At 73.5% G+C, this 55,656-nt stretch carries 54 protein-coding genes, 1 tRNA gene and 1 riboswitch (1 of these 56 only partly in view); of the genes, 28 read left to right on the top strand and 27 right to left on the bottom strand.

Annotation, left to right across the window (positions count from 1 at the left end; genetic code table 11):
• The 3 genes from AC4H2H_RS10775 to AC4H2H_RS10765 form a co-directional block, all read left to right on the top strand.
• Positions 1-507, top strand: partial view of a TetR/AcrR family transcriptional regulator gene (locus AC4H2H_RS10775; RefSeq protein ID WP_494370807.1) — the 3' portion only. 144 nt of this gene lie to the left of the window's left edge; the window shows 507 of its 651 coding nt (coding positions 145-651); its start codon lies beyond the left edge, outside the window; the stop codon is at positions 505-507.
• Positions 504-806 (top strand): hypothetical protein, encoded by a 303-nt coding sequence (locus tag AC4H2H_RS10770; RefSeq protein WP_494370806.1) that lies wholly within the window; start codon positions 504-506, stop codon positions 804-806. Before AC4H2H_RS10775 ends, AC4H2H_RS10770 begins: the two co-directional genes overlap by 4 nt.
• Before the next feature lie 246 nt (positions 807-1,052).
• On the top strand, positions 1,053-1,289 hold the full coding sequence (locus tag AC4H2H_RS10765) for a hypothetical protein (RefSeq protein WP_494370805.1): 237 nt from the start codon (positions 1,053-1,055) through the stop codon (positions 1,287-1,289).
• Positions 1,290-1,457: 168 nt separating this feature from the next.
• On the opposite strand, the gene AC4H2H_RS10760 is transcribed toward AC4H2H_RS10765, so the two are convergent.
• Genes AC4H2H_RS10760 through AC4H2H_RS10750 form a run of 3 tightly spaced genes read right to left on the bottom strand, consistent with a single transcriptional unit; the run spans position 1,458 to position 4,811 of the window.
• Positions 1,458-2,039, bottom strand: coding sequence for an ECF transporter S component (locus AC4H2H_RS10760; RefSeq protein WP_494370804.1), 582 nt, complete (start codon positions 2,037-2,039; stop codon positions 1,458-1,460).
• Between the two features lie 58 nt (positions 2,040-2,097).
• Entirely contained in the window at positions 2,098-2,949 is an 852-nt protein-coding gene (locus AC4H2H_RS10755; RefSeq protein ID WP_494370803.1) for an energy-coupling factor transporter transmembrane component T, read from the bottom strand.
• Positions 2,946-4,811: an ABC transporter ATP-binding protein gene (locus AC4H2H_RS10750; RefSeq protein ID WP_494370802.1), complete on the bottom strand. Its 1,866-nt coding sequence runs from the start codon at positions 4,809-4,811 to the stop codon at positions 2,946-2,948. Before AC4H2H_RS10750 ends, AC4H2H_RS10755 begins: the two co-directional genes overlap by 4 nt.
• 203 nt (positions 4,812-5,014) lie before the next feature.
• Here AC4H2H_RS10750 and AC4H2H_RS10745 point away from each other — a divergent pair, with 203 nt between their 5' ends.
• From AC4H2H_RS10745 to pnuC, 3 genes are all read left to right on the top strand, one after another.
• The gene (locus AC4H2H_RS10745) at positions 5,015-6,190 is read left to right on the top strand and encodes a class I SAM-dependent methyltransferase (protein WP_494370801.1); all 1,176 of its coding nucleotides are present in this window, start codon (positions 5,015-5,017) and stop codon (positions 6,188-6,190) included.
• A 62-nt stretch (positions 6,191-6,252) separates the two neighbouring features.
• Entirely contained in the window at positions 6,253-7,029 is a 777-nt protein-coding gene (locus AC4H2H_RS10740) for a TetR/AcrR family transcriptional regulator (RefSeq protein WP_494370800.1), read from the top strand.
• A 66-nt stretch (positions 7,030-7,095) separates the two neighbouring features.
• Positions 7,096-7,222, top strand: a riboswitch (FMN riboswitch).
• Between the two features lie 76 nt (positions 7,223-7,298).
• A complete protein-coding gene (gene pnuC, locus AC4H2H_RS10735; RefSeq protein ID WP_494370799.1) occupies positions 7,299-8,003 on the top strand; it encodes a nicotinamide riboside transporter PnuC in 705 nt (234 codons plus the stop codon).
• 27 nt (positions 8,004-8,030) lie between these two features.
• Here pnuC and AC4H2H_RS10730 read toward each other — a convergent pair whose 3' ends face one another.
• On the bottom strand, positions 8,031-8,696 hold the full coding sequence (locus tag AC4H2H_RS10730) for a hypothetical protein (protein WP_494370798.1): 666 nt from the start codon (positions 8,694-8,696) through the stop codon (positions 8,031-8,033).
• Positions 8,697-8,870: 174 nt separating this feature from the next.
• Between AC4H2H_RS10730 and AC4H2H_RS10725 the strand changes: the two genes are divergently transcribed.
• From AC4H2H_RS10725 to AC4H2H_RS10710, 4 genes are all read left to right on the top strand, one after another.
• Positions 8,871-10,112: an acyl-CoA dehydrogenase family protein gene (locus tag AC4H2H_RS10725; protein WP_494370797.1), complete on the top strand. Its 1,242-nt coding sequence runs from the start codon at positions 8,871-8,873 to the stop codon at positions 10,110-10,112.
• A 202-nt stretch (positions 10,113-10,314) separates the two neighbouring features.
• On the top strand, positions 10,315-11,553 hold the full coding sequence (locus tag AC4H2H_RS10720; RefSeq protein WP_494370796.1) for an acetyl-CoA C-acyltransferase: 1,239 nt from the start codon (positions 10,315-10,317) through the stop codon (positions 11,551-11,553).
• A 157-nt stretch (positions 11,554-11,710) separates the two neighbouring features.
• Positions 11,711-12,457: an SDR family NAD(P)-dependent oxidoreductase gene (locus AC4H2H_RS10715; RefSeq protein WP_494370795.1), complete on the top strand. Its 747-nt coding sequence runs from the start codon at positions 11,711-11,713 to the stop codon at positions 12,455-12,457.
• A gap of 184 nt (positions 12,458-12,641) precedes the next feature.
• Positions 12,642-12,782 carry a hypothetical protein gene (locus tag AC4H2H_RS10710; RefSeq protein WP_494370794.1) on the top strand — a complete coding sequence of 47 codons (141 nt, stop codon included), beginning with the start codon at positions 12,642-12,644 and terminating at the stop codon, positions 12,780-12,782.
• Here the strand turns inward: AC4H2H_RS10710 and AC4H2H_RS10705 are convergent.
• Positions 12,767-13,063, bottom strand: a complete 297-nt coding sequence (locus tag AC4H2H_RS10705; RefSeq protein WP_494370793.1) for a hypothetical protein — start codon at positions 13,061-13,063, stop codon at positions 12,767-12,769. The genes AC4H2H_RS10710 and AC4H2H_RS10705 overlap by 16 nt on opposite strands.
• Before the next feature lie 9 nt (positions 13,064-13,072).
• Positions 13,073-13,564: an NUDIX hydrolase gene (locus AC4H2H_RS10700; RefSeq protein WP_494370792.1), complete on the bottom strand. Its 492-nt coding sequence runs from the start codon at positions 13,562-13,564 to the stop codon at positions 13,073-13,075.
• Between the two features lie 117 nt (positions 13,565-13,681).
• Here AC4H2H_RS10700 and AC4H2H_RS10695 point away from each other — a divergent pair, with 117 nt between their 5' ends.
• The 3 genes from AC4H2H_RS10695 to AC4H2H_RS10685 all read left to right on the top strand — a co-directional run bounded on the left by AC4H2H_RS10695 (position 13,682) and on the right by AC4H2H_RS10685 (position 15,566).
• Positions 13,682-14,077, top strand: a complete 396-nt coding sequence (locus AC4H2H_RS10695) for a RidA family protein (protein WP_483774319.1) — start codon at positions 13,682-13,684, stop codon at positions 14,075-14,077.
• A gap of 95 nt (positions 14,078-14,172) precedes the next feature.
• Entirely contained in the window at positions 14,173-14,871 is a 699-nt protein-coding gene (locus AC4H2H_RS10690; protein WP_494370791.1) for a phosphatase PAP2 family protein, read from the top strand.
• Positions 14,871-15,566, top strand: coding sequence for a phosphatase PAP2 family protein (locus AC4H2H_RS10685; protein ID WP_494370790.1), 696 nt, complete (start codon positions 14,871-14,873; stop codon positions 15,564-15,566). The genes AC4H2H_RS10690 and AC4H2H_RS10685 overlap by 1 nt, the downstream gene beginning before the upstream one ends.
• A 171-nt stretch (positions 15,567-15,737) precedes the next feature.
• Here the strand turns inward: AC4H2H_RS10685 and AC4H2H_RS10680 are convergent, their stop codons facing one another.
• Positions 15,738-17,405 carry a glycosyl hydrolase family 18 protein gene (locus tag AC4H2H_RS10680; RefSeq protein ID WP_494370789.1) on the bottom strand — a complete coding sequence of 556 codons (1,668 nt, stop codon included), beginning with the start codon at positions 17,403-17,405 and terminating at the stop codon, positions 15,738-15,740.
• On the opposite strand from AC4H2H_RS10680, the gene AC4H2H_RS10675 reads away from it, so the two are divergent.
• On the top strand, positions 17,356-19,221 hold the full coding sequence (locus tag AC4H2H_RS10675) for an AAA family ATPase (RefSeq protein ID WP_494370788.1): 1,866 nt from the start codon (positions 17,356-17,358) through the stop codon (positions 19,219-19,221). The genes AC4H2H_RS10680 and AC4H2H_RS10675 overlap by 50 nt on opposite strands.
• 114 nt (positions 19,222-19,335) lie before the next feature.
• The gene (locus AC4H2H_RS10670) at positions 19,336-20,136 is read left to right on the top strand and encodes a hypothetical protein (protein ID WP_494370787.1); all 801 of its coding nucleotides are present in this window, start codon (positions 19,336-19,338) and stop codon (positions 20,134-20,136) included.
• A 105-nt stretch (positions 20,137-20,241) separates the two neighbouring features.
• Here AC4H2H_RS10670 and AC4H2H_RS10665 read toward each other — a convergent pair.
• The 3 genes from AC4H2H_RS10665 to AC4H2H_RS10655 all read right to left on the bottom strand — a co-directional run bounded on the left by AC4H2H_RS10665 (position 20,242) and on the right by AC4H2H_RS10655 (position 22,259).
• A tRNA-Ser gene (locus tag AC4H2H_RS10665) sits at positions 20,242-20,331 on the bottom strand.
• A 63-nt stretch (positions 20,332-20,394) separates the two neighbouring features.
• The gene (locus tag AC4H2H_RS10660) at positions 20,395-21,411 is read right to left on the bottom strand and encodes an iron-siderophore ABC transporter substrate-binding protein (protein ID WP_494370786.1); all 1,017 of its coding nucleotides are present in this window, start codon (positions 21,409-21,411) and stop codon (positions 20,395-20,397) included.
• Between the two features lie 8 nt (positions 21,412-21,419).
• On the bottom strand, positions 21,420-22,259 hold the full coding sequence (locus tag AC4H2H_RS10655; protein ID WP_494370785.1) for a siderophore-interacting protein: 840 nt from the start codon (positions 22,257-22,259) through the stop codon (positions 21,420-21,422).
• 717 nt (positions 22,260-22,976) lie between these two features.
• Between AC4H2H_RS10655 and AC4H2H_RS10650 the strand changes: the two genes are divergently transcribed.
• Complete coding sequence (locus AC4H2H_RS10650) at positions 22,977-23,780, top strand: NAD-dependent protein deacetylase (RefSeq protein ID WP_494370851.1); 804 nt, start codon at positions 22,977-22,979, stop codon at positions 23,778-23,780.
• 147 nt (positions 23,781-23,927) lie between these two features.
• Here AC4H2H_RS10650 and AC4H2H_RS10645 read toward each other — a convergent pair whose 3' ends face one another.
• Complete coding sequence (locus tag AC4H2H_RS10645) at positions 23,928-24,359, bottom strand: nucleoside deaminase (protein WP_494370850.1); 432 nt, start codon at positions 24,357-24,359, stop codon at positions 23,928-23,930.
• 381 nt (positions 24,360-24,740) lie between these two features.
• Between AC4H2H_RS10645 and upp the strand changes: the two genes are divergently transcribed.
• The 3 genes from upp (at position 24,741) to AC4H2H_RS10630 (ending at position 27,117) form a co-directional block, all read left to right on the top strand.
• A complete protein-coding gene (upp, locus tag AC4H2H_RS10640; protein WP_494370784.1) occupies positions 24,741-25,376 on the top strand; it encodes a uracil phosphoribosyltransferase in 636 nt (211 codons plus the stop codon).
• A 327-nt stretch (positions 25,377-25,703) separates the two neighbouring features.
• Complete coding sequence (locus AC4H2H_RS10635; RefSeq protein ID WP_494370783.1) at positions 25,704-26,342, top strand: winged helix-turn-helix domain-containing protein; 639 nt, start codon at positions 25,704-25,706, stop codon at positions 26,340-26,342.
• A 55-nt stretch (positions 26,343-26,397) separates the two neighbouring features.
• Entirely contained in the window at positions 26,398-27,117 is a 720-nt protein-coding gene (locus tag AC4H2H_RS10630) for an SDR family oxidoreductase (protein ID WP_494370782.1), read from the top strand.
• Positions 27,118-27,126: 9 nt separating this feature from the next.
• Here AC4H2H_RS10630 and AC4H2H_RS10625 read toward each other — a convergent pair whose 3' ends face one another.
• A complete protein-coding gene (locus tag AC4H2H_RS10625) occupies positions 27,127-32,409 on the bottom strand; it encodes a sigma-70 family RNA polymerase sigma factor (protein WP_494370781.1) in 5,283 nt (1,760 codons plus the stop codon).
• A 181-nt stretch (positions 32,410-32,590) separates the two neighbouring features.
• On the opposite strand from AC4H2H_RS10625, the gene AC4H2H_RS10620 reads away from it, so the two are divergent.
• Positions 32,591-33,388 carry a hypothetical protein gene (locus AC4H2H_RS10620; protein WP_494370780.1) on the top strand — a complete coding sequence of 266 codons (798 nt, stop codon included), beginning with the start codon at positions 32,591-32,593 and terminating at the stop codon, positions 33,386-33,388.
• Between the two features lie 97 nt (positions 33,389-33,485).
• Here the strand turns inward: AC4H2H_RS10620 and AC4H2H_RS10615 are convergent, their stop codons facing one another.
• The 5 genes from AC4H2H_RS10615 to dnaK all read right to left on the bottom strand — a co-directional run bounded on the left by AC4H2H_RS10615 (position 33,486) and on the right by dnaK (position 38,124).
• Positions 33,486-33,794, bottom strand: a complete 309-nt coding sequence (locus AC4H2H_RS10615) for a DUF1540 domain-containing protein (protein ID WP_494370779.1) — start codon at positions 33,792-33,794, stop codon at positions 33,486-33,488.
• 164 nt (positions 33,795-33,958) lie between these two features.
• A complete protein-coding gene (locus tag AC4H2H_RS10610; protein WP_494370849.1) occupies positions 33,959-34,354 on the bottom strand; it encodes a heat shock protein transcriptional repressor HspR in 396 nt (131 codons plus the stop codon).
• A 68-nt stretch (positions 34,355-34,422) separates the two neighbouring features.
• A complete protein-coding gene (locus AC4H2H_RS10605; RefSeq protein ID WP_494370778.1) occupies positions 34,423-35,421 on the bottom strand; it encodes a DnaJ C-terminal domain-containing protein in 999 nt (332 codons plus the stop codon).
• Positions 35,422-35,581: 160 nt separating this feature from the next.
• Positions 35,582-36,247 (bottom strand): nucleotide exchange factor GrpE, encoded by a 666-nt coding sequence (gene grpE, locus AC4H2H_RS10600; protein ID WP_494370777.1) that lies wholly within the window; start codon positions 36,245-36,247, stop codon positions 35,582-35,584.
• Entirely contained in the window at positions 36,244-38,124 is a 1,881-nt protein-coding gene (gene dnaK / locus AC4H2H_RS10595; RefSeq protein ID WP_494370776.1) for a molecular chaperone DnaK, read from the bottom strand. Before dnaK ends, grpE begins: the two co-directional genes overlap by 4 nt.
• 245 nt (positions 38,125-38,369) lie before the next feature.
• Here dnaK and AC4H2H_RS10590 point away from each other — a divergent pair, with 245 nt between their 5' ends.
• Together AC4H2H_RS10590 and AC4H2H_RS10585 are read left to right on the top strand one after the other, a co-directional pair.
• Positions 38,370-39,608, top strand: coding sequence for a Fic family protein (locus tag AC4H2H_RS10590; RefSeq protein ID WP_494370775.1), 1,239 nt, complete (start codon positions 38,370-38,372; stop codon positions 39,606-39,608).
• A gap of 213 nt (positions 39,609-39,821) precedes the next feature.
• Positions 39,822-40,037 (top strand): helix-turn-helix domain-containing protein, encoded by a 216-nt coding sequence (locus AC4H2H_RS10585; protein WP_494370774.1) that lies wholly within the window; start codon positions 39,822-39,824, stop codon positions 40,035-40,037.
• A 42-nt stretch (positions 40,038-40,079) separates the two neighbouring features.
• On the opposite strand, the gene AC4H2H_RS10580 is transcribed toward AC4H2H_RS10585, so the two are convergent.
• The 6 genes from AC4H2H_RS10580 to AC4H2H_RS10555 all read right to left on the bottom strand — a co-directional run bounded on the left by AC4H2H_RS10580 (position 40,080) and on the right by AC4H2H_RS10555 (position 43,911).
• Positions 40,080-41,030: a cold-shock protein gene (locus tag AC4H2H_RS10580; protein WP_494370773.1), complete on the bottom strand. Its 951-nt coding sequence runs from the start codon at positions 41,028-41,030 to the stop codon at positions 40,080-40,082.
• A 63-nt stretch (positions 41,031-41,093) separates the two neighbouring features.
• Positions 41,094-41,543, bottom strand: a complete 450-nt coding sequence (locus AC4H2H_RS10575) for a type II toxin-antitoxin system VapC family toxin (protein WP_494370772.1) — start codon at positions 41,541-41,543, stop codon at positions 41,094-41,096.
• Entirely contained in the window at positions 41,533-41,802 is a 270-nt protein-coding gene (locus tag AC4H2H_RS10570) for a type II toxin-antitoxin system Phd/YefM family antitoxin (RefSeq protein WP_494370771.1), read from the bottom strand. The genes AC4H2H_RS10575 and AC4H2H_RS10570 overlap by 11 nt, the downstream gene beginning before the upstream one ends.
• Positions 41,803-41,911: 109 nt before the next feature.
• Positions 41,912-42,244: a hypothetical protein gene (locus tag AC4H2H_RS10565; RefSeq protein ID WP_494370770.1), complete on the bottom strand. Its 333-nt coding sequence runs from the start codon at positions 42,242-42,244 to the stop codon at positions 41,912-41,914.
• A gap of 197 nt (positions 42,245-42,441) precedes the next feature.
• Positions 42,442-43,569 (bottom strand): helix-turn-helix domain-containing protein, encoded by a 1,128-nt coding sequence (locus tag AC4H2H_RS10560; RefSeq protein WP_494370769.1) that lies wholly within the window; start codon positions 43,567-43,569, stop codon positions 42,442-42,444.
• Between the two features lie 93 nt (positions 43,570-43,662).
• Complete coding sequence (locus AC4H2H_RS10555; protein WP_494370768.1) at positions 43,663-43,911, bottom strand: hypothetical protein; 249 nt, start codon at positions 43,909-43,911, stop codon at positions 43,663-43,665.
• Between the two features lie 141 nt (positions 43,912-44,052).
• Here AC4H2H_RS10555 and AC4H2H_RS10550 point away from each other — a divergent pair, with 141 nt between their 5' ends.
• A complete protein-coding gene (locus AC4H2H_RS10550) occupies positions 44,053-45,315 on the top strand; it encodes an APC family permease (protein WP_494370848.1) in 1,263 nt (420 codons plus the stop codon).
• A gap of 57 nt (positions 45,316-45,372) precedes the next feature.
• Here AC4H2H_RS10550 and aspA read toward each other — a convergent pair whose 3' ends face one another.
• Positions 45,373-46,944, bottom strand: a complete 1,572-nt coding sequence (gene aspA / locus AC4H2H_RS10545; RefSeq protein ID WP_494370767.1) for an aspartate ammonia-lyase — start codon at positions 46,942-46,944, stop codon at positions 45,373-45,375.
• Between the two features lie 17 nt (positions 46,945-46,961).
• Here aspA and AC4H2H_RS10540 point away from each other — a divergent pair, with 17 nt between their 5' ends.
• The 3 genes from AC4H2H_RS10540 (at position 46,962) to AC4H2H_RS10530 (ending at position 49,065) form a co-directional block, all read left to right on the top strand.
• Entirely contained in the window at positions 46,962-47,099 is a 138-nt protein-coding gene (locus tag AC4H2H_RS10540; protein ID WP_494370766.1) for a hypothetical protein, read from the top strand.
• 88 nt (positions 47,100-47,187) lie between these two features.
• A complete protein-coding gene (locus AC4H2H_RS10535; protein WP_494370765.1) occupies positions 47,188-47,607 on the top strand; it encodes a transferase in 420 nt (139 codons plus the stop codon).
• Between the two features lie 165 nt (positions 47,608-47,772).
• On the top strand, positions 47,773-49,065 hold the full coding sequence (locus tag AC4H2H_RS10530; RefSeq protein ID WP_494370764.1) for a PrsW family intramembrane metalloprotease: 1,293 nt from the start codon (positions 47,773-47,775) through the stop codon (positions 49,063-49,065).
• On the opposite strand, the gene AC4H2H_RS10525 is transcribed toward AC4H2H_RS10530, so the two are convergent.
• Complete coding sequence (locus tag AC4H2H_RS10525; protein WP_494370763.1) at positions 49,029-49,748, bottom strand: helix-turn-helix domain-containing protein; 720 nt, start codon at positions 49,746-49,748, stop codon at positions 49,029-49,031. The genes AC4H2H_RS10530 and AC4H2H_RS10525 overlap by 37 nt on opposite strands.
• A gap of 82 nt (positions 49,749-49,830) precedes the next feature.
• Here AC4H2H_RS10525 and AC4H2H_RS10520 point away from each other — a divergent pair, with 82 nt between their 5' ends.
• Positions 49,831-51,069 carry a benzoate/H(+) symporter BenE family transporter gene (locus tag AC4H2H_RS10520; RefSeq protein ID WP_494370762.1) on the top strand — a complete coding sequence of 413 codons (1,239 nt, stop codon included), beginning with the start codon at positions 49,831-49,833 and terminating at the stop codon, positions 51,067-51,069.
• A gap of 64 nt (positions 51,070-51,133) precedes the next feature.
• Here AC4H2H_RS10520 and AC4H2H_RS10515 read toward each other — a convergent pair whose 3' ends face one another.
• Both AC4H2H_RS10515 and AC4H2H_RS10510 read right to left on the bottom strand, forming a co-directional pair.
• Positions 51,134-53,473 carry an LLM class flavin-dependent oxidoreductase gene (locus tag AC4H2H_RS10515; protein WP_494370761.1) on the bottom strand — a complete coding sequence of 780 codons (2,340 nt, stop codon included), beginning with the start codon at positions 53,471-53,473 and terminating at the stop codon, positions 51,134-51,136.
• Positions 53,470-54,387: an LLM class flavin-dependent oxidoreductase gene (locus tag AC4H2H_RS10510; RefSeq protein ID WP_494370760.1), complete on the bottom strand. Its 918-nt coding sequence runs from the start codon at positions 54,385-54,387 to the stop codon at positions 53,470-53,472. Before AC4H2H_RS10510 ends, AC4H2H_RS10515 begins: the two co-directional genes overlap by 4 nt.
• A gap of 93 nt (positions 54,388-54,480) precedes the next feature.
• Here AC4H2H_RS10510 and AC4H2H_RS10505 point away from each other — a divergent pair, with 93 nt between their 5' ends.
• Positions 54,481-55,056, top strand: coding sequence for a MarR family winged helix-turn-helix transcriptional regulator (locus AC4H2H_RS10505; protein ID WP_494370759.1), 576 nt, complete (start codon positions 54,481-54,483; stop codon positions 55,054-55,056).
• The last annotated feature ends 600 nt before the right edge of the window (positions 55,057-55,656 follow it).

Here is a 55,656-nt window from a genome sequence, read left to right as displayed (position 1 = left end):
GCGGACAAGTCCGCGTCGCTCGGCGACGTCGCCCAGGCCGCGTGCGTCGGGCGCACGACGCTGCACCGCTACTTCCCGGAGCGGTCCGACCTCGTCGAGGCGATCGGCGCGGAGGCGGTCGAGCGCACACGCGCGGCGATCGTCGCCGCCCGCCTCGAGGAGGACGGACCCGCTGCCGCACTGCGCCGGCTCGCGTTCGAGTACTTCGACCTCGGACCGTGGTACATGGTGATGTTCAACGAGGCGTCGGACGGCGAGCCCGAGTTCTGGGCGGAGGCCGAGGAGGTCGAGGATCCCGTGCGGGACCTGCTGCGACGTGGCCAGCAGGACGGCGTCGTCGACGACCAGCTCAGCATCGCGTGGCTCGTCCGGGTGCTCTGGTGGATGCTCTTCAACGCCTGGTCCATGGCGGACGAGGGCGAGATGTCCCGCGCCGACGCCCTGCGCATGGCCGTGCGGAGCATCGAGGGCGTCGCGCTCGCCCGTCACGCCCCGGGGACCGCATGACGGCGCCCGCCGGCGCCACTCCCCCAGGCGGCCGGGCGAACCTCGCGGACCGCGTGCGGGACTGGTGGCGTCGTGCCGGCGACGCGCGTACGGGCATCCGCTGGGCCAGCCTCGCGACCGTGGTCGGGGGGATCGTCGTCGCGCTCGTCTGCGTCGTGCAGCTGCTGCGCGGGCGGACGTGGGCGTGGATCCCGCTCGTGATCGCCGCAGCCGTCGCGCTGCGGGAGATCCGCTACCTGCAGCGTGTCGCGCGCGGAGGACGGCGCGGACCGCGCTACCAGGAGAACGCCCCCCGCTGACCGCCCGGGCGCCGCACCGACGCATCGGGCGCGCCGACGCGTGCGTGCGCCGCGCCGACGCGTGCGCGGCGCAGGGAGGTACGTCCGTGCGCGCGGTGCGCACGCGTAGGCGTGGAGTGTCATCCGGAGGTCGCACGCGGGCGGGCCGCAGGATCCACCGTACGGGCGACGCGCGGAGGGTGCACGGACGGGAAGACTGGCGCTACGGCGTCGGGCAGCGGCGCCGGCCAACCCCGGAGGCGCCCCGTGACGACCCCGACCCCCGCCCGTGACACCGCTTCTCCCGAGCACACCCCCGCCCGCACGGCCGCGCGCGGCGCTCGCTTCACGTCGCGGCGTGCCCGACGGCGCGGTGCGAACCCGGTCCCCCGGCCCGCCGTCCCGCCGGTCGAGCGGGCCAACGGCTGGCTCGTCGGGCTCGCGGTGCTCGGCGCGGCGGTCCTCTTCTCCGTCCTCGCGATGAACGCGTTCATGGGCGGCTGAGGCGGTCGCGTAGGCAGCGGGGCGGCCAAGCCACGCGGCGTGGGCGGAGGGGCGGCCGTGCCGGGTCGTGGCGGGTCTGACGGGAGCCCGCGAGGAACGAGCGGGCGGATGGTAGACCCGGCACGGCCGCCCCTCCGACCGCGCCTCCCCACCGCGCCCAGGCCGTAGTCAGACGGCCGCGGGGACGCGACGCGACGGCGCGAGCCCCCTGGCCACGCCGGCGCGCTCGAGCCGCCGCGCGAGCAGCAGCCCGGCCCACGTGCCGACGAGGGCGCTCGCCATCATGAGGACGACGAGGAGCACCTGCACGACCGGCGTCATGGACGCGGCGTCGAAGGCGACGAACGCGGACCACGTGTACAGCGCGGAGAAGACGAACGTCGCGGAGTAGAACAGCCACGGCGACCACACGCGGTAGAGCGTGACGAGGAACGCGACCTCGAGCGCCGCCCCGACCATGAGGCACGTGACGATCGACGACGCACCGAGCGGCGACGCCGAGCTGATGACCCCGGCGACGAGCATGGTCAGGACCGCCGCGCCCGGCCGTCGGACCAGCGCGAGGGCGAGCACCGGACCGACGATCCACAGTCCGAGCATCGCGGCGTAGACGACGGGGACGGTGACCGCGAGCGTCGCGGCGACGAAGTTCGCGGGGACGAGCAGCACGCCCGTCGCGGCGCCGATCGCGGCGCACGTCATGAGGTAGCGCGTGGTGAGGGAACGCTGGCGGGTTCCGGTCGACGACATGAGGGCTCCGGTCTGTGCAGGTCGGTGGGTGGCAGGTCGGGTGGGTCCGCGACGCCGGTCAGGGACTCAGCGCAGGGACGACGACGAGGGCGATCATCGCGGTGAGGCCCCACGTCGCGAGGAGGAACACGACGTCGCGCGCCCGGAACGGCACGCGGACGCGCTCGGTGCGCGTCGCGTGCGCGCCGAACCCGCGCGCCTCCATCGCGAGCGCCACGCGCTCGCCGTGCCGGATGCCGCCCGCGAGGAGGGGCACGGCGTACCCGGCGCGGCGCCGCACCGCCGCGGACGGTCCACGGCCGTGGTCGACCCCGCGGACGCGGTGCGCGCTGCGGATCACCTCGAGCTCGTGGCCGAACCTCGGCACGAAGCGCAGCGCCGCGAGCGCCGCGTACCCGATGCGGTACGGCACGCGCAGCTGCTGCACCATCGCCCGCACGACGTCCTGCCCGGTCGCGGAGAGCCCGCCGATCAGCACGAGCAGGAGCAGCGCGACGGTGCGCAGGCTCGTCGCCAGGCCGGTCGCGAGCGCGCCGGACCACAGCTCGAACGGCCCGACGGTCGCGACGAGCGTCGTGTCGTCGACCGTGCGCGGGTCGGTGAGCACGCCGAACGACACGGTCATCACCGCGGCGAGGAGCGGCAGCCCGAGCAGCAGCGCGGCGACGACCCGCAGGGACGGCCGGGCCATCGCGAGGATGGTCGCGAGCGCCGCGAGCGCGATCAGCCCGGGCGTGAGCAGGTCGCGCGTCGTGAAGACGTAGACGACGACGGGCAGGGGGCCGAGCGTCGTGACGAGCGGGTCGTAGGTGCGCAGGTCCCACGCCGGCCCGTCGAAACGTCCGCCCCGCTCCGGGCCCGTCGTGCGTCGAGCGCCGGGTGCCGGGCGCACGGCCGTCGTCGCGCTCACGCCGACGCCCCCGCCGTCACGACGGCGCCCGGCAGGTCCGCGAGCCGCGTCACCGACCGCCACGCGGGGTGGTGCACGAGGGCGCGCGTCGCCTGCGCGAGCGGCGGCGTGCGCAGGCCCGCGCTGCGCAGCACGGCCTCGTCGCCGAGCACGTCGGAGGGTGCGCCGTCCGCCAGGACCCGGCCGCCGGAGAGCGCGACGACGCGTGTCGCGTGCTCCGCGACGAGCTGCATGTCGTGGCTCACGACGAGCACGGTCGTGCCGTCGCGGTGCAGCGCGGTGAGGAGGTCGAGCAGCTCGGCGGCCCGCTCGCGGTCCTGCCCGTACGTGGGCTCGTCGAGGACGAGCACCTCGGGCCGGCAGATGATCGCGGTCCCCACGGACAGACGGCGCTTCTGCCCGCCCGAGAGCAGGAACGGGTGCCGGTCCCGCAGGTCGGTGAGCCCGAAGCGCGCCAGCACGTCGTCCACGCGGGCGGCCACCTCGTCCTCCGGGACGCCGCGCAGGCGCAGCCCGAGCGCGAGCTCGTCGTCCACGCGCCCGGTGACCATCTGGTGCTCCGGGTTCTGGAAGACGAACCCCACGTGCTGGGCGAGGTCACGCGGGTCGACGGCGGCCGGGTCCAGACCGGCCACGCGCACCGTCCCGTCGAGCGCGCCCCGCGGCGCACGCAGCACGCCCGCGGCGAGCTGCGCGAGGGTCGTCTTGCCGGCGCCGTTCGTCCCGACGACGGCGACGAGCTCGCCGCGACCGATCGTCAGCGACACGTCGTCGAGCACCGTCGTGGCGTGCCGCCCCCGGCCGCGACGGAACGTCAGGTGCTCGACGACGACCGCCGGCTCGCCCGACCGCCTCGCCGGGCGCCGGGTCGCGTCGTCGTCCGCCGCCGAGAACACCGTCTCGAAACCGGTGCCGAACCCCGCCGCGGTGGCGCGCCCCGACGCGGCGGGCTCCGGCAGGTGCGGGACGGCGTCGAGCGCCGCGGCCAGCTCGGCGGGCGTGAGCGGGACGGGGTCGAGCACGACGCCCGCCTCACGCAGCCTCAGCGCGGCGAGAGCCGCGGTCGGGAGCCACACGCCCAGCGCGGCGAGGCGTCCCGCCTCCCCGGCGAGCACGGCGCGCGTCGGCCCGTCGAGCGCGAGTCGGCCGGCGCCGTCGAGCACGACGACGCGGTCCACGAGCGACACCGCGGCGTCGAGGTCGTGCTCGACGAGGAGGACCCCGCGGTCGCCCGTCGCGAGGATCTCGCGCAGGACGTCGTAGACCTCTTCGACACCGGCGGGGTCGAGGTTGGCGGTGGGCTCGTCGAGCACGAGCAGCGGCGAGCCCAGCGCGAGCGCGCACGCGATCGCGAGCCGCTGGCGCCCGCCGCCCGAGAGCACGGCGGGGTCGTCGTCCCGGCGGTCCCACAGCCCGACGCGGCGCAGCGCCTCCTCGGCACGCGCGAGCACCTCCGGGACCGGCACGAGCAGGTTCTCCGGGCCGAAGCACACCTCGTCGAGGACCGTCCCGGTGACGACCTGTGCGTCGGGGTCCTGGAAGACCATCGCGACGTCGCGCGACAGCTGGGGCGGGGCGTGGTCCGTGGTCAGGCGTCCCGCCACGTGCACGGTGCCCTCGAGGTCGGCGCCGACGACGTGCGGCACGAGGCCGTTCGCCGCGAGCGCGAGCGTCGACTTCCCGCACCCCGACGGGCCGAGCAGCAGGACCGCCTCGCCGCGCCGGACGTCGAGCGCGACGCCGTCGGGCCGCGCCGGGCGCACGGCCGCGCCCTCGTCGGCGTGGTACCGGACCCGCACGTCCCGCACGGCGAGCAGCGACGCGCCGGACGACGCGCCGGGCGCGGGCCTGTCCACGGTCACGCGCCAAGAATAAGGCAAGGCTCACCTCAAGTGAACCGTGCTCCGAAACTCGTCGGGACGGACCGAGGCTACGCGAGCAGCACGTCGCTGCTGCGGTTTCAGCCGCCGCTGCCATCGACGCCGCACCCGCCCGGGTCTACCGTCGAACCACGGGCGCCGCTGCCCCCCGGCAGGCGCCCGGCCAACGTCGAGCGGAGGCGCGCATGGTCGCCACGAACACGAGCACAGATCCGTCGTCGGACGACGGCCGCGGTGAGGACGCCGAGCCGACGTCCCCGGACGCGTTCGCCGTGCGGCTCTTCACCGCGACGCTGGGCGCGATCGACGTGCTCGCGGTGCACGTCGGCGACCGGCTCGGCTGGTACCGGGCCCTCGCCGACGCCGGTCCCGTCACGTCGACCGGACTCGCCGAGCGCACCGGCACGCACGAGCGGTACGCGCGCGAGTGGCTCGAGCAGCAGGCGGCCGCGGGCATCCTCGTCGCCGAGGACCCGGGCGCCGGCCCCGCGCTCGTCGCGGACCCGTCGGCGGCGGGCCGCGAGCGCCTCTACGCCCTGCCCGCCGCGCACGCGGAGGTGCTCACCGACACGTCGTCGCTCGCGTACTCCGCCCCGCTCGCGCGGTTCATCGGCGCGGTCGGCCCCCAGCTCCCGCACCTGCTCGAGGCGTACCGCACGGGCGGCGGGGTGTCGTGGGAGCAGCTCGGCGACGACGCGCGCGAGGCGCAGGCCGACGTCAACCGGCCGTGGTTCGAGCAGCGGCTCGCGCCGGCGCTCGCGGGCGTGCCGTCGGTCCACCACGTGCTGTCGCGGCCGGGTGCCCGGATCGTCGACGTGGGGTGCGGGTTCGGGTGGTCGACGCTCGCCCTCGCGCGCGCCTACCCGGACGCCGTCGTGCACGGCGTCGACGTGGACCGGCCGTCGGTCGCGGCGGCCCGAGCCGCGGCCGAGGAGGCCGGGCTCGCCGACCGGGCGACGTTCCACCTCGCGGACGCCGCCGAGCTCGGGCTCGTCGAACCCGCGGGCCGGCCGTTCGACGCGGCGTTCGCCTTCGAGTGCGTGCACGACCTGCCGCGCCCGGTCGAGGTCCTCGACGCGGTGCGGCGCGCGATGCGCCCGGACGGGGTGGTCGTGGTCATGGACGAGGCGGTGGCCCAGGAGTTCACGGCGCCCGCCGACGACGTCGACCGGGTCATGTACGGGTACAGCTTGTTCGTCTGCCTGCCCGACGGGCTCTCGTCACCACCCTCGGTGGGCACGGGAACGGTCATGCGCCCCGCGACGCTGCGGCGGTACGCGCTCGAGGCAGGGTTCGCGGACGTCGAGGTGCTGCCGGTCGACGACTTCGCGTTCTTCCGGTTCTACCGGCTCGTCCACTGAGCCCGGGCCGACGACGGTCGGCTCCCCGGGCGGGAACCTGGCACCGGTGTACCGTCCCGTGCATGACCGACGTCCGCAGCCGCACCCACGCCCAGGCCGTCGACGCAGCGATCGAGCTCTTCACCCGCCAGGGGTACGAGCAGACCACCGTCGAGGAGATCGCCGACGCCGCCCAGGTCAGCCGCGCCACCTTCTTCCGCCGGTTCCGCTCCAAGGAGGACGTGATCTTCGCCGACCACGAGCTCCTGCTCGACGAGGTGGTCGTCCTCCTCGCCTCCACGCGGCCCGGGCCCGATGCCGCCGGGAGCCTCGTCCCGGACCCCACGGTCGACCCGTACCTCGAGGTGTGCCGCGCGGCCCGCCTCGTGTTCGATCACCACGTCCGCCAGCGCGAGACGTCGCTCGCGCGCCACCGCCTGTTGCAGGAGGTGCCCGCGCTGCGCGACCGCGAGCTCGTCACGACCCACCGCTACGAGCGCGCCTTCACTGCGTACCTGCGCGACGCCCTGCCGCCCGACGCGCGCCGCTCGACCGCGTCCATCGCGTTCGCCGCGTCCGTCGTCGCGGTCCACAACGCGCTCCTGCGCCGTTGGCTGCGCAACCCCGAGCAGGACCTGCGCCCCCAGCTCGAGGAGGCGTTCTCCGACTTGCGCCGCGCCGCCGTCGGGCGGTACTCCGCCCACGACGACGACGTCACCGCCCCGGCCGGTCCGCCCCCCTCGCGCGAGCGACCCGGCACCGACGGGCGCCGCGTCGTCGTGACCGTCGTCGACGCCGGATCGGACGCCGACGAGGTCGCGGACGACGTCGCCCGCGCGGTCCGCGACGCCCTGGGCTGAGCGCCGGCCCTCGCCCGGCACGGGAATGTGCCGGTAGCATCCACCGTTGCAGCACGCAGTACGCACGAACGTGCTCCGGGGTCGGTGCAATTCCGAGCCGGCGGTGACAGTCCGCGACCCGCGCCCTACGCGCGGTTGACCTAGTGGAACTCCGGGACCGACGGTGAAAGTCCGGATGGGAGGAAGCACGTGCGGCGCGACGGGTGACCCTGTCGCGCCGTCCTCACGCCCCCGGAGTCCGTCGCGCCCGGGACGACGAGGGAACACCGATGGACCTGATCCACGCGCTCTTCGACGCGCAGCTGACGATCGGCGACCAGCACCTGCTGTGGCGCGAGATCGTGGGCAACGTGTTCGGCCTGGCCTCCGCGCTGGGCGGCATGCGGCGCAAGGTGTGGGCGTGGCCGGTCGGCATCGTCGGCAACCTGCTGCTGCTCACGGTGTTCCTCGGCGCGGTCTTCGCGACGCCCAACCCCGTGAACCTCCTCGGCCAGGCCGGCCGCCAGGTCATGTTCGTCATCGTGTCCGTGTACGGGTGGGTGCAGTGGCGCCGGACCCAGCAGCGACTGGGGGACGCGGACGCGGACAGCCACGGGGTGAGCGTCGTGCCGCAGTGGGCGACGGCGCGGCAGCGCATCGCCCTCGTGCTCGCCCTCCTCGTCGGCACGGCGGTGCTCACGCCCGTCTTCCGCGCGATGGGCTCGTTCGAGCCCGTGTGGGCCGACGCCTGGATCTTCATGGGCTCGCTGCTCGCGACGTACGGCATGGCGAAGGGCTGGGTCGAGTTCTGGCTGATCTGGGTCGCGGTGGACATCGTCGGCGTGCCGCTGCTCGTCTCCGCCGGGTACTACGCGTCGGCGTTCATGTACGTCTTCTACGGCGCGTTCACGCTCGTCGGGTTCTTCGTGTGGTGGCGCATCAAGCGCCAGGCCACCGCCGAGGCTGCTGCGGCGTCGGCGGGCGTGCCCGCCTGACCTCGTGCTGAGCGTGAGGTCGCGGCCTCAGTCCTCGTAGAGCATGCGGTCCGACGGCGCGACCCGGGTCGCGCCGAGCGTCGCGTCCGCGCACAGCGCCTCGACGAGCGCGTCGCTCCCGCCGACGTAGGTGGCCGACGCGTCGATCTCCGTCCCGACGAACCACGACCGGTCCTCCGGCCACCACAGGTTCGGCGGCTGCTCCTGGTGCCGGAACACGCCCGCGTCGGCCAGCGTCCCCGTCCACAGGTGGTACTCGCGGTGCGGGAGCAGGAGCATCGGCGCGGCCGGGCGCTCGGTGAGGGTCGGGATGAGCTGCTCCCACGCCTCCGCGAGCGCCTGCTCGACCTCCGCGTCGCTCGGGCGCGGTGCGTCCGGGTGCCACGAGAAGAACGGCGAGATGCCCGACGTCGCGCGCGGGTCCGCGCCGTGGTCGTAGAGGAACGGGTGTCCCGTCCAGATCGCGAGGTGCACGGGCTGGTCGCCCGTGAACGGAGCGAGCACCGCGGCGAGGGCGTCGGTCTGCGTGGCGGGCGTGATGTCGTCGTCCGGCTCGGGGTGCTCGATGCACACGTAGGCCGCGTACCCGCGCGGCACCGTGCCGTCGACCGTCGGCCCGAAGTCACCGAGCCGCTCCGCGATCCACGCGCCGGCCGAGGCGTCGTCGTCCCAGGGCACCGCGACAGGTTCCATGTGGGGCACCCTACGCGGGGAGCGGACCGCGATACCGGGTCTCAGATTGACTGAGACTTGGTATCGCTGCACTATGGGAGAAGACCGCCGGCGACGTCGGCCCGCCACCCGGGCACCGCCGTCGCCGACGATCGCGCTCGACCGACCAGCAGCCGCCCTCCCAGGGGAGCACCGATGCCCACCACCCCGATCATGCCCGGCGTCACCGAGCCCACCTACGACCTCGTGACCCCGCTCGACCTCGACTACGCCGGCGCCTTCGCCGACGCGACCGAGGAGGACCGCGCCCACCAGCAGCGCGTGCGGCAGTTCGTCCAGGACGAGGTCCTGCCCGTCATCGACGACTACTGGGAGCGCGCCGAGGTCCCGGACGACCTCGTCAAGCGCATGGGCGAGCTCGACCTCCTGCGCGACGGCGTCGACGTCGACGGCCACCCCCGCGTCTCGCTCCTGGCCGCCGGCCTCGCCGCGATGGAGATGTCGCGCGGCGACGGCTCCGTCGCGACGATCTGCGGCGTCCAGGGCGGCCTCGCGCTGCGCAGCATCCAGATGCTCGGCTCGGACGAGCAGCGCGCGCGGTACGCCGAGCCCATGGCGCGCGGGGAGATCCTCGGCGCGTTCGCGCTCACCGAGCCCACCCACGGCTCGGACTCCGTCTCGCTCGAGACGACGGCGCGCAAGGAGACCCGCGACGGCGTCGAGGGCTACGTGCTGAACGGCGAGAAGAAGTGGATCGGCAACGGGTCGTCGGGCCACATCACGGTGGTGTGGGCGCGCCTCGTCGGTGAGGGCGGCGACGACCAGGTCCACGGCTTCGTCGTCCCGCAGGACACCCCCGGGTACACCGGCACGACGATCACCGGCAAGGTGTCGCTGCGCGCCATCTGGCAGGCGCACGTCGTGCTCGACGACGTCTTCGTCCCGGCCGAGAACGCCCTCCCGGGCGCGCGCTCGTTCAAGGACACCTCGCGCGTGCTCTTCGCGACGCGCCTCGGGGTGGCGTGGGCCGCCGTCGGGCACGCGATGGGCTGCTACGAGTCCGCGGTCGCCTACGCGAAGCAGCGCGTGCAGTTCGGGCGCCCGCTCGCTGCGAACCAGATGATCCAGGAGCGCCTCACGAAGATGCTCTCCACGGTCACGCAGCTGCAGCTCCTCGTCGCGCAGATGACGCGGCTCGACGAGGCCGGAAAGCTCACCGGCCCGCAGGCCTCGCTCGCGAAGTACACGTGCACGCGCGGCGCCCGCGAGGTCGCGGCGACGGCGCGCGACCTGCTCGGCGGCAACGGCATCCTGCTGCGGAACCGCGTCGCACGGCACTTCGCGGACGTCGAGGCCCTGCACACGTACGAGGGCACGGAGTCGGTCCAGGCGCTCATCGTCGGGCGCGACATCACGGGCGTCTCGGCCTTCGCCTGACCGGCGCGGACCCCGGCGTGCGCGCCTACGCGCCGTCGCACCGCGCCTACGCGCGTGCACCCCGCGGGGGGACGTACCCCCGCGTCGGGCACAGAGGTCCGCGTCGACCTGGCACCCACCCTGACTCCCCGGCGCCGCTCGCCCCTCCTCGCGGCGCCGGGGCCCTTCTTCTCCCGCAGCCCTTCCCCCGGACGGAGTCTCCATGAGCACCGACGCCACCACCCGCACCGTGCCCGACGGCGGAGCCGTCACCTCCGAGGACGAGGTCACCTCGGTCCTCCTGCACGGCGCGCGCACCCCGTTCGCACGCTTCCGCGGGGCGCTCGCCTCGCTCTCGGCGGCCGAGCTCGGCGCGCACGCGATCCGCGGCGCGCTCGCGGCGTCGGGCGTCTCTCCCGAGCAGGTCGACACCGTGATCCTCGGTCAGGTCGTCCAGGCGGGCGCCAAGCAGGGCCCGGCCCGCCAGGCCGCGATCCTCGCGGGCCTCGGCTGGGACGTGCCCACCGTGACCATCAACAAGCTGTGCCTCTCGGGGCTCACGGCGATCATCGACGCCGCCCGGCTGGTCCGGACCGGGGAGGCGAGCGTCGTCGTCGCGGGCGGCCAGGAGTCGATGACGAACGCGCCGCACCTCGTCGTGGGCTCGCGCGCGGGCTTCGCGTTCGGCGACGTGACGATGGCCGACTCGCTCACGCACGACGGCCTGAACGACCCGTTCAGCGGCGAGGTCATGGGCGAGCTCACCGACCGTGGCTGCGCGACGCGCGGCATCGGGCGCCCCGAGCAGGACGCCTTCGCGCTGCGCTCGCACCAGCGGGCAGCCGACGCCCGGGACGCGGGCCGCCTCGCCGAGGAGATCGCGCCTGTCGAGGTGCCGCAGCGCCGGGGCGAGCCGGTCGCCGTCGAGCACGACGAGGGCGTGCGCGCCGACACCACGCTCGACGCGCTCGAGCGCCTGCGCCCCGCGTTCGTCAAGGACGGGACCATCACCGCCGGGTCGAGCTCCCCGCTGTCCGACGGCGCGGCGGCCGTCGTGGTCGCGAGCCGCGCCTTCGCGAAGCGCAACGGCCTCACCTGGCTCGCCGAGATCGGCGCCGCCGGCCAGGTCGCCGGGCCGGACAACTCCCTGCACTCCCAGCCCGCCCGCGCCATCGAGGCCGCCGTGAAGCGCGAGGGCGTCGCCGCCGCGGACCTCGACCTCGTCGAGATCAACGAGGCGTTCGCGGCGGTCGCGCTCCAGTCGATCGCCGACCTGGGGATCGACGCGGAGGTCGTCAACACCGACGGCGGCGCGATCGCGCTCGGCCACCCCGTCGGCGCGTCGGGCGCCCGGCTCGCGCTGCACCTCGCGCTCGCGCTCCGGCGGCGCGGGGGTGGCGTCGGCGCGGCGGCACTGTGCGGTGGGGGCGGCCAGGGCGACGCGCTGATCCTCCGCGCCTGACGGCGCGACCGGGCGAGCGGGCGACCGGGCGACCGGGCGACCGGGCGACCGGGGACCACGATGCGATGTCCGATGGCCGCCGGACATCCCTGCAGTTCCGGACGAGAGTGGTGGTGCCGGCCGATCGCCGGCACCACCACCTCCGAAGGAGCAACACATGCAGTCCATCGCACTGGTCACCGGCGGCACACGCGGGCTGGGTCTCGCCGTCGTGGAGGCGCTCGCGGCCGAGGGCGCGACGGTGATCTTGGCGGGACGTCGAGCGGACGCCGTCGAGGTCGAGGTCGAGGCGCTGCGCGCCCGGGGCCTCGACGTGACCGGCGTGACGCTCGACGTCGACGACCCGGCGAGCGTCCGGGCGGCGGCCGCCGAGGTCGCGACCCGTCACGACCGCCTCGACATCCTCGTCAACAACGCCGGGATCCTGCCCGAGGCGACGACGGGAGGCGGCGAGGACGGACCGCGCTTCGTCGACGCGGACGTGTTCGAGCGCACGTTCCGCACCAACGTCTTCGGCCCGGTGGCCGTGATCGAGGAGCTCCTCCCCCTGCTGGAGCGCTCACCCGCGGGACGCGTGGTCAACGTGTCGTCGACCATGGGGTCGCTCACCGACCAGCAGGACCCCGACTCGCCGTACTACGGCATGGTCGTCCCGGCCTACCAGGCCTCGAAGGCCGCGCTCAACGCGGTCACGGTCTCGCTCGCGAAGCACCTCGCCGGGTCCCGGGTGAAGGTGACGTCGGTCTGCCCCGGCTGGGTCCAGACGGACCTCGCGCCCGGCAACCGCGAGCAGGCACCCACGACGCCCGCGGAGGCGGCCGAGATAGTGGTCCGGGCCGCCCGGCTGCCCGACGACGCGCCGTCGGGCATGTTCCTCAGCGCGAGCGGGCCCGTGGCGTGGTGAGCCGCCGCTGACTCGATTGCCCGAGCGAGCCGTCGAGCCCTGGTGCACGATGATGCACCAGGGCCGGCGCGGTTTCGACGCCGTGCTGTGACGCAGATCGCGTCACGGCATGCGGAAACCGCGTCATGGATCGTGCCGAGCGCGGTCTCTCCTCCTGGAGAACGTCCACGACGAGAGGACCGTCATGACCACCGTCACCGAGACACTGGGCCACACCGCCCGCCGCGCGACCGCCCGGGCGCGCCGATCGCACCTGTCCGCCGTCGCCGTCGTGCTCGTCGGCCTGTCCGCGGGATTCGTCGCCGCCCCCTACCTGCTCGGCTGATCCGTACCGCCGTCGACCTGCTCCGGATCTCCGCTCCCGCCGCTGCTGCGGAACGAGTCGACGAGCGCCCACACCCCGCTGGCGACGCCGACGAGGCACAGCGCGGCGAGCAGCGTCAGCACGGCAGCTCCCGGCACGTCCCCGTCCGCCCATCCCTGGACGGCGCCCAGGACGACGAAGGGCGCGAGCGGTACGCAGAGCAGCAGCACCCCGACGGCGTACCCACGGCGTCGTCGCTGGTTCTTGGGCGGCCTCGACAGCCCGTAGTGGTACAGCGCCATGGTGGGACCCTACGTCTCTGCGCCGAGGCCGTCCGCGACACCCAGCCGTTCCTCGAGGCGGTCGAGCAGGGGCACCTGCCCCGCGACGACGAGGCCCCGCGCCCGGGCGAGCGGGAACCACCCGGCCCGGTCGAGCTCGGGGAACTCCTGCATCCGGCCCGAGCGCGGCGGCCACTCCAGGGCGAACGTGTTGCTCGAGATCGTCGTGACGTCGAGCTCCGCCTCCCGTGCCCACGCCGACACGAGCTTGCCGGCCCGCTGCCGGACGGTCCCCAGGTCCAGGTCCGGCACGTGGGCCTCCGGCGCCGGCACGCCGAGCTCCTCCTCGAACTCGCGCAGCGCCGCGACGAGCCCGTCCTCGCCGGGCTCGACCTCGCCCTTCGGGATCGTCCACCCACCCGCGTCCTTGCGTGCCCACAACGGCCCGCCCATGTGCCCGAGCAGCACCTCGACGACGCCGTCGCGCACGCGGTAGAGCACGATCCCAGCTGACTGCTTCACCACTCCTTCCTACACAGGCTGCGCCGGGACGGCCCGTCGGAGCCGCCCCCGCAGCGTGTCGGGGGGTCGGCGTAGCGTCGGCTGCACCATCAGGACACGACCGCAGGAGGGACGACCATGACCACGCCGACCGTCACGCACCTCAACCCGCCCGGGCTGCACACGAACCCCGCCTTCTCGCAGGGCACGATCGTCGAGACCGGCCGCACGCTCTACGTCGGTGGCCAGAACGGGACCGACGCCAGCGGCGAGATCGTCGAGGGCGGCATCGCCGCCCAGACCGCGCAGGCGCTGCGCAACGTCCTCGCCGTGCTCGAGGAGGCCGGCGCCGGGCCGCAGGACGTCGCCCGCCTCGCCATCTACCTCGCACCGGATGCCGACCTCATGGAGGGCTTCGCCGTCGTCGGCGAGGTGTGGGGACCGCACCCGGCGGCGGTGACCGTCCTGCGCGTGGGGATCGGGCGCCCCGGCGCTCTCGTCGAGATCGAGGCGGTGGCCGCCCTCCCGCGCTGACGCGGTGGGCTCCGGCCCGGCAGGGCGCGCGGCCGGTGCACGACGGCGCCCTCTCTCCTCGGGCGTGGGGCGTCGCGCCCCGCTACTGTCCGGGGGTGCCAGCCCACCGGACCCGACGACGCGCCCTCGCGCGCGCCGCGGTGTGCGGGGTAGCCGCGTCCGTCCCGGTGCTGGTGCTCGCCTGGCTCGTCCGGGCCGAGTCGGGACTCGTCGTCGACGCAGACCGCGAGGTCGTCGCCGCCGCGACGCGGTTCACGGGCGAGCGCCCGGCCTTCGAGCGCACGCTGCTCGTCGGGCAGGAGGTGCTCGCGGCGCGGTGGATGAACCTCGCAGCCATGGGCGTGTGCCTCTGGGCGTGGCGACGGCACGGGCTCGGCACGCGAGCGGCCTGGGCCGCCGGGACGATCTGGGGCGCATGGGCGCTGGGCCTCGGGGCGAAGGAGCTCGTGGACCGCGCCCGGCCGGTCGTCGAGGACGCGGTGACGATCGTGCCCGGCTCCAGCTTTCCCTCCGGGCACGCGATGAACGCGGCCGCCGTCGGGGTGAGCCTCACGGTGCTCGTCTGGCCGCTGCTCGGCCGGCGCGGCCGCGTCGCGGTGGTCGCCGGCGCGACGGCACTCGCCCTCGTCACCGCCGCGGACCGGGTGCTCCTCGGCGCGCACTACCCCTCCGACGTCGTCGGCGGACTCCTCTTCGGCGGCGCCGTCGCGGGCGCGTCCGCCGTCGGCTACCACGGGTGGACCGCCACCCGCTCCCCCGGCGTCTCCGGCGCCACCCTAAGGAACGAGGTCTGATGCACGCCTTCGTGCACCGCTACGAGATCGACACGACCCGGCCGAGCGCGAAGGAGGTGCTGCGCGACGTCGGGCTGCGGGCCTTCCTCCCCGGTGCGGTGCTGTGGATCCTCATCGTCGCGACGGGCTTCCTGATCACGGGTCCGCTCGGCGACCTCCCGGGCGAGGTGGGTCTCAACCGGTGGTTCGAGGAGCGGCGCACGCCTTTCTGGGACGCGGTGACCGACGTGTTCTCGCTCATCGGGACCACCGAGTTCATCATCGGCGGGACCCTCCTCACGATCGCGCTGGTCTGGTGGCGTACCCGGCAGTGGTGGTTCGCGATCGTGCCCGCGATCGCCGTCGCGCTGCAGGCGCTGATCTTCCTCACGTCGTCGATCGTCGTGGGCCGCGAGCGCCCCGACGTGGAGCGGCTCGACGAGTCGCCGCCGACGTCGAGCTTCCCGTCGGGGCACACCGGCGCCTCGGCCGCGTTCTACCTCAGCCTCGCCCTCATCGCGCAGCGCATCCCGAACCCGGCGCTCCGCACGGTCGTCACCGTGCTCTGCTGCCTCGTGCCGCTCGGGGTGGGGTTGTCCCGGCTCTACCGCGGGGCCCACGGCCTGGCGGACGTCGTCGTCGGGCTCGTCAACGGCATCGCGTGCTGCGTCCTGGCATGGAACTACCTGCGCCGCGACGCCCGCGTTCCCCGCTGAGAGAGAACCCTGCTCGGACGCGAGGTAGAACTCTGGCCACCCGAGGTAGAACCGTGGTTGCGCGAGATAGAACCGTGGTTGCGCGAGGTAGAACGCTGGTCTGCGCACTCCTCCTACGACGACGGCGGGCCCGGTCCTGAGACCGGGCCCGCCGCCGTCGTGCGGATCAGCTCACGCGCACAGACCCACCGGGTCCCACGAGCCCCACGTCACGGACCCGGGCAGCTCGCCGGTCGTCCACCACTGGGCCGTGTAGTTGACCCCGGCGCGGGACACGGTCTGCCCGCCGGTGTAGACGGCCTCGCGCGACCACGCCGGGGCGCAGTCCGCGACCTCGACCTCGGGCGCCGTGCCGCAGGGACCGATCTTCTTCCACGCGTTGCTCGCGCCCGGCTCCTGGTTGCGGGTCCACCACTGTGCCGAGTACTCCGAGCCCTCGTGCGAGACGACGTCGCCACGGGTGTAGACGCCGGTGCCGTACCACGGCACCGCGCACTCGTCGGCCACGCCCGGGCCGGGGGTCGCCGCGCGGAGAGTCGAGCCCAGCGCGTCGCCCAGCTCGTTGCGGTAGTCGCCCGAGAGGTCCCACCACATCGCGCCGCCATAGCCCTGCGTCGCGACGAACTCCGCCTTCGCGGTGACGGACGCGGGGTCGTCGTAGCTCCACCACTCGTCGCCGTCGTAGAGCCAGCTCGCGCCGATCTCCGGGTCGAAGTACCGCTCGCCGTCGAACGATCGCAGCTGCGCGTACGTCTTGGTGCCGACGTAGCCCGCGGCGGGCTGCCAGCCCTGCGTGCCGTCCTCGACGCCGTACCAGCCGTGCCCGTAGGCGGCGAGGCCCGCGTTGACCTGGCTCGGGTCCGCGCCTGCGTTCACGTACATGCCCAGCGCGCCGTCGAGCCCGAGTCCCCAGTTCTGCGTGCCGTCGGGGTGCAGGTTGCCCTGGTGACCCGTCTGGTTCGGCACCCAGCCGCCGTGGAAGTCGTAGCCCTGGACGTTGAGGAAGTCGACGACCGCGAACAGTCGCGGGTCGAGCCAGCCGCCCTGGCCGGCGTTCCAGCCGCCCGCCGGCGCGAACGCCGTCAGGAGGTAGTCCTCGTCGTTCGCCGCGCCGCGCGCGTCGAGCGCGGTGCGGAACTCCTCCATGAGGAGCAGGAAGTTCTCCTTGTCCTCGGGGCGGGCGTTCGCCGTCTCGCCGCCGGTGACGGGCCACTCCCAGTCGATGTCGATGCCGTCGAAGATGCCGGCCGCGGCGCCCGGGCCGCCCTTGCCGTCGACGACCGGCAGGTCGCCGTCGATGTACAGGTCGAGGCACGAGTCGACGAGCGCCGTGCGGCCCTCGGGCGTCGAGGCAGCCTCGGAGAAGTTGTCCGACCAGGTCCAGCCGCCGAGCGAGATGAGGATCTTCGTCTCAGGGCTGACCGCCTTGAGCTTCTTGAGCTGGTTGAAGTTGCCGGCGAGCGCCTGGCCGGGCTTGTCCGCCTTGCCGTCGACGGAGTCCGCGGCCGGGACCTCCGCGACGAAGTCGTTGAGCGGGTCGCCCTCGCCGGGGACGTCGGCGATGTCGCACACCAGGTCCGTGGTGACGTTGCCGAAGGCGTAGTTGATGTGCGTGAGGTCCTCGATCGCGCCGGTGCGCAGGAGGTCGACCACGTGGAAGTCGCGGGTGACGCGCGAGTCGGCCATGACGTAGCCGACGCTGCGGAACCCGTTGATGTCCGACGGCCCGGCGACGGACGGCGCCGGCTTCGCCGTGGGCTGCGGCGCCGCCGCGGCGGGCGACGCGAAGGTGGCCGTCGTCAGCGCGAGCGCGCCGACGACGGCGGTGGTCGCGACCACGCGCGAGCGGGCGGTCCGTCCGGGCGAGGTCGTGACGAGCGAACGGCCCGAGGAGGCCGCGCTGGGTGTCGATCGATCGGTCATGAAGGCCTCGTTGCTCTTCGGTCCGGGCTGGGGATCCCGGATTTGTTCGGTCTCCTGCAACCTACCTGTGAGGCAGGGGTTACGCCAGGGTCCGAACGAAAAATCGCCGTCTCGATCGGATGACGAGGACGTGTCCGATTCTGCGCAAGTAGCCATGAGTCTGGGCATCGATGGTAAATCGGGTTACGGTAACTGCACTTACCTTGAGTCGAGGAGCGATGATTCCGTGACAGAGATCCAGCGCCCAGACGACCTGTTCGACCGAACGCACGAATGGGATGACCTCACGCACCTCGTGGCCACCGAGGCCGCGGGCCTGCGCATCGGTGTCGTGACCGGCCGTCGGCGCCACGGCAAGAGCTACGTCCTGCGACGACTCGCACACGCCTCGCCGGAGGGCCTGTACCACCAGGCGCGCGAGCTCGATCGTCCCCTGGCGCTGCGTCAGTTCGCTCTCGACATCGCCGACGACCTCGACCTGGACCCGGACACCCTGAGGTTCGAGGACTGGGAAGCCGGCCTACGGGTCGCCCTGGGGATGCGTCGTGGCGCACGCGGTCGACAGCGACACCGACCGCGCCTCCTTGTCATCGACGAACTTCCGTATCTGCTCGCGCACTCCCCCGAGATCCCTTCTGTACTGCAGCTCCTGTACGACGAGGCACAGAACGACCTCGAGCTGCCGTCGACGACGGTCGTCCTCTGCGGGTCGTCCCTGTCGGTGATGCGCGAGCTCCTGGCCGGCAGCAAGCCGTTGCGCGGCCGGGCCCAGCTCGAGCTGAGCATGACATCGTTCGACTACCGGACCTCCCGCGAGTACTGGGACATCGACGACCCGCTCGTCGCGTTCCACGTGGACGCCATACTCGGCGGCACCCCGGGCTACAAGCAGCTCGTGACCGCGCCACCGCCCTCCATAGCGACCGGGCTCGAGCAATGGCTCGCTCGTCAGGTCCTCAACCCCGCGAGCGCGCTCTTCAACGAGAAGTCGTTCCTCCTGCGCGAGGATCCTCGCAACCTGGACAAGGCCGTCTACAACAGCGTGCTGCAGGCCGTCGCGGATGGGCATCGTTCCCCCACGGCCATCGGGTCCGTCGTCGGTCGCGACTACAACGCGCTCAAGTACCCGCTCGCCACACTCGAGAGTGCGGGCTTCCTGCTCCGGGTCGACGATGTCCTGACCCGGAAACGACCGCTCTACTATCTGGCCGACCCCATCATCAGGTTCAGCCAAGCGGTCATCGACCCGCACCGGGCGCTCCTCGAGGAACGTGATGTACGTACCGCGTGGAAGGCCGCGTCCGAGGCATACTCCACGCACGTCCTCGGCCCCCACTTCGAGCATCTCGCACGTGTCTGGACCGCACGATTCTCCGGGGAACGGTGGGGACGCCCGGTCGGCGAGGTGGGGCCCGCCGTCATCAACGACGCCAAGGGACGCTCCCAGCACGAGCTCGACGTCGTCGCCCTCGAACGCGGCCGACGCCGGCACGACGAGAAGGCGCCGATCGTCGTCCTCGGAGAAGCCAAGTCGACCACGAGACGGCGCACCCTCTCGGACCTGCACCGGCTGGAGCACATCCGCACAGTCCTCCAGGACGGCGGTCGCGACGCCGCCGGAGCTCAGCTAACCCTCTTCAGCCGCAGCGGGTTCGACGAGAACGTGACGGAGGTCGCGGTTGATCGCCCGGACGTGCACCTGGTGACTCTGGAAGATCTGTACGTCAGGTAGTGCGGAACGGGCGATACCTTCAGATCGGATGAGGCGGTCTTCGATCGCCCAGTGGCCCAGACCCAGATCGGCAGCACTGCCCGGGGATCGTCAAACACCGGTAGCCTGCCGGCCATGACCGAGCCGTCGGAACCAGTGGACCTCGTGGATCATCGAGTCGCGGTCGCCAAGGCCGGTGTTGCCTTGGGCACCGCAATGGCGGCCGGCGCCGACGGGTCGCTAGCGCTTGTCGCCGGTCTCGGAGCGCTGGCAGGCGAGTATGCACCGGTTGTCATCGCTGAGTGGAGGTCGAAGGGAGCACGAATCGACCTCGCTGGTGAAGTCGCTATCGCGGTGGCCGGTTCGCCTGAGGCCCTCCTCGAAGCGGTCACCCGTGATGAGGAAGCAGGTTCGCTCTTCGTCGCCGCGATCGAGGGCGCGGCACGAACGGATTATCCGCCATCAGTTCGGTCGATCGGCCGAGCCCTCGCCGAGGGTGTACTCGACGATGGCGCCAAGCTCGACAGCAAACGACAGTACGTCGAAGCTCTGTCGCAAGTTAGCCGGCCTCACGTTGTCGTCATGTGGGCGCTGCGCACCGAGTCAGGCGTGCCGACAGACAGCTCGGAGTCAGGATGGGTACCGCTCACCCTGTCGAGGAAGGAACTGAAGGATTCGCTGCCCGAGTCGTACAGGTCAACGCTCGATCGATTGCTCGCAACCCTGGAGCGCGAAGGGCTCGTGGACCGGGGTACGGGCATCCCCGCTGACCTGACATACGGCGACCTCAAAGACGGGCGCCGCCCGCCGGTGCGCGATGACCCTAGTACCCACTGGGCTCTAACAACCTTCGGCCTCGCAACGTTGGCACGGCTCTACCAGGAAGGCGCAAGGGACGACATCCCGCCTGAACCGCCCCGCGAGTACCAGGGCTGAGCCGCGCTCCTGGCGCACCCGCCAGGGCAACCAGAGTGAAATCGGAGGGCCCGGCACGACGAAGGGCCCCACAGCCGCAGGATTCTGCGGGTGGGGCCCTTCGGGTGGCGGTAGCGGTGAGATTCGAACTCACGGTGGACTTTCACCCACACACGCTTTCGAGGCGTGCTCCTTAGGCCGCTCGGACACGCTACCTCGCCGGTGACACCGGCCCAGGAAGGATACCTGGTCCGGGCCCCGGACACCGAATCGGCGGGATCACGCCCCGCCGAGCGCCTCGGCGAACAGCGGCACGACGTTGTCGATCGCGTAGATCACGGCCGTCGGCGTGCCGAGCGAGAAGGCGTTGGAGAGGTCCTTGTCGTCGAACACGACGTAGCGGCCGTCGGCGACGGACGGCACGGCCTGGAACTGCGGGAGCGCCTCGACGTCGGCGGCGGTGAAGCCGATGGGCTGGATGACGGTGAGGTCGGCGTCGAGCAGGTCGACGTTCTCGGTGCCGAGGTTGGCGGAGAACTCCTCGCCGGCTGCCTCGTCGATCTCGGGCTTGGTCTCGAAGCCGAGGCCCTGCATGAACTCGCCGCGGCTCGACGTCGACACGTACGCGCCGAAGCCCTCGGACCAGTACGACCCGATGACCGCGGTCTTGCCCGCGAAGCCGGGGTTCTCGTCGCGCGCGGCGGCGAACGCGTCGTCGACCTCGGCGAGCAGCTCGTCGCCCGCCTCGCTGCGCCCGAGGGCCGCGGCGATCATCGACACCTGGTCGTCCATGGACGCGAGGTAGGCCTCGCCACCCTCGGGCACCCCGATGGTCGGCGCGATCTCGGAGAGCCGGTCGTAACGCTCCTGGTCGCCCGACGACTTCACGTCGAGGATGACGTCCGGCTCGAGCACGGCGATCTGCTCGTACGACGGCTCGAGCGTCCCGATGATCTCGGGCGACTCGGTGTACGCGTCCTCGAGCCAGGGGCCGACGCCGTCGCCGCCGAACGCGAGCCAGTCGCTCGCCCCGACGGGCTCGACGCCGAGCGCGAGCGCCGTCTCGGCGTCGCCCCAGCCGAGCGCGACGACGCGCGTCGGCTCCTCGGGGATCTCGACGTCGCCGAACGCAGTGGTGACGGTCACGGGGAACGCCTCGGCCGCGGCGCCGGTGCTGCCCGACGGCGCGGGGTCGCCCTCGTCGGTCGCGTCGCCGGACGAGCAGGCCGCGAGCGCCAGGACGGCGAGCGCGGACGTCGCGGTGAGCGCGCGACGGAGCGTGGTGGTGCGGTGCATGAGACTCCTCAGTCTTCGAAGATCTGGCCGACGGGCTCGCGCTTCTCCGCCTGGAAGCGGTCCTCCGCGCGGCCGTAGGCCCAGTAACCAGAGAGGGACAGGTCGGTGCGCGGGACGCCGCGCTCGGCGAACACTCGACGCAGGGCCTTCATGGCCTCGCGCTCGCCGTGCGCGAAGACCTGCACGCGGCCCTCGCGCCACGCGAGGTCGGTGACGGCGTCGGGCAGGAGCGTCGTCGTCCCGGCCGGCGCGTCGCCGCGCAGCACCCAGGACACCTCGACGCCGGAGGGCGCCTCGAGCGGGAGCCGGTCCGCCTCGGTGGCCACCTCCAGCACGGCGTGCCCGACGGCGTCGCGCGGCATCACCTCGAGCGCGGCGGCGATCGCGGGGATCGCGGAGTCGTCGCCCACGAGGAGGTGCCAGTCGGCGGTGGGGTCCGGGGAGTAGAGCCCGCCGGGACCGCGGAAGACGATGCGGTCCCCCGTTTCGGCCCGGGCGGCCCACGGCCCGGCAAGGCCCTCGTCGCCGTGCACGACGAAGTCGATCGCGAGCCGCTGCGCCTCGGTGTCGACCCAGCGCACGGTGTACGTGCGGGTGACGGGCAGGTCCTCGGGGGCGAGCGTCTCGCGCAGCGCCTCGACGTCGTACGGGGGCTCGAGGCCGAGCTCGGGCTTGGCGAAGAAGATCTTGACGTAGGCGTCGGTGAACGCGTTCGGGGTGAACGCGGCGAACCCCTCGCCGCCCGCGACGACGCGCACGAGGTGCGGGCTGAGCCACGAGGTCTCGAGGACCTCGAGGATCGTCTGGGGGCGCGCGCGGCGAGGCGCCTGCGCGGTGGTGGTCGACATGAAAACCTCTCGTCAGTGACTTAGGTGAGGCTAACATCAGCAGCGCGCCGCTCAGCTATGACGCCGGTCACGCAACCGCCGGCGCGAGCAGGTGACCGAGCGACTCCCGAATCCTCGACGCCGACGTCTGGACCCCGCAGCGATGCGGCAACAGAGCCAGGACCGTCGTCCGCCGAGGTAGAACCCTGGTCGATCGAAGTAGAACCCTGGTCGATCGAAGTAGAACCCTGGTCGGTCGAAGTCGAACCGGGGTCCGCCGCCGTAAACCCCGGTCGGTGAGCGAAGACCAGGGCGAGACGGCGCCGGGAGGGGTGGGTGGGGGCGCCGCGTCGTGGACGGGCCTGGCGGGAGCGCCGCGAGGAACGAGCGGCGCGGATGGTAGACGCGGCGCCCCCACCCACCCCGACACCCAAGGCGACCCGACCGCCGTCCGACAAGGAACCACGGTTCTACCTCGCGCGACCACGGTTCTACCCCGGCAGACCAGGATTCTCCCTCGGCGCACGTCGTACGGTGGGAGACGTGCCCGACGACCCTTCGACACCTTCGACACCGACGACCCCGACCAGCTCGCCTGCCCACGTTGCGACGTCCTCCGCCGACGTGCCGACGACGTCCGCCGTCCCGACGCTCTCGTCGCGGCTCGCGTGGCGCCCGAGCCAGCCGCCGACGTCGGGCACGGAGCCGGCGCCGCGGACGGGGACCGTCGACGACGCGATCGCGCTCCTGCAGGGCCTGCGGATCACCGCGCTCACGGGTGCGGGCCTCTCGACGGACTCGGGGATCCCGGACTACCGCGGCCCGGACTCGCCGCCACGCAACCCGATGACGTACCAGCAGTTCGTGCAGGACGAGGCGTTCCGCCGGCACTACTGGGCGCGCAACCACGTGGGCTGGCAGCACGTGCACCGCACGCACCCCAATGCCGGTCACCGGGCGCTCGCCGGGCTGGAGGACGCGGGCGTCCTCGTCGGGCTGATCACGCAGAACGTCGACCTGCTGCACGAGGACGCGGGCAGCCGCCACGTCATCGACCTGCACGGCCGCTACGACCGCGTGATCTGCCTGCAGTGCGGCCGCGTCATCTCGCGCGAGCACCTCGCCGAGCGGCTGACGGCGCTCAACCCGGGGTTCATCGAGAGCATCGGCGACGTCGCGGACGTCGAGATCGCCCCGGACGCGGACGCCGTGATCGAGCAGACGTCGCACTTCCAGCCCGCGCCGTGCGAGTTCTGCGGCGGGGTGCTCAAGCCGGAGATCGTGTACTTCGGCGAGAACGTGCCGCGCGAGCGCGTCGAGCGCGCGTACGCGATGGTCGACGACGGCGACGCGCTCCTCGTCGCAGGGTCGTCGCTCACGGTGATGAGCGGGCTGCGGTTCGTGCGGCACGCGGCGAAGCAGGACAAGCCGGTCGTCATCGTGAACCGCGGCTGGACCCGCGGCGACCCGCTCGTGACGCTCAAGGTCGAGGCCGGCACCACCGAGACCCTCACAGCGCTCGCCGCGGCGCTCACACCCTGAGGCGAGCGATCTACGAGCGGTGGGGAGGGAGGACGGCGCCGGGTCGTGGTGGGCCTGGCGGGAGGCGCCGAGGAACGAGGCGCCGGATGGTAGACCCGGCGCCGTCCTCCCTCCCCGCCGCGGTCGTAACGACCCAGGGCAGTGCGCTCAGCGCTGCGCGCTGAAGAAGTCGCGCAGGAGCTGGCCGCACTCGTCCTCGCGGACGCCGCCGATCACCTCGACGGCGTGGTTGGCGCGCTGGTCGCGCACGAGGTCCCAGACCGAGCCGGTCGCACCGGCCTTGGGGTCCCACGCGCCGAGCACGAGCCGTTCGACGCGCGCCAGGACCAACGCGCCGGCGCACATGACGCAGGGTTCTAGCGTGACGACGAGCGTGCAGCCCTCGAGCCGCCACTCCCCCCGGGTCGCGGCGGCCTGGCGCAGCGCGAGCACCTCGGCGTGCGCGGTCGGGTCGCCGGTCTCCTCGCGCCGGTTGCGGCCGAGGCCGAGGAGCCGCCCGTCCGGCCCGACGACGACCGCCCCCACGGGCACGTCGGCGCTCGCGAGGGCGTGGGTCGCCTCGTGCAGCGCGAGCCCCATGAGTGCGTGCCAGACGTCGCGGCGCGCGGCGAGCGTGGCGGGCGGAAACGTCCCGGCGGCCCAGGGCAGCTCGAGCCCGCGGGGCTCGGGCGCCGAGTCCGTGCCGTCGCCCGGCAGCGCACGGGACGTCGTCGTGCCCGACGCCGACTCCCCGCCCAGGTGGGCGGAATCGCCGGGGCGAGCGACGTCGTCGGGCACGGGACCTCCATGAGTTGTCAGCGACCGACGGGCCTGTGGACCCGTGGGATGCTGACAACTCGACGGCACATCACGTTGTCAGCCGTCCACCAGGCTATAGACCCGTGTCACGCTGACAACTCGCGGCTCGCGGCGCGTTACCCGCCGGTACGGGAGCCCCTGCGGTCGGATACCGTTGTCGCCATGCGCCTGCACGTCGCCGACCACCCGCTCGTGGCCCACAAGCTGACCGTCCTGCGGAACAAGGACACGGCGTCGCCGACGTTCCGGCTCCTCGTGGACGAGCTCGTCACGCTCCTCGCCTACGAGGCCACGCGCGACGTGCGCGTGGAGCCGCACGAGATCGAGACGCCGGTGACGACGACCGTCGGTGTGCGCCTCGCCGAGCCGCGCCCGCTCGTCGTCCCGATCCTGCGCGCGGGGCTCGGGATGCTCGAGGGCATGACGCGCCTGCTGCCGACGGCGGAGGTCGGGTTCCTCGGGATGCAGCGCGACGAGGAGACGCTCGAGGCCGTGACGTACGCGAACCGCCTCCCCGACGACCTCACGGGCCGGCACGTCTTCCTGCTCGACCCGATGCTCGCGACGGGCGGCACGCTCGTGGCCGCGATCGACTACGTCTTCGAGCGCGGGGCGCGCGACGTCACGGCCGTGTGCCTGCTGGCCGCGCCCGAGGGCATCCAGGTGCTCGAGAACGCCGTCGGGGACCGTGTCGACGTCCACCTGGTGGTCGCCGCCGTCGACGAGCGGCTCAACGAGAAGGCCTACATCGTGCCCGGACTGGGTGACGCGGGAGACCGGTTGTACGGCGTCGTCTGACCCTGTCACCTGCGGCGACGCGACCGGCGACGCCACAGCCTGGCGACTCGCCACCCGTTGGTCGCTCAGGACGCGAGACATTCGGCGTCCGCATCCTGAGAAGTTCGGTTCCTCCCCTTGGCGCACGGGGTCGTGCGCTGCCATGCTCGCTCTCGTGAGCACCTCGACCCGTCCCGTCAGCGCGCCGTCCGGCGCGTGCTCGGGCGCGGTCGTGTGCGTCTGTTGTCAGGCCTGAACCCTCTCCCCGCACCACGGTTCAGACTTCGACCCCTGCCGACCCGCCGGTCCTCCGGCGCCGCCGTCGGCCCGACGCACCCGGAGCCACCCATGACCACGCTCACCGCCACCCGTCCCGCTCGCCGCACGCCGACCGCACGTGCGGTGACGCAGCCGCAGCCCACCGCACGGGGGCGCAAGCCCGGCTTCGTGCTCTACGTCGGGGTCGATCCCGCCTCGGACCAGGAGCCCTCGACGGGCCGCGTCGAGGATCTTGTCGAGCTCGCCGAGGCCCTCGGGGAGCTCGCGCGGGACTGGCTGCCGGGCGCCGAGACCTACACCGCGCTCGCTCTCGCCGAGCCGTCCACCGCGACCGCCTCCCCCGTCCAGGACATCGCCGCGTTCCGCGAGCGTCTGGCGACGCTGTCGCCGGTGCCGCGCGTCGTCATCGACCCCGCGGCGCGCACGGTCGCGGTCGACGGCCGGTCCACTCGCCTGACGCTCCGCGAGCTCGAGCTCCTGTCGTACCTCGCACGCACGGCGCACCGGGTCGTCACGCGCACCGAGCTGCTCGGCACCGTGTGGGCCGACCACGACGTCGCCGCGGGCAGCCGCACGATCGACGTCCACGTCCGCCGTCTGCGCGAGAAGCTGGGCCTGCAGCACGTCATCACGACCGTCCGCGGGCTCGGCTACCGGTTCGACCCGCAGACCCCCGTCGTCCTCGGTGGCACGGGGGACGCCGCCTGAGGACCCGCGCGCTCCTCGCCGGGCGCCCCGGGCCGTGCGGCGATACGTTCGGCCCATGCGCACAGTCATCGCGGGAGGTCACGGCCAGGTCGGCCGCCGCCTGGCCCGCACGCTGGTGGAGCGCGGCGACGACGTGGTGGCACTCGTCCGGTCGGCCGCGCAGATCACGGACGTCACCGAGCTCGGGTCCCACGTCTCCCTGGTCGACCTCGAGAAGGACGACGCGGTCGCGGTGTCGTTCGAGCTCGAGGGCGCTGACGCCGTCGTCTTCGCCGCGGGCGCGGGCCCGGGGAGCGGGGCCGGGCGCAAGGACACGGTCGACCGTGCGGGCGCGGCGCTGCTGGCGGACGCCGCCGAGCGCGCCGGAGTCCCGCGGTACGTCCTCGTGTCCTCCCGCGGGGTCGACGCGGCCCGGGCCGACGAGCGTCCCGACGAGATCGACGACGCCTTCTGGGCCTACCTGCGCGCGAAGGCAGCCGCCGAGGACGACCTGCGCGCCCGGAGCGGCCTGGAGTGGACGATCGTCCGCCCGGGTCGTCTGACGGACGAGCCCGGCGTCGGGCTCGTCGCCCTCGCTCCCGTCGGCGACGGCAAGCCGCGGGGCAAGCGGCGCAAGCCCGGCGCGGCGATCGGCGAGCGCGACGACGTCACGCGGGACGACGTCGCGCTGGTCGTCGCCGCCGTGCTGCACGAGCAGCGCTCAGCCGGTCTCGTGCTCGACCTCGTGGGCGGCGAGACTCCCGTCGACGAGGCCCTGGCGGACGCCCTGCCCTGACGGGCGCCGTCAGCCCTTGCCGCAACGCGTCTGCCGCTCCCAGAAGACCCAGCCCAGCGCCGGGTCGTCGGGGCGGACCCAGATGCTCCCGTTGCGCGCGGCGTAGTTCCAGCCGCGGTAGGAGACCTCGGCCGTGTGGTCGTACCAGGTGCGCGCGTCCCAGCCCGCGAGGCACTGTGGCGCCGCGGTGAAAGGCGCCACGGTGAGAGGCTGCGACCAGGACCCGGCGCTCACGGTGTACGACGCCCCGGACCACGGCGCCTCGCCGAGCGCCACGGTCTGCGTCTCGCCTGCCGCGAGGTCCCACGCACCCTGGGCCTGCCCGCCGACGCGGAACGTCACGGACACGTTCGACCTGGAGTTGTCGAGGTGCACCGACACGGCGCGGTACGAGTGGTCGCGCCCGTCGTCGTAGGACGGGTCGCCGAGCACGAGGCTCGCGGCAGGCTTCACGACGGTGCAGTCGAGCGCCGCGAAGCTCGCGGCCACGGTCTGTGAGAACGCCGTCCCGAGGACCGTGCGAGACAGCTCGAACATGACCGTCCCGCCGTCGACGGAGAGCGTGCCAGCCGGGACGTCGACGCTCGTGGCCTGACCCGGTGCGACGTCGCCGAGGTCGTGCGTGCCGAACGGCGTGCGCGCCACGGCGTGCAGCACCTCGCCCGAGTCGTTGCGCAAGCCCGTGGTGAGCACGACGCCGCCCGACCCGGACACGCACTGGGTCACCGCCGTGAGGCTCGCCGACCAGTCCGGGACGTAGCGCGCGCCCTGGTGCGTGGCGCGCAGCGTCGAGCTCTCGAAGCCCTTCCCGAGCACCCAGCGGTACTGGCGGAACGACACCGCGCCGGGCTTCGCCTCGAGGCTCTTCGTGTCGATCGTGAAGGTCACGGTCTGACCGGGGGCGATCTTCTGCACGGGCGCCGAGTCGCCGTACGCGCCGCCGAGCATGCGCGCGTCGACCGTCTCCGAGGAGTCGTTGGTGAACGAGCCGACGAGCTTGACCGAGCCGTCCTCCCAACGCGCCTCCACGCTCGCAGTCTCCGCCCACTCCGGCTGGTAGGCCGAGGCCCCGTACACCGCCTCGACCGTGCGCGCCCCCGGCCCGGCCGGATGAGCACGCTCGACCGTGAACGTCGCCGTGTCGGCCGCGACGTCGCGCGCCCGCGTGTCGACGGCGAACGTCGCCGAGGCGCCCGGCGCGACGTCGACGGGAGCGGCGGCGCCGTGCGGCGTCGACATCGCGACCCGGAGCATCGTCGCGGCATACGGGTTATGGAACGTCCCGGTGAGCACCGTCGACCCGACACCCGCGCCGCCCGGCACGACCCACGAGGCGTCCACGCTCGCCGATCCCGTCAGGGGAGCCCAGTCGAAGCAGTCGACACCCGGCACCTCGTGCGAGCGGAGCGCCGCGCCGTCCGCCAGCGCGGCGAGCGTCACCCCCTCGGACCTGACGCCCCCGGGCACGTCGACGTCCAGGACCCGGCCGCCGTCGACCGTCCGCGTCAGGTCGTCGCGGCCCGCGACCGTGAAGGTCACCGGCACGGTGGACCGCGAGTTGTCGTAGCGCAGGCTCACCGTCGCCGTGGACGTGCCGGTCGCCGGGTCGAAGACGCACGGGCCGACCGCAGGGGGCGCGTCGGCCGTCGGCGCGTACCGCACGGCCTCGTAGCGGGCGCTCTCCTCGCGCGACAGACCTGAGCCGTCGAGCCGGGTTGCGCGGAGCGTCACCGTTCCGGCGACGACATCACGCGAGCCGGTGTCGAGGGTGAGCGTCGCTTCCGCACCCGGCCCGACCTCGACGGGCCCCGAGGTGCCGAACGCTCCCCCGTCCATGACGACGCTCATCGACGTCGCGGCGTGGCCGTTGCGGAACGTCCCGGTCAGCACGACCGACCCTCCGCCGTCGGAGGGCACCCAGCCGGCAGCGGCGGACGCCGACACGTCCCAGCTGAAGCAGTCGACGCCGGAGACCGCGTGCGACGCGAGGTCCCTCCCGTCCGCGAGCACCCTGAACGTCGTGTCCTGCCGGCCGACCGAGGCGTCGAGCGTCTCCGTGCTCTGCGCCGCCACCACGATCGGGCCGCCGGTGCCCGGTACCTCGAACACGACCGGGAGAGTCGACGCGGAGTTGTCGAGGTGCAGCGCCACCGGGCTGCTCGAGGTGTCGGTCGCCTCGTCGAACGCGCACTGCCCGACCGTCGGCTCCGGCACCACCGGGGCGATCGTGTGCCCGTCGAGGAGGACGGGCAGAAGGCTCTGGTAACCCTTGCCGTCGCCGTCGTCGTCGCGGTGCCACCGGTACTGGCGCAGCACCGCGTTGGCCCGCGCGGTCTCGCTCAGGCCTGTCTCGAGCACGAGCGCGCCGGAACGGCCCTCGACGAGCGGAGCGATCGCTGCGGAGTCGGCGACGCCGGACCAGGAGCCGCGGTCCGGCGCGAGGAGCCGGGTGTCGAGCGAGGCTCCGGTGCCGTTCGTGACGGTCGCCGTGTAACGCACCGTCCCGCCGACGTTCTGGGCGTCCACCGCGACGTCCGCGGCGGTCAGCCACGGCAGCTCGGTCCAGCAGTCGAGCGCGTCGAACGCCCCTGCCCCGAGCCGGTGCTCGAACGCCGTGCCTGCGACCGTCGTCGACAGCACCACCTGCGCGCTCCCCGCGGGGAAGCGCACGCCGTCGTCCACCTGCAGCGTCGCCACGGCGCCGGTGCCGAGCGCACGCGCACCCGAGACCGAGCCGGCGGCCTCGAGCCGCGCCGAGAGGTCGTCGTACGCGGTCGTGTTCGCGACCCGCGCGACGAGCGATGCGACGTCACCCGAGTCTCCGGTCGTGCACTGCGGCTGCACGGCACCGACGGCCGCGTCGGCGCCCGCCCAGCGGTCGTCGACGTCCACCGTGACGCCGGCGCTTCCGGGGTGGGCTTCGTGCGCCGTGCCGCGCACGGTGACCCTCGCTGCCTCGAGGGCGCTGGCGCTGTCCGCGAGCAGGTGGAGCGGCACGTCGACCGTGGTGCGTGGTGCGAGGGCCGTGCCCGACGGCGCCGCGCACGTCACCGCTCGCGACTCGCCCTGGGCGCACGTCCAGCCTCCGGCGGCGGCGCCCACGAGGCTCAGGCCCGCTGGGAGGTCCACCGTGACGCTCGGGTCGAGAGCGGGCCGGTCCCCGCTGTTCCGCACGCCCAGCCGCAGGGTCCCGTCGCCGGGGTTGTCGAACGCGAGGCTCGTCGGGGTCGTGACGCGGATCTCGGCTCCGTAGTAGCCGATCGACGTCGGCTGGAACGCACGGCGGACCGGCTCGATGCCTTCCGCGCGCACGGAGCCGGCGAAGACGTACTCGCCGCCCGACTCCGCCTCGACCTGGACCACGAGGTCCTGGCTCGCGCTGGGGCTCAGCACCCCGACGTCGCACGTGACGAGGCTCGTGCCGTCGCCCTGCGGGACCGCGCTGCCGCACGGGAGCGCCTCGGCGCGCAGGATCGCCGGCGCCACCGAGGCCCCGCGCGGCACGAGTGACGAGCTGGCGCTCGACACCCCGGCCGGGAGCGTCAGGTCGACGAGCACGTTCTCGGCAGCGCTGCCGCCGGTGTTCGACGCGGTCACGACGAGGTCTTCCGGCTGGCGCGCGGCGAGCTCGACGGCGCCGAGCGAGAGATCGAGCGCCGGCGGCTCGGGCAGGGGCGTCGGGTCCGGCGGCGGCGGCGGCGGGTCCACGGTCTGCGGACCGGCACCGCCGGTCTCGCCGCCCGTCTCGCCACCGGTACCGCCGGTGCCCGGATTCGTGGTGTCGGGGATCGTCGCGCCGCCCGTGCCCTCGACCGGGGCCTCCGGGTCCATGACGAGCGCGGCGTCCTCGGCAGGGGGTTCCGTCGGGACGTTCGCCGGGGACGTGGGGTCGGTCCCGGGGTCGGTCGGGGCCGCCGTCGCACCGTCGGACGGGCTCGTCGTCGAGGACGTCGGGGACTGCGACGGCTCCGCCTGGGTGGACGGGGTCGGCGTCGGCTCGGGCGAGAACGCCCCGAGCGCGCCCGCGACGCCGAGCCCGGCGGCGGCGAGGACCCCGACCGTCACGGCGACCGCGGCGAGCGGGGCCGACGTGACCAGCGCGACGAGCCCACCGGCGCCCGCGGCGGCCAGCGCTCCCGCGCCGCTCGCGGCAGCACCTCCGGCGGCAACGCCACCGGCGACGGCCGAGCCCGCGGCACCCGCACCCGCAGCACCCGCAGCACCGGCTCCCGCAGCACCGGCGCTCGCACCGGCTGCGCCTGCGGTACCTGCAGCGCCTGCTGCCCCGGTGCCCGCGGCGCCGGCGCCGGCCGCGCCTGCACCCGCGGCTCCCCCGGTACCGACCGCACCCGCGCCACCGGCAGTCCCGGCGCCTCCGGCCGTGGCACCCCCGCCGGCGGTCCCCGCACCCGCGGCTCCCGCACCGCCCGACGTCTCGAGGACGCCCGCGACACCGGACCCGACGGCCGCGCCGCCGACCACGGGCAGCGCCGTCCCCACCAGCCCCAGCGCACCGACTCCCAGCACGAGCGGCGCGATGACCGCCCGCATGCCGTGCGAGACGTCGCCGAGCTCGATCACGAGGCCACGACACTCGCCGCACCCGTCGAGGTGGGTCTCGACGCGCGCGGTCTCCCTCTTGGCGAGTCCGCCGCGCACGTACGAGCCGAGGAGACCGTTGACGGTCCGGCACTCCTCGGCGGGGACGCCGCCGAGGTGCTGCTGGAGGTACGCCTGGCGCAGTCCCTCGCGGGCCCGGTACGCGAGCGCCGCGACGCCGTTGGCGGTGAGGCCCAGGATGGGGGCGATGTCGGCAGGCGCGAGGTTCTCGACCTCGGTGTACCAGAGCACGGCGCGCCACCGCTCGGGCAGCTCGAGGTACGCCCGCGTCACGATCGACCGCTCGAACCCCTCGAGCGTCGGGTCCTCGGTCGAGGCCATCGGACCGAACGCGGACTCGAACGTGCGCTCGTCGTCGGTGGGCCGCGTGCGCCGGGCGCCGTTCACGAGGTCGTACGACAGCCGTCGGACCGCGGTGAACACGTACGCGCGGAACGTGACGTCGGGGCCGCCACCTCCCTGGAGCACGGAGAGCGTGCGCGCGAACGCGTCGGAGACGACGTCGTCGGCGTCGGCGGAGGAGCGCACGTACTGCCGCGCGACGGTGCGGGCAGCCGCGGCGTGACGCTCGTAGAGCGCCCCGTAGGCGCCCGTGTCACCGTCTCGTACCGCGGTGATGAGCTCGGCGTCGCTCGACGCTGCGCTCCACGCACGTTGTTGTGCTTCGGTCATGTCACCCGCCCCGGAGACCGCCTCGAGTCCGCGAGGCTTACGGGGGACATCGTAGACGCACGTCCAACATTCGGGCAGGGGCTTTCCGGCGACGGAACGGTAACGGAGCCGGACGCCCCGATTCGCCCGATTTTTTAACCCGGGACCGGCCGTCCCGGAAACTTCTCCGCGAACTCACGTCATGACGAGAGCGCTCGCCCGTCTCCTCTACATGGACCTCCTCCATGGGTACGCCGCGCCTGCCCCCGAGGCGCTGCGCGAGCGCTGGCGCGCCGCGAGCCTCGAGTGCGTCTGGCTACGACCCGGCGACTGGTACCACCCGGCCGTCGACGCGCTCGCCGAGGCCGTGACCGAGCGCCGCGACGTCACGCCCGCGGCGGAACGCCTCGGTCGCGCACGCGGGGAGGCGGGCGTCGGGATCGGCGAGGCGATCGACGACGTCGCGTGCCTGTACCGCGCGCAGACCCGCGAACCGGACCTGGCGCTGCTGCGCGCCGTCGCGGTCGGGTGGACCGAGGGCTACGAGTCGATGCCGCTGACTCCCGAGGTGGTCGACCCGGGGTCCGGGCTCGCGACCACGCAGTACCTCGTGCAGCGGCTGCGCGAGACCTACGGGGCAGCGCAGCGCGCGGGGGTCCGGCCGGCGGACACGCACGGCCTGCTGGTCGTCGACGTCGCGCTCGACGAGCTCACCGGGTGGCAACGCTTCGCCCGCTCCGCCGCGATGGGTCGGGCTCTCACCCAGACGTTCGGCGAGGGGCACCCGATGGCCTCGCTCGGCAACGGGCTCTTCGTGGTCCTGGGCGAGCGCAGCTCCGACGACGACGCGCTCCGGTCGGAGCTGCGGCACCGGATCGACCGGACGGGTCTCGCGCTGGGCGTCACGGCGATCCTGCGCCGCCCGCCGCGCCTGTGGTTCGAACCCCTCCCCGGGACCCACGCGGCCGTCGTCGACCTCATCCACACCCTGGAGCGTTGACGCGCCCGGATCGCGCACGTCCCGGCACGACGAACGCCCCGTCCCGCGCGGGCGAGCGCGCGGGCAGGGGCGTCGTCGGGCGTCGTCGTGTGAAGGGTCAGCGCGGCGTGAAGGTCAGGCAGTCCGCGCTGACCTCGCTCGACGGCCCCGCACCCACGCGGATCGACGGCGCCGAGCACTCGAGTGACTCGTTGTGGACGCACTCCGTGCGCTGGCAGGCACCGACGTGCGCGAGGACCTTCTCGAGCCCGCCCTTGGTGCCCAGCGGGATGAACGTGGCGCACTCGGCGTCGCCCACGTGACCGGCGATGGTCACGGCACCGGCGTGGCACCCGTGGTCGTGGTTGTAACCGCACCCGTCGATCGAACACTCGACGACCTGGGGCATCTCCATGAGGCTGCTCATCGCGATCTCCTGTCTGCACGGACCCGGGGGGCTGGGCTCACCTCCACGGTATTCCCGGGATTGCACGTTGTATAGCAAGGAAGGCCTGGCTAAGAAATGCGCGAATGAATGGTAATTAGCGCATGCCATTCTTGCGGAATGATCTGAGGGACCAGAAGACCGCGTCAGTCCGCAGGACCCGCCGGCCTCCAGATGACGAGCGCGCGCGCCTCGGAGTGCTCGACGTACGTCTCGCGCAGTGCCTCCTCGACGCCGCGCCGCACGCTGCGCCCACGCGGCACGACGACGACGTCGCCGCTCGCCGCCGCCGCGAACACGCGCCCGCCGGGCTCGACCCGCGCGGAGAGCGCCTCGATGCGCCGCTCGAGCCGTTCGACCTGGGACTCCAGGGCGAGGATGCGCTGGATGCCCGCGAGGTTGATGCCCTCGTCGTGGCTGAGCCTCTGGACCTCGAGCAGCTTGGCGACGTCGCGCAACGAGTAGCGCCGCCCACGCCCGGCGGTGCGGCGCGGCACGACGAGGCCCAGGCGGTCGTACTGGCGCAGCGTCTGCGGGTGCATGCCCGCGAGCGCTGCCGCCTGGGAGATGACGAGGACGGGCGCGTCCTGGTCGACGTCCGCCACGTCGCTCACTCCGCCGCCTGGCGGGCCAGGTCTGCGCGCACGTCCTCGCCGTCCGTCTCGGCGGCGAACGTCTCGACCGCCTCGCGCGCCGCCTTGGAGAGCTTCTGCGGCACCGCGACCTGGACGGTGACGAGCAGGTCGCCGGTCGCCTTCGCGGTCTGCACACCACGGCCCTTGACGCGCAGGGTGCGGCCCGAGGGCGTTCCGGCGGGCACCTTGACGCGCACGGTCGAGCCGTCCAGAGTCGGCACGCTGATGGTCGCCCCGAGCGCGGCCTCGGCGAACGTCACGGGGACGGTCACGCGCAGGTTGGCGCCGTCCGCCGCGAACACCGGGTGCGGCGTCACGTGGACGGTGACGACGAGGTCGCCGGCGGGACCGCCGGCCATGCCCGGACGGCCCTTGCCGCGCAGGCGGATCTTCTGGCCGTCGCGCACGCCGGGCGGGATGCGCGTGGTGACGTTCCGGCCGTCGACGGTGAACGTGACGGTCGACCCCTCGACCGCCTGGCGGAAGGGGAGCGTCGTGCTCGCGGCGACGTCGGACCCGGCGCGCGGCCGGGGGCCGCCACCGAACTGCTGGCCCGCGCCGGCGCCGCCGAACATGGAGCCGAGGATGTCCTCGAACCCGCCTGCTCCCTGGCCGCCCGTGGAGTAGCGCACGCGCGTACCGCCCGGACCGCCGCCGCCGCCGAACATGCCGCCGAACAGGTCCTCGAAGCCCGCTCCCCCGGCGCCGCCGGGCCCTGCGGAGAAGCGCGCGCCGCCACCGGCCATCGCGCGGATCGCGTCGTACTGCTCGCGCTCCTTGGGGTCGGACAGGACGGCGTACGCCTCGCCGATCTCCTTGAACTTCGCCTCGGCCGCGTCGTCACCCTGGTTCTGGTCGGGGTGGTACTGACGGGCGAGCTTGCGGTACGCCTTCTTGATCGCGGCGTCGTCGGCGTCCTTGGGGACGCCGAGCGCGGCGTAGAAGTCCTTCTCCATCCAGTCCTGTCCGGTCACGGCGCCTCCCTCCTGTCGGTGGTCGTGGTCCTGGTCCTTCGTGTCGCGCTGTTCACCGTGCCGGGCGGCACGGCGCTGCGTGGTGATCCTCGCGTGCCCGACGGCGGGGCGCACCTCCGCGCGGGAGGTGCGCCGCGCCGTCGGGCACGGGTGCGGCCGGCTACTCGGGCCCGACGACCGACACGCGCGCGGCGCGCACGACGCGGTCCCCGATCCGGTAGCCCGGCTCGATGACGAGGTTCACCGTCGCCGAGGTCGCCTCGGGGTCGGCCTGGTGCATGAGCGCCTCGTGGACGTTCGGGTCGAACTCCTCGCCGACCTTCCCGTACCGCTCGATCCCGAACTTCTCGAGGCTCGCGTCGAGCTTGTCCGCGATCGCGACGAACGGACCGGTGAGCTCACCGTGCTGGCGTGCACGGTCCACGTCGTCGAGCACGGGCAGGAGCGCGGCGAGCACGTCCTCCACGCCCTTCGCGCGCGCGACCTCCTGGTCGCGCAGCGCCCGGTTGCGGTAGTTCGTGAAGCTCGCGCGCTCACGCTGGAGGGAGTCGAGGTGCTGCGCGGCCTCGGCCTTCGCGGCCAGGACGGCCGCGTCGACCTCGGCCTCGCCCGACGGCTCGAAGTCGAGACCCGCGAGCGGGTCGGTCGCCTCGGCGTCGTCCCCGGCCGGCCCGGCCGCCCCGGAGGCCGCCGCCGCGCTCTCACGCGGCTGGGCGGTCTCCGGGTCGACCTTGCGCTTGTCCGTGAACTGGAAGGGCTTGTCCTCGGGACCCTGACCGGGCTCGCCGGCCTGCTCCTCGGGGCCCCGGGCCTCGTCGGACGTCACTTCTTGTCGTCCTCGTCGTCCACGATCTCGGCGTCGACGACGTCCTCGTCCGCGGCGGGGGTCGAGTCGCCCGCGGGCGCGTCCTGGGACGCGGTGCCGAAGTCGGGGGCGGCCTGCTCCTGGTCGGCCGAGGCGTAGAGCGCCTGGCCGATCTTCTGCGAGGACGCGACGAGCTTCTCGTGCGCCGTCTTCACGACGCCGGCGTCCTCGCCCTCGAGCGCGGACTTCACCGACGCGATGTCGGCCTCGACCTCGGTGACGACGTCGGCCGGGAGCTTCTCCTTGTTGTCGGAGACGAGCTTCTCGGTCGAGTACACGAACGCCTCGGCCTGGTTGCGGGTCTCCGCCTCCTCGCGACGCGTCTTGTCCTCGGCCGCGTGCTCCTCGGCCTCCTTGACCATGCGGTCGATGTCCTCCTTGGGCAGCGCCGAGCCGCCCGTGATGGTCATCTTCTGCTCCTTGCCGGTGCCGCGGTCCTTGGCGCCGACGTGGACGATGCCGTTCGCGTCGATGTCGAACGTGACCTCGATCTGCGGCACGCCGCGCGGGGCCGGCGCGATGCCGGTGAGCTCGAACGTGCCCAGCGGCTTGTTGTCGCGCGCGAACTCGCGCTCGCCCTGGAAGACCTGGATGAGCACGGACGGCTGGTTGTCCTCGGCCGTCGAGAAGATCTCGCTGCGCTTGGTCGGGATGGCCGTGTTGCGCTCGATGAGCTTGGTCATCACGCCGCCCTTGGTCTCGATGCCGAGGGACAGCGGGGTCACGTCGATGAGCAGGACGTCCTTGCGGTCGCCCGAGATCACGCCGGCCTGCAGGGCCGCGCCGACGGCGACGACCTCGTCCGGGTTGACGCCCTTGTTGGGCTCCTTGCCGCCCGTGAGCTCCTTGACGACGTCGGTCACGGCCGGCATGCGGGTGGAGCCACCCACGAGCACGACGTGGTCGATGTCGGAGACGGAGACGCCCGCGTCGGCGATGACCTTGTGGAACGGGGCCTTCGTCCGGTCGAGCAGGTCCTGCGTCATCTGCTGGAACTGGGCGCGCGTGAGCTTCTCGTCCAGGTGGATCGGGCCGTTCTCGCTCATCGACAGGTACTGCATCGAGACGTTGGTGCTCGTCGCGGACGAGAGCTCCTTCTTCGCCTGCTCGGACGCCTCGCGCAGGCGCTGCAGCGCGATCTTGTCCTTCGACAGGTCGACGCCCGAGCTGTTCTTCACCTGCTTGATGAGGTGCTCGACGATGCGCTGGTCCCAGTCGTCGCCGCCGAGGCGGTTGTCGCCCGACGTCGCGCGGACCTGGATCGTGGAGAAGTCGTCCTCGTCCTTGCCGACCTCGAGGAGCGAGACGTCGAACGTGCCGCCGCCCAGGTCGAAGACGAGGATGAGCTCGTCCTCCTTGCCCTTCTCCAGGCCGTACGCGAGCGCGGCCGCGGTGGGCTCGTTGACGATGCGCGTCACGTTGAGGCCCGCGATCTGCCCCGCGTCCTTGGTCGCCTGGCGCTCGGCGTCGTTGAAGTACGCCGGGACGGTGACGACCGCGTCGGTGACGGGCTCGCCCAGGTACTCCTCGGCGTCGCGCTTGAGCTTGCCCAGGATGCGCGCGGAGATCTCCTGCGCGGTGTAGTTCTTGTCGTCGATCTCCACCGACCAGTCGGTGCCCATGTGGCGCTTCACCGAGCTGATGGTGCGGTCGACGTTCGTGACGGCCTGACGCTTGGCGACCTCGCCGACGAGGACCTCGCCGGTCTTGGAGAACGCGACCACCGACGGCGTCGTGCGCGACCCCTCGGCGTTCGCGATGACCGTGGGCTCCCCGCCCTCGAGGACGGCGACCACCGAGTTGGTGGTACCGAGGTCGATCCCGACTGCTCGTGCCATGTGTGCTGCCTCCGTTGTGCTGTGGCCGCACCGGTCCCGTGGCGCACGACGGCGCACGGTGCCCGGGCGGGCCGGGTTGAGTCTGCTTCACTCAAGGTAGGCGCGGTCTGCTGCTCCACGCAAGCTCGCCGGTCTGAACTTGAGTCCATCAGGCTCAACCTTCACCCAGGGCGAACTATTCCTGAGGCAGGATGAAGGCTCTCCGGCTAGCCTTAACTGTGGCGCGTCGGGATGAAGGGTTCGGCATGCAGGACGAAGGCCTCTGGGTACGCGAGTCTCAGGAGCCGGACCTCACGGCTCAGCGCTCCGCCGACCGCCGCGGTGGCTCCTACCTCCGCTACTTCCCGGTCCCGCTGGGCGGGAGGATGTCGCAGCTGATCACTGCGGAGACGATGGGTACGGTGTCCGACGCGGCCGCCGTGGTCGCACGTATCGCCCAAAGGCTGCGCGATCGTCCCCTGCCGATCCTGTACGCGACCCTCGTCCGCAGCGAGTCGATCTCGTCGTCGTGGGTCGAGGGCCTGCGGGAGACGCCGCGCACCATTATGGTCGCCCAGCTGCAGGACCGCGACCCCGGGCTCAGCGGGCACCAGTTCGACCGCCTGGACACCGCCCACGCGATCCTCGGCAACCTCGACTCCGTCCGCCGCGGCGTCGAGTCGCTGCGCGCGCCGTGGACGCACGCGTCGATCCACGAGATCCACCGGACGATCGCGCCGCACGTGCACGGCGGCGACTACCGTGGCGGGGACGTGCAGATCGGTGGGTCCTCGAAGCTCACGGCGTCCTACGTGGCTCCCCCCGCGGAGCGAGTCCCCGGGCTCATGGACGATCTCCTCGACTACGCGAACCGCAGCGGTGACAACCCCCTGGTGAAGGCGGCGCTGATCCACGCCCAGTTCGAGACCATCCATCCGTATGAGGACGGCAACGGCCGCGCCGGTCGAGTGCTCGTGCACGGCTACCTGGCGCGGTCGGGAGTGCTGGACCAGGGCGTCCTGCCGCTCTCCGTGGTGCTGCGCCGGGACATCGACGCGTACGTGCGCCGGCTGACGGCGTTCCGTCACGCCGACCCGGCCGACCGACCGGAGGCGGTGAGCCAGTTCGTCGGGTACTTCGCCGACGTCCTCGTCGACTCGTCCGACGAGGCCGAACGCATCATCGGGGAGTCGCAGGACGTCCAGGACGACTGGACCGAGCGGGTCTCCCGGTTCCGCTCGGACTCCAGGGTCCACGACGCCGTGCGCGCGCTCGCCGAGCAGCCCGTCGTCACGGCCCGGTACCTCCAGGCAGCGCTGGACGTCTCAGGGGTGACGGCCCGCAAGGTCGTCGACAACCTGGTCGACGTCGGAGTGCTGGAGCCCTCCGGCGGCCGGTTCCGGCGCGCGGAGGTCTACCAGGCCTCGGCGCTCCTGCGGATGATGGATCAGTTCGTGCCAGGCATCCAACCGACCGCCCTCCCGGCACCGAGCTCGAGGCGGTAGACCGGCGGCGGTCGTTTGTCCCGCGTCAAGCTGCTGGCAGAGCCTGACGCGCGACACGAGAAGTTCAACGCGAACCTACACTCAGCGTCGCCGAAGACGCGCGACCAGAGCCCGCAGGTACGTGAGTTGCTTGTGGTCCACTTCCGTCGAAGTGTGGACTGTGGGCCACTTCCGCGAAAGTGGACCAGGGTACACATCTCTCAGGAGGCGACCATGCGAGCTCGCACCATGGCAGACGTCGGAGCCCTCATCCGCGACGCCCACGAGCGGGCCGGACTCACCCAGGTCGAGCTTGCCCGACGCGCCCGTGTCAGCCGCGAGTGGCTCATCAAGGTCGAGTCCGGGCGCACCAGTGCCGAGATGCCCCGCAACCTGGATGTGCTTGCCCAGCTTGGTCTCGTCCTCGACATCGGGCCCGAGACGCACTGACCGCGGCCGATCGGGGAAGCCCGTGCCCCCGCGTGGCGTCCCTCAGAGCAGCTCGACGTCGTCGGCCTGCGGTCCGCGGTCGCTCTGCCGCACCCCGAACCGGACCCGGTCGCCCTCCTCAAGGACCTCGCCACCCCGCACGACGGACACGTGCACGAACAGGTCCTCGCCCCCCGCGTCGGGGGTGATGAATCCGAACCCGCGGTCCGCGTCGTAGCGCGCGACGGTGCCCTCGCCTCCCCGGACAGGTCGGCCTGACCCCGCGGGACGGCCCGCAGGACGGCGGTCCGCGCCCGGTCGGCCGCGGTCAGCGCCCGCCCTCGCACCCCCCGAGCCACGCACGAGCTGCACGTCGCGGGCGGTCGGGCCCTTGGGCCCGTCGACGACGTCGTACGTCACGCGCGCGCCCTCGGCGAGCTCGGTCAGTCCCCGGCCCAGGGCACTGACGTGGACGAAGACGTCGTCCCCGCCTCCGTCGGGAGCGACGAAACCGAAGCCCTTGACGTCGTCGTACCAGGACACGGTGCCGTCTGCGCCGTCGGCCGCGGACTGTGCGGCCTGCGCCCCGAGCGGGAGCAGGTGGTCCGCCTGCGGACCCTTCTCCCCCTCGACGACGAGGAACGCCACCCGCTGCCCCTCCGTGATCACGCCGCCCCCGACGATGGCCGAGCTGTGCACGAAGATCTCGCCGCGACCGTCGTCGGGCGTGACGAAGCCGTACCCCTTGGCCGGCTCGTACCAGCTGACGGTGCCGAGCACACCCACGGGCGCGTCGGCGGGGCGGTCGCCCGTGACCCGGACGCGGCGCGCCTGCGGGCCGCGGTCGCCCTCGCCCACCTCGAACTCGACGACCTGCCCCTCACGGAGCTGCTTCGGTCCGTCGTCACCGACGATCTCGGACGCGTGGACGAACAGGTCCTCGGCCTCGTTCCCGAGGTCGATGAAGCCGAACCCTCGGTCGGCGTCGAACCATCGGACTGTTCCCTGGGGCACTGCGAACTCCTTGCTTCGGCAGATGGTGCTGTCACCAGTGTCCCTGACGAAACGACCTCCGGATCAGCCGTCCCGGTCGCCGACGACCGGACGGGCGACCGCGACGACCTCGAGCAGGCCGTCGAGACCCGCGAAGTCGTCGGGGTTCGTCGTGTAGAGCGGGAGCCCGTTGACCGCCGCGACGGCCGCAATCATCAGGTCGGCCACGCGGCGCCGCGGCGTCCTACCGGCACCACGGACGGCTGCGCGGATCCGGCCGAAGGCGCGGGCGGCCTCGGCGTCGAACGGGATCGGGTCGAACTCGTGCTCCGCCCGCTGCAGGACGTCGGTGCGCCGCGCCCGCTCTTCTCGTGCGGCAGAGTCGTCCCCGGCCACCCGGTGGACGCCGGCCGCGAGCTCGGCGAGCGTGACGGCGCTGATCGCGACCTCGTCGGGCAGGAGGCTCGCGTCGATGGACCGCCGGAGGACCAGGATGTTCGTGTCGAGCAGACCGCGCCGCACCTCAGCGGGCATACGGGTCGTCCAGGTCCGTCTCCGCCAGCGTCTCCTGGTCGGCACGGAACGCGTCGAGGTCCATCGCCGGAGCCGTGCGGGAGAGCGCTGCGAACTCCGCCCGGGGGACGAACCGACGGCTGCGTCGGAGGGGGACCAGCTCGCCGATCCCGCGGCCGTCCCGGGTCACCGTGAATCCCTGACCCTGCTCGACGGCGTCCATGATCTCCTTGGAGCGCATGCGGAGGTCTCGCTGGCTGACCTCGGGCTGGAGGGACATGGAGCGATCCTAAAGACCAGAGTGCTACATCGTGCCACGCGGTAGCACCATTCGCGTCGTGGTCGAGGTTACGCGGACGATCGCGCCAGGCCCCCTCCCCGCCGGGTCATCAGATCCGGCCGCGTCGGATCCACAGCTGGTACCGATCGGTCGGGAGACCGACCGGCTCCTGGCCGAACCGTGCGGCCAGACGTTGAGCAGGGAGGTTGCGGACGTCGATCCTTCCCGTGAGGAAGACGTCCCGGCTGCCGCGAGCGGTAGCTCGCTCGTGGGCCATGCCCCAGATCTTCGCCAGCATGTGATCGGCAAGCGTCCCACCCGATCCGCGGGCGGTCACTGCGATGCCGATGCTCGCGACGAACGCCTCGACCGACTCTGCATCTTCCGTGAAGTCGACGTGCGCCGCGGCAAGAACGTCGTCGCCCTGCCGTCCGATCAGCACGACCTCTGGTGAACGCAGGTGCTGCGAGAGCTGTCGGAGGTGGCTCTGGACCTCCCATTCCCAGGGCCGGGGGTGAGGGAGCCGACGCCCGCCGGGTGTCACCGGCCGATCGCTCGTGCAGGTGAACTCCTGGAGCACGCGGAGGTCACGACGCGCGCAGACGACCTGCCACGACAGGTTCACGCGAGGCGCCCCGTTCAGACGGCGGCCGAGTGCCGGCGCAGCTGCGCGAGGCTCGGACGATCGTCCATCGCCGCCGCGAACGATGCGCGACCTGCGTCGTCGTCGAACTCGGGGAAGTCGATCTCGTCCTCCGTGACGTCGAGCGCCCACGCCAGGATGCCGGGCGGCTCGTCACCGGACTCGACGCGCTCGGTGAGCTCCGCCAACAGGCCCAGCGGGAGCCGGCGGCCCGCCGCCAGCTGCTCCCGCTCGACGACGGCTCCCCGGCCGCCGAAGTCCGCACCGTGCCGGCGCAGCAGGCGGGGCGTCGTCTCGTCGAGCGCCGCCGCGACGGCGTCGCTCGTCGCCACGCCGAGGAACGACAGTCGCGCGCGGAGCGCCCTTGTCGAGACACCCGCGCCCCACAGGAACGACGCGAGCTCGGCCTCGGTGGCGTGCGACCAGTCGGCGGACGCGACGAGCGAGGCCGGAAGCAGGAGCTCGGCAGCGAACCGGTCCGCTCCGTTCTCCTGCGCCGACGTGTTGCCGTCCAGGGGCTCGTGGTGGCCGAGCGCGAGATGCCCGAGCTCGTGCGCGAGCGACCAGTTGCTCCGGTACCAGAACGGGGACGCGGTGAGAACGATGACGTCGCGCTGACCGATCCGGAGCGAGTAGTCCGTCCCGAGGCCCGCGACCCGGACGACGTCGACCCCGAGCCGCTCCTCCGCCCGCTCGGCGAAGGTCCGGACGAAGTCCGCGCCGAGCAACGACCGGACGGCAGCGGGGTCACCGGGGGGCGACCCGCTCGCCGAAGGTCCGTCCGGATAGGCAGCCCGGTACGCGCTCGCGACGTGCGCGAGCGTCTCCTGGTCGTGCTCGCGCGAAGGGTTGGACCGTGTGCGCCGTGCGGCATCCCAGTCGTGCCGCGCGGCGACGGTCACGCGGTGAGCCGCAGGCCGACCGGTGACCAGCCAGTTCAGGTCGACGTTGAGCTCGTCTGCGATCCTCGTCAGCTCGAGGATCGAGAATCCGCGCCGCCCGTTGAGCGCCCGCGACAGCGCGTCTGGCGTCATCCCGACCCGTTCGCCAAGCTGGCGCTGGGTATACCCCGGCGCAAGACTTGCCCGGATGCGCAGGCCGACCTCGAGCACGTTCCTGTCCACGACCTCACCGTAGTGCGGTGTTGGGGAAATGCCAACAGCTGTCGTCTCGTGACGCGCTATCGGGGCGGATCGCGTACCGGTTCGCCCGGGGGGTCAGTCGGCGGTGGGTCCGTCGTCCCGCGCGGTGGCGGAACCGTCCGCGGCGCCGCCGTCGTCCCGGCGTTCGGCGCCGGGGTCGACGTCGGTCGGCACCTCCGGGTCCTTCGGCTGCGACTCGTTCGCCGGACCCGAGAACGCGCCGGCCATCCCGATGTCCGGCGCACCCTGCATGGCCTCCTCCTCGCCGCGCCAGTCCTGCTCCTCGCCCGTCCCCCGGCTGCTCTCCGGCTGCGACTCGCTCATGACCCGTCCCTTCGTCCTCCGCCGGCCGCGACCGGTCCGCGCCCTCCCTCGAACGTAGGCCGGTCGCCGCGGCCCACCACTCGGGCCGCCGGTGGACACCTGCCGGTCACCTTGGCCTGCGACGCTGTGCAGGTGACCTCTGTGCCCCACCCACGCACCCTCGCCCGACGCCTCGGGACCACCGACGCAGTGACGATCGGCCTCGGCTCGATGATCGGGGCCGGCGTGTTCGCGGCCTTCGCCCCGGCCGCTCAGGCCGCGGGTACGGCGCTCCTCGTCGGCCTCGCCCTCGCCGCGCTCGTCGCGCTGGCCAACGCGACGTCGTCGGCCCAGCTCGCGGCCCAGTACCCCACCTCGGGCGGGACGTACGTGTACGGGCGCGAGCAGCTCGGCCCCTGGTGGGGGTACGTCGCGGGCTGGGGGTTCGTCGTCGGCAAGACGGCGAGCTGCGCGGCGATGGCGCTCGTCCTCGCCGCCTACGCCGCGCCGCCCGGGTGGGAGCGCCCCGTCGCTGCCGCCGCCGTCGTCCTGCTCACCGCAGTGGGATACCGGGGCGTGACGCGCACCGCGCGGCTCGCCCGGGTGATCGTCGCCGTCGCGCTCCTCGCGATCACGACGGCCGTCGCGGCGAGCCTTGCCGGGACGGCGCCGCGCTGGTCCGCGGTGCTCGACACCGACGGCGCGCACGGCGGCTGGTACGGCGTCCTGCAGTCCGCGGGGCTGCTGTTCTTCGCGTTCGCCGGGTACGCGCGCGTCGCGACGCTCGGCGAGGAGGTGCGCGACCCGCGCCGCACGATCCCGCGCGCGATCCTCGTGTCGCTCGGGGCCGTCGTCGTGCTCTACGCCGTCGTGGCGGTGACGCTGCTCGCGGTGCTCGGCCCGGCCGGGCTCGCGGCGTCCGCCTCACCGCTGGCCGACGCCGTCGCCGCCGGGTCGTGGACGTGGGCCGGACCGGTCGTGGCCGTCGGGGCGGTGGCCGCGAGCGCCGGCGCCCTCCTCGCCCTGCTGGCGGGAGTGAGCCGGACGGGCCTCGCCATGGCCCGCACGGGTGACCTGCCCGGGTGGTTCGCGGCCGTGCACCCCGTCCACCAGGTGCCGTACCGGGCGGAGCTCGCCGTCGGGGCGGTGGTCGTGGCGCTCGTGCTCACCACGGACCTGCGGGGCGCGATCGGGTTCTCGTCGTTCGGCGTGCTCGTCTACTACCTCGTCGCAAACCTCTCCGCGCTGCGGCAGACGCCGGTGCACCGGCTGTACCCGCGCGCGCTGCAGGTGCTCGGTGCGCTCGGGTGCGTGGCGCTCGTCGTCACCCTGCCACCTGCCGCCTTCGTCGCCGGCGCAGGCGTGCTCGCGGTCGGCGTCGTGCTGCGGGGCGTCCGCCGCCGCCGCACGACTCCCGAGAAGTGAGAATCCGCCCTGGATTCGGTCGGATCGGGGGCGGATGATCACTTCTCGGCGGACGGGTTACGCACGGTCGGGGTCGTAGGGGCGCTGCTCGTCGTCGGGCTCGGTCTCAGGTTCGGGGTCCGACGGCGCACCCGTTGCGTCGTCGGACTCCACGATGCGCGAGGACCCGCCCTCACCGCCCGGTTCGGGGATGCCGCGCTCGTCGGGCGCGAAGTACCGGCCCGTGTAGCGGGGCCGCAGGAAGTTCTCGGTCGTGAGCACGGCGTCCACCTCCGCGGAGGAGAGCAGCCCGCGCGCGATGACGACGTCCCGCACCGACGCACCCGTGCGTGCGGCCTCGGCGCCCACGAGGTCGCCGTTGCGGTGCCCGATGATCTCGTTGAGGTACGTGACGATGCCGATCGAGTCGAGCACGTGCCTCCGGCACACCTCCACGTTGGCCGTGATGCCCCGCACGCACTTGGTCCGCAGCGCCTCGCACGCGTTCGTCAGGAGGCGCAGGGACTCGAACATCGCCTGCGCGAGCACGGGCTCCATGACGTTGAGCTGGAGCTGCCCGGCCTCGGCGGCGTGCGTGATGGTCACGTCGTTGCCCATGACCTTGAAGCAGACCTGGTTGACGACCTCGGGGATCACGGGGTTGACCTTGGCCGGCATGATCGACGACCCGGCCTGCAGCTCGGGCAGGTTGATCTCCCCGAGACCGGCGCGCGGACCGGACGAGAGGAGTCGCAGGTCGTTGCAGATCTTCGACAGCTTGGCCGCGAGACGCTTCAGCGCCGAGTGCGCGGCCAGGTACGCACCGTTGTCGTAGGTCGCCTCGACGAGGTTCTCGGCCGGGACGGTCGCCAGGCCGCTCACCTCGGCGAGCCGCCGCGTCGCGACCTTGGGGTAGCCGGGCGGCGTGTTGAGGCCCGTGCCGATCGCCGTCGCGCCGAGGTTGACCTCGAGCAGCAGGTCGGCGGCCGCGGCGAGGCGCTTGACCTCCTCGCCGATGTTCACCGAGAACCCCGCGAACTCCTGGCCGAGGCTCATGGGCACGGCGTCCTGGAGCTGGGTGCGGCCCATCTTCAGCACGTCCGCGAACTCCGACGCCTTCTCGTCGAACGCGCGCTCCAGGAGCCGCACGCTCCCTTGGAGCCGCCCGACGAGCGCGTGCACCGCGAGCCGGAACCCCGTGGGGTAGGCGTCGTTGGTCGACTGCGAGCGGTTCACGTGGTCGTTGGGGTTGATGACGTCGTAGCGCCCCTTGGCGAACCCGACGAGCTCGAGCGCGAGGTTCGCCACGACCTCGTTCGTGTTCATGTTGACGCTGGTCCCCGCCCCGCCCTGGAACACGTCGACGGGGAACTGGTCGAGGCAGCGCCCGTGGACGAGGACCTCGTCGCACGCCGCGACGATCGCGTCCGCGATGTCGCGCTCGATCGTGCGCAGCTCCCGGTTCGCGAGCGCCGACGCCTTCTTGACGAGCACCATCCCGCGGATCATCTCGGGCACGTCGCTCACGGTCGTGCCCGAGATGCGGAAGTTCTCCGTCGCCCGCACCGTGTGGATCCCGTAGTAGGCGTCCGCCGGGACCTCCCTGGTCCCGAGCAGGTCCTCCTCGATCCGCGTCCCGGTGCTCGACATGCCCTGACCGTAGCGCCGTGCGCGGCCGGTCACTCGCCGAGCAGCCGGCTCCCGCGACCGGCTCCCGCTCTTCATCCTCGACGGGCACGCCGCGCGACGCCCACCTGCGGCTGCCGACGAGCCTCGTCGTGCGCGGGAGCACCGCGCGCCCCTGACCCCGCGGCCGGTCCGAGCGCCGGAATCCCAGTCCGTCCTCCGACGTTATGTCAGCAGAAGGTCTGCCGACAGCCCCCAGGAGGTCCCGTGGCCCGCCTCTCACGCCGCGTCCAGGTCGAGAACGACTACGGCGAGATCATGCACTACGACCGTCACACCGGCGGCGGCCTCGTGTCGCCGCGCGCCCACGTCCCCGCGACCGTCCCCGTCGGGGCGGGCACCTACGTCGAGGCCGGCGCCCGCGTCGGCACCGGCTCGCGCATCGGCGAGGGCAGCTGGCTCGACCACGACGTCGTCGTGGGACGGGACGTACGCGTCGGCGACAACGTCCGTCTCGCACCCGACTGCCGGGTCGGGGACCGCGCCCGCGTGGGGAGCGGCGCGCGCGTCGGCCGGCGCGTGCTCGTCGAGCCGGGCGCCGCCGTCGAGCCCGACGCGGTCGTCTCGGACGACGAGACCGTGCGCCGCCGGTCGGGCGGGCGCACGGGGTACGACGTCGCGGCCTGACCCCACCACCGCGGCGCGACGAACCCGGGGTTGCGGGCCGCCCGATCGTCGAGCCCGGGGACAACCCCGGGTTCGGCGGGTGACACGGCGACAAACCCGGGTTCGGCGAGTCGAACCGGTGGACAGCCTCCCCTCCAAGCGGACCAGTGCGTAGCATCACGCCCCGTGACGACTCCGCCCGGCCCGCCCCCCGGTCCCTCGCAGTACCCGCCGCCGGGAGCGCACGCGCCCGCGCCCCATGACGCGCGGGCGCCGCAGGGTGTCCCCGCACCCCAGGCGGCACCTCACACGGCACCGCCCGCCGCGCTCGACCCGCGTGCCGTGCTCGACGGCCGCCCGCCGGGCCGCCCCCGCGTCGGCCTGATCGTGACGATCGCCGTCGCGAGCCTGTGCCTGCTCGTGGGACTCGTCCTCGCGGCGCTGTCCGGGGCGGGGACGTTCGGAGTCGGGCTGCTGCTCTCGTTGGTCCCGCTCGGGATCTGGCTGCCGGTCGTGCTTGCGCTCGACCGTCTCGAGCCCGAGCCGCCGAGCGCGCTCGTCGTCGCGTTCCTCTGGGGCGCCGGCATCGCGACGCTCGTCGCGGGCATCCTCAACACCCTCGGTCTCGAGCTGCTCACCGCGCCGCTGTTCGGCGAGGAGCTCGGCTGGTACCTCGTGGCGTCGTTCGGCGCTCCGGTCGTCGAGGAGCTGCTCAAGGGCGCCGTGCTGTTCGGCCTCCTGTGGTTCCGCCGCCACGAGCTCAACGGCTGGACGGACGGCGTCATCTACGCGGCGATGGTCGCGCTGGGCTTCGCGGCGGTCGAGAACGTCACCTACTTCATCCAGGCGGCCCAGACCGACACGCTCGGCCCGACGTTCGTGCTGCGCGCCCTCGTCACGCCCCTCCTGCACCCGCTGTGCACCGCCCTCACCGGGCTCGGCGTCGTGAGCGCCGCGACGAGCCCGCCCGGCCCGCGTCGGGTCTGGGCACCGCTCGGTGGTCTCGCCGCGGCGATCGCCCTGCACATGCTGTGGAACGCGTCCACGGGCTTCGGGATGATCGCGCTCGGCGCCGCGTACCTCGCCGGGCTCGGCGTGCTGGTCACGCTCATCGTGGTGCTCGTCAAGGACCGCCGTCGCACGGTCGCGACCATCGGCACGCAGGTCGCCCGCTATCTCCCGACCGGACTGGCCACGCCCGCGGACCTCACGATGCTCTCAACGCTCGGCGCGCGGAAGCAGGCCCGGGAGTGGGCCCGCCGCACGGGCGGCGCGGGCGCCGCGCACGCCATGCGCGACTACCAGCAGGCGGCCACCGAGCTCGCGCTGCTGCACGACCGCGTCGCGCGCGGCGCCGTCGAGCCGTGGCGCGTCGAGGGGCAGCGCCAGGCGCTGGTCCACCTCATGGACCTGACGCGGCGCGCGTTCCTCGCGCGCGTCCCTCAGGCCGCGGGACCGGGAGCGTTCGCGGGTGCCTGAGAGGTTCCGGGCGGGGTCCGGATGACGAGCACCGCGTCGGCCGACCGGCCGTCGAGCGCCAGGTAGGAGTGCTCGACGTCGGACACCCACCGCAGCTCGTCCCCCGGCCCGACGGTGGCCTCGGCGCCGATGCGCCCCGCGCGGAGGCGGCCGTGCGTGACGAGCAGGTGCTCGACGACGGCCGGCCCGTGCGCCGGTGACGTCCGGTTCGCCCGGGGGTCGAGGTGGACGCGGTACACCTCGACGGAGGTCCGGTCGGGAAGATGGTGCGCGTCCAGCAGGCGGATCGTGACCCCGTCGGACGCGAGCATCGCCCCCGGGCGCTCGGCGAGCAGTGCCGCCAGCGGGACTCCCAGCGCGCCGGCGAGCGCGTAGAGCGTCGCGAGAGTCGGGTTGCGTGCGCCGTGCTCGATCTCCGACAGCGAGCCCTTGCCGATGCCGGCGCTCGCGGCGAGTCCCGACAACGACAGCCCACGCTGCGCACGCAGGGTGCGGATCTGCTCCGCGACGGCCGCGAGGGTCTCGGCGTCGTTGCGGCGCGGCGTCCACCCGGAGCCGGTGAAGACGGGGCCGTCCTCGCCATCCCGCCGGGAGCCCTGCATGGCGTCGGGCGCGGTGTCGTGCGCGGTGTCGTGCGCGAATCCCGCCACTCGGCGTCCGGCAAGCCCTCCTCGGTCGTCCACGCACTCGAGCGTACTCGCGTTCTGTTCATGGAACGGCGGTGGTACCGTTCCGAGCACAGAACGATCTATCGCCAGGGGGAGCATGCCCGTGTCGACCTCGGACCGCGCGCGCCCGGTCCTCGCCGGCCTCGTCACCGCACTGGTCGGTTTCACGAGCTCGTTCGCCGTCGTGCTCGCGGGGCTGCGCGCCGTGGGCGCGTCGCCCGAGCAGGCGGCGTCGGGGCTCCTCGCGCTGTGCGTCACGCAGGGTGTCGGCATCCTCTGGCTCACGTACCGGCACCGGACGCCGATCACGCTCGCCTGGTCGACGCCGGGCGCCGCCCTGCTCGTGAGCACGGGCGCCGTCGCCGGCGGCTGGCCCGCGGCGGTCGGTGCGTTCTGCGTGGTCGGCGCGCTGGTGCTGCTCACCGCGCTCTGGCCCCGCCTCGGCGACCTCGTCGCGTCGATCCCGATGCCGATCGCCCAGGCCATGCTCGCGGGCGTCCTGCTGACGCTGTGCCTGGCGCCCGTCCGCGCGCTCGTCGACCTGCCGCTGCTCGTCGCACCGGTCGTGCTCGTGTGGGTCGTCCTGCTGCGGGTCGCCCCGCGCTGGGCCGCTCCGGCCGCGCTCGCCGTGACGCTCGGGATCGTGGCCTACGAAGCAGTGCAGGGCGGCACGCTCGCCTGGTCGGACGCCGTCCCGCGCCTCGACCTCACCGCTCCCGCGCTGTCTTGGCAGGCCGTCGTCGGGCTCGCGGTGCCGCTCTACGTCGTGACGATGGCGTCGCAGAACGTGCCCGGCGTCGCCGTCATGGCCTCGTTCGGGTACCGCGTGCCGTGGCGCGAGACCATGACGGTCACCGGCCTGGGCACGCTCGCGGGCGCCGCCGCAGGGGGACACGCGATCAACCTCGCCGCGATCTCCGCCGCGCTCGCCGCCGGCCCGGAGGCCGACCCCGACATCCGACGACGGTGGGTCGCCGCCCACACCGCCGGCTGGGCCTATCTCGTGCTCGCGGTCGCCTCGGCCGGGTTGGCCGCGCTCGTCGCCGCCGCGCCCGCGGGGCTCGTCGAGGCCGCGGCGGGGCTCGCGCTCGTCGGGACGCTCGGCGCGGCCGTGGCCGGCGCAGTCGCCGAGCCGCGCGGGCGCGAGGCCGCCGTCGTGACGTTCCTCGTCGCAGCGAGCGGCGTCGTCGTCGGAGGCGTCGCCGCCGCGTTCTGGGCGATCCTCGCGGGCCTGGCCGTCCACGCGGCGCTCAGCGTGCGCCGTCGGGCACCGGAGCCCGAGGCACAGGTCGAGGCGGGGTTCGAGGCGGATGCCGAGACCCCTACCGCGAGGTAGAGGCCCGGTAGCGCGAGGTAGAGGCGTGGTCATGACCAGGCCTCTACCTCGGCGGACCCGTCCTCTACCTCGCGGGGACGACGGCGTCGACGGGCTCGTCCACCGGGTCCGGCCCGAGCACGGAGAAGTTGTCGCGGAAGAGGTTCGTCGGGTCGACGCGTCGCTTGAGCGCGCGCAGGCGCTCGAGCGTCGCGGGCGGGAAGGCGTCGGACACGCGCTCGGGGCGCGGGTCCGTGTCGAAGCTCAGGTACAGACCCGAGAACACGTCGGCGAGCGCCTCCCAGTGCGCGTCGAGCCGTGCTCGGCTCGCGCCCATCGCGCTGACCACGAACTGCGCGGACCGGTGCGCGTACGCCGTCGCGTCGGCCGGGACGTCCGACGCCGCGCCGCCGGTCGAGCGGATCTGGAAGAAGTACGTGTCGCCGCTCGCGACGAGACCGGCGAGCCGGGCAGCCGCCTCGGGCGTGACGTGCTCCAGCAGCCCCGCGCGTGCCACCGGCTCGCCCTCGCCCCCGTGGGGACCGCGGGCCGGTGCGGAGACGACGGCGTCGTACGGCACGATCTGCGCGGTCGCCTGCGCGAGCAGCGGGGCGATCGCCGCGAACGGCTGCAGGCGGGCGAGCACCGTGTCGGGGTCGTCGGAGTCGACCATGGTCATGGTCTGCGCGACGACCGGCTGCCCCGGCCGCGGGCGGCCCATGAGGAGGAAGCTCGTCGTGTCGCGCGGCGACGCCTCGACGACGGCGCCCCATGCCTCGAGGAAGCCCGCGGTGTCCGTGGCGTCGTGCACGAGCTGGGCGAAGCCGACGGCCCCGACCTCGTCCGCGACGAGCTCGAACGACGTGACGACCCCGAGGTTCGCCCCGGCGCCGCGCACGCCCCAGAACAGCTCGGGGTTCTTGTCCGCGCTCGCGCGGACCACCGAGCCGTCCGCGAGCACCATCTCGACCGCGCGCACGTGGTCGATCGTCAGGCCGTGGGCACGGCCGAGGAAGCCGACGCCGCCCGTCGTGGCGAGCCCGCCGACGCCCACGCCACCGGAGTCGCCCGACGAGATCGCCCAGCCCCGCGGCGCGAGCGCCGCCGCGACGTCGCCCCAGCGCGCGGCCGGACCGAGCCGGACGAGGCGCGCGGCGTCGTCGAGCACCTCGATCGCGTCGAGCGCGCCGAGGTCGACGACGATGCCGCCGTCGTTCGTCGAGCGCCCGCTGATCCCGTGCCCGCCCGAGCGGACGGACAGCGGCACGCGCCGCGTCACGGGCTGACGCCGCGCGAACGCGAGCGCCTCGGCGACCTGCGCCGTGTTGCCGGGCCGCAGCACGAGGCCCGGGGAACCGCCGCGCAGGTAGGTCGAGCGGACGCCCGCGAACGCGGCGGCGCCCGGCTCGACCGCGCGGTCGGCGAGGGACTCGGGGATCTCGTCGTAGGCGATGCCGTCCCGACGGCGCGCGCGCACCGCGAGCGGGACCGGCCGCGACGTGTCGGTCCCGCGGGCCGCGCGCTCGGCGGCGACCGCCTCGCGCAGCGCGGGCGCCACCTCCTCGGCGAACCGCCGGGTCGTGCGCTCGTCGTCGGTCGCGAGGATCAGCGTCGAGACGCCCTCGTCGAGGACGAGCGGGAGCAGCCGCTCGACCCACTCGTCCGGGTCGCCCCGCAGGTCGGGGGCTGCGCCCAGGCCCGACGCGCCGTCGGTCCCGTCGAAGGTGCCGGACACGTTGAGCAGGCGCGTGATCTCGCGCGGGTCGCGCCCGACGGCGGTCGTGGCCTCGTCGATGCGCGCGTTGCCCGCGCGCAGCCCGTCGAGGCCGACGCGGCCCAGCGACGGGAGCCAGCCGTCTGCCTTCTCCCCGACGAGGCGCAGCATGCGCGGCCCGAGCGCCCCGAGCCACACCGGGATGCGGCGCGTGGTCCCGGGACCGGGCGCGGCGCCGTCGAGCCGGTGGTGGCGGCCGGGGACGAACAGCTCGCCCGGGCCGTCCTCGCCCCAGATCGCGCGGACCACGTCGATCGCCTCGGAGAGCGCGTCGACCGACTCGCCCGGGCTGAGGCGCCGGGCACCCATCGACTCCATCGCGTCCCAGAACGCGCCCGCGCCGAGAGCGAGGTCGACGCGGCCGTCCGAGAGGAGGTCAAGGCTCGCGGCGGCGCGTGCCAGGACGGCGGGGGGTCGCATCGGGACGTTGACGACGTCCGGCGCGACGTGGATGCGCTCGGTCGCGGACGCGACGTAGGAGAGCAGCGTCCAGGTGTCGAGGAAGCGCGGCTGGTACGGGTGGTCCTGGAACGTCACGAGGTCGTAGCCGAGGTCTTCCGCGAGCCGGGCGAGCCCGACCGTCGTCTCCGGGTCCTGGGCCGACGGCGTGACGAAGGTGCCGAAGCGGAGCGGGTGGCCGTAGTCGGTCATGCGCGCACCCCCTCGACCGCGCCGCGCTCGGCGGAGACGAGCTCGCGCGCTGCCGGGGCGACCTCCTGGCCGACGAGCGCGAGCATCGTCGGGTCGTCGCCCGCGACGACGTACGTGGACACGCCGTGCTCGAGCGTCAGCGCCGCGACCTGCTCGGCCCACTGCTGCGGCGGACCCTGCAGGAACGCCGCGCCCCGCTCGGCGGTGAAGCGCCCGCCGACGTTGAGCAGCCGGCGCACGGCGGACGGCTCGCGCCCGGCGGCACGGGCGGCGTCGTCGATCGTCGCGTTCCCCGTCGCCAGCGCCTCGAAGCTCTGCAGGTAGGCGAGGGAGGGGAGCCAGCCGTCCGCTTTCGCGCCGACGAGGCGCAGCATGCGCGGCTTGAGCGCGCCGACCCAGATCTCGACGTCGTGCGCGGGCGCGGGGCCCCGCTTGGCGCCGTCGACGTGGTGGTGCGCGCCGCCCGCGACGAGCCGGTCGCGCGTGGAGGTGTCCCACACGCCGCGGATCACGTCGATCGCCTCGTCGAGCGCGTCGACGCTCTCCCCCGGCGTGAGGCGGTCGCCGCCCATCGCGACGATCGGGTCCCAGAACCCGCCCGCGCCGAGCCCGAGCTCGACGCGCCCGCCCGACAGCCGGTCGAGGCTCGCGACGGAGCGCGCGAGGACCGCCGGCGGGCGGAGCGGCAGGTTGAGCACGTTGCCCGCGAGGCGGATCCGCTCGGTAAGCGCGGCCACCCAGGACAGCAGGGTCCAGGTGTCGAGGAACCCCGGCTGGTACGGGTGGTCCTGGAACGTCACCAGGTCGAGCCCGGCCTCCTCGGACGCCACCGCCAGGTCGACGACGTCGCGCGGGGATGCCGCAGTGGGCGTGATGAACGACCCGAAGCGCAGGTCGTGACCGTAGTCGGGCATGGTTCCTCACGATCTCGGAGATGTGCTGCTGAACAGAACATATCCACAACAGAAAGGTGGTGCAACCGCATTCCCAGGTCTATCGTGGGAGCCATGAGCACGACGACCACCCCTGAGGCTGCGGTCTTCGCCGCGGACGCGGGGGCAGCGCGAGCGGACGCCGCATCGCAGGACGCGCACACCCCCAGCAGCCGGCACACCGACCTCGGCTGGCACCTCGGCGTGCTGCTCCGCGCATACCACGCGACGGTCGGCGCGGCGCTCGCGGACGTGCCGCACGGCCCGCGCGGCTACCAGGTGCTCGTCAGCGTCGCGGAGGGCGACCAGCCCACGCAGCTCGCGCTCGCCGAGCGGCACGGCATCGACCGCACGGTCATGACGTACCTCGTCGACGACCTCGTCGCCGCCGGCCTCGTCGAGCGGCAGCAGAACCCCGCCGACCGCCGGGCCCGCCGCGTCGTCGCGACCCCCGAGGGCCGCCGTCGTCTCGCCGCATGGGCTCGCGAGGTGCACGACGCCGAGGAGCAGCTCCTCGAGTCGCTCACGCCCGACGACCGCCACACGTTCCGCACGCTCGCCCGCCGCGTCGCGTGCGACCTGCGCGACGTCGACGACGACGCCGACCCCTGCTCGGTCGTCGAGCACGAGCTCAGGGACTCGCCGAGATAGAACCCTGGTCGTCGGCGGTCCGCGGTCTGGTCCGCGTGCAGGGCGGCGTCGATGCTCGGGCCGGCGTGGGCGTGCCGTGGTCGGGTCCGCGTGCGGAGCGGCGTCGGTGCTCGGGCTGTCCGCGCCGTCACCGTGGTCTGTCGGGCGCAGGTTTGTGGAGCGCGGCCTTGACGCCCTTCGCGTCCGACGCCGCCCCACCCGCTCAGCCAGCACCTCACCCCGGGCAGACGCCCGGGCCCCGGACTCCCGCCGAAGTAGAACGCTGGTCCGCCGACGTAGAGGCCTGGTCCGCGGAGGTAGAACCCTGGGCCGGCCAGGTAGAGCCGCGTGGTCGGCCGACGACGCCGGGCCGGGCGCTGACCAGACGTCGCCCCCTCGCGGGGTCGAGAAGTGAGAACTGGCCCCGGAATCGCGCCCGCGATCCTGGGGCCGTTTCTCACTTCTCGACGACACCGAGCCCGGTGCCCAGCGCGGGGCGGGCCGACCGACCCGACCTGGCCCAGCACCCGGAAGTGCCCGGTCGGCCTTCCGCCGGGGGCGAGCCGCCCGACCGACCCAGCCCGGCACCCGGGCGGTGCCCGGGTGAGCGAGGACCAGTGC

The organism is Cellulosimicrobium sp. BMG9.22 (assembly GCF_059159975.1).
Note: the sequence above shows the minus strand (reverse complement) of the source record. Positions and strands in the feature narration are given on the sequence as shown.

Coding starts and splice junctions, on each gene's coding strand:
- AC4H2H_RS10715 (WP_494370795.1), top strand. CDS start 11,711: ATGCAGTCCATCGCACTGGTCACCGGCGGCACACGCGGGCTGGGTCTC.
- AC4H2H_RS10620 (WP_494370780.1), top strand. CDS start 32,591: ATGACGAGAGCGCTCGCCCGTCTCCTCTACATGGACCTCCTCCATGGG.
- AC4H2H_RS10745 (WP_494370801.1), top strand. CDS start 5,015: ATGGTCGCCACGAACACGAGCACAGATCCGTCGTCGGACGACGGCCGC.
- AC4H2H_RS10695 (WP_483774319.1), top strand. CDS start 13,682: ATGACCACGCCGACCGTCACGCACCTCAACCCGCCCGGGCTGCACACG.
- AC4H2H_RS10615 (WP_494370779.1), bottom strand. CDS start 33,794: ATGAGCAGCCTCATGGAGATGCCCCAGGTCGTCGAGTGTTCGATCGAC.
- AC4H2H_RS10520 (WP_494370762.1), top strand. CDS start 49,831: ATGCCCGTGTCGACCTCGGACCGCGCGCGCCCGGTCCTCGCCGGCCTC.
- AC4H2H_RS10760 (WP_494370804.1), bottom strand. CDS start 2,039: ATGTCGTCGACCGGAACCCGCCAGCGTTCCCTCACCACGCGCTACCTC.
- AC4H2H_RS10740 (WP_494370800.1), top strand. CDS start 6,253: ATGACCGACGTCCGCAGCCGCACCCACGCCCAGGCCGTCGACGCAGCG.
- AC4H2H_RS10670 (WP_494370787.1), top strand. CDS start 19,336: ATGACCGAGCCGTCGGAACCAGTGGACCTCGTGGATCATCGAGTCGCG.
- AC4H2H_RS10660 (WP_494370786.1), bottom strand. CDS start 21,411: ATGCACCGCACCACCACGCTCCGTCGCGCGCTCACCGCGACGTCCGCG.
- upp (WP_494370784.1), top strand. CDS start 24,741: ATGCGCCTGCACGTCGCCGACCACCCGCTCGTGGCCCACAAGCTGACC.
- AC4H2H_RS10710 (WP_494370794.1), top strand. CDS start 12,642: ATGACCACCGTCACCGAGACACTGGGCCACACCGCCCGCCGCGCGACC.
- AC4H2H_RS10510 (WP_494370760.1), bottom strand. CDS start 54,387: ATGCCCGACTACGGTCACGACCTGCGCTTCGGGTCGTTCATCACGCCC.
- AC4H2H_RS10585 (WP_494370774.1), top strand. CDS start 39,822: ATGCGAGCTCGCACCATGGCAGACGTCGGAGCCCTCATCCGCGACGCC.
- dnaK (WP_494370776.1), bottom strand. CDS start 38,124: ATGGCACGAGCAGTCGGGATCGACCTCGGTACCACCAACTCGGTGGTC.
- AC4H2H_RS10590 (WP_494370775.1), top strand. CDS start 38,370: ATGCAGGACGAAGGCCTCTGGGTACGCGAGTCTCAGGAGCCGGACCTC.
- pnuC (WP_494370799.1), top strand. CDS start 7,299: ATGGACCTGATCCACGCGCTCTTCGACGCGCAGCTGACGATCGGCGAC.
- aspA (WP_494370767.1), bottom strand. CDS start 46,944: ATGTCGAGCACCGGGACGCGGATCGAGGAGGACCTGCTCGGGACCAGG.
- AC4H2H_RS10610 (WP_494370849.1), bottom strand. CDS start 34,354: ATGCACCCGCAGACGCTGCGCCAGTACGACCGCCTGGGCCTCGTCGTG.
- AC4H2H_RS10705 (WP_494370793.1), bottom strand. CDS start 13,063: ATGGCGCTGTACCACTACGGGCTGTCGAGGCCGCCCAAGAACCAGCGA.
- AC4H2H_RS10575 (WP_494370772.1), bottom strand. CDS start 41,543: ATGCCCGCTGAGGTGCGGCGCGGTCTGCTCGACACGAACATCCTGGTC.
- AC4H2H_RS10570 (WP_494370771.1), bottom strand. CDS start 41,802: ATGTCCCTCCAGCCCGAGGTCAGCCAGCGAGACCTCCGCATGCGCTCC.
- AC4H2H_RS10645 (WP_494370850.1), bottom strand. CDS start 24,359: ATGGGGCTCGCGCTGCACGAGGCGACCCACGCCCTCGCGAGCGCCGAC.
- AC4H2H_RS10625 (WP_494370781.1), bottom strand. CDS start 32,409: ATGACCGAAGCACAACAACGTGCGTGGAGCGCAGCGTCGAGCGACGCC.
- AC4H2H_RS10515 (WP_494370761.1), bottom strand. CDS start 53,473: ATGACCGACTACGGCCACCCGCTCCGCTTCGGCACCTTCGTCACGCCG.
- AC4H2H_RS10505 (WP_494370759.1), top strand. CDS start 54,481: ATGAGCACGACGACCACCCCTGAGGCTGCGGTCTTCGCCGCGGACGCG.
- AC4H2H_RS10655 (WP_494370785.1), bottom strand. CDS start 22,259: ATGTCGACCACCACCGCGCAGGCGCCTCGCCGCGCGCGCCCCCAGACG.
- AC4H2H_RS10770 (WP_494370806.1), top strand. CDS start 504: ATGACGGCGCCCGCCGGCGCCACTCCCCCAGGCGGCCGGGCGAACCTC.
- AC4H2H_RS10730 (WP_494370798.1), bottom strand. CDS start 8,696: ATGGAACCTGTCGCGGTGCCCTGGGACGACGACGCCTCGGCCGGCGCG.
- AC4H2H_RS10725 (WP_494370797.1), top strand. CDS start 8,871: ATGCCCACCACCCCGATCATGCCCGGCGTCACCGAGCCCACCTACGAC.
- AC4H2H_RS10685 (WP_494370790.1), top strand. CDS start 14,871: ATGCACGCCTTCGTGCACCGCTACGAGATCGACACGACCCGGCCGAGC.
- AC4H2H_RS10555 (WP_494370768.1), bottom strand. CDS start 43,911: ATGAGCGAGTCGCAGCCGGAGAGCAGCCGGGGGACGGGCGAGGAGCAG.
- AC4H2H_RS10720 (WP_494370796.1), top strand. CDS start 10,315: ATGAGCACCGACGCCACCACCCGCACCGTGCCCGACGGCGGAGCCGTC.
- AC4H2H_RS10630 (WP_494370782.1), top strand. CDS start 26,398: ATGCGCACAGTCATCGCGGGAGGTCACGGCCAGGTCGGCCGCCGCCTG.
- AC4H2H_RS10635 (WP_494370783.1), top strand. CDS start 25,704: ATGACCACGCTCACCGCCACCCGTCCCGCTCGCCGCACGCCGACCGCA.